Below are 56,812 nucleotides of genomic sequence, written 5' to 3' on the forward strand. Positions count from 1 at the left end.
CTGCATCGCTCCCGCAGTGAGCTCCACCGAGGCCAGCCGGTCGGCGATCTGCGGCGACTGGTGCGCGATGATGAGCTCGTCGGCCTGAGCCTCCTCCGCGAAGTTGCGCAGGTAGTCTCCAACCTCCGTGGGCGTTCCCACCGCGGCGTACTTCATCATGTTCGCGATCTGCCGACCGTTCGGCGTGGTCAGGAAGATGTCGATCTGCTCGTCGGTGTACTCCGGCGATGCGGCGCCGCGCGAGATCATTCCGCGCACGCGGGTGCGACGCGTCGAGTCGAACTGCGCCTGCGCCTCGTCGTGCGACTCGGCCGCGACGACGTTGACCCCGGCGATCACGTAGGGCTCGGCGAGCTGGGCCGACGGCGTGAACTCGCGGCGGTAGAACGCCACGGCCTCGTGCAGCGAGTCGGGTGCGAAGTGGGAAGCGTTGGCGTAGGGAAGCCCGTAGGCGGCGGCCAGCTGCGCTCCGAAAAGCGAGGATCCGAGGATGTACAGCGGCACGTTCGTCCCGGCGCCGGGGGTCGCTGAGACTCCGGCAATACGCGACTCGCCACTCAGGTACGCCTGCAGTTCGAGGACGTCCTGCGGAAAGGACTCCGCCGACATCGGGTCGCGCCGCATGGCACGCATGGTGGCCTGATCGCTGCCCGGCGCGCGACCGAGACCCAGGTCGATGCGGCCCGGGTAGAGCGACGCGAGGGTGCCGAACTGCTCGGCGATGCTCAACGGCGCGTGGTTCGGCAGCATGATGCCGCCCGAGCCGAGTCGGATCGTCGAGGTTTTTCCTGCAACGTGGCCGATAAGCACCGACGTCGCGCTGGAGGCGATCGTGGGCATGTTGTGGTGCTCGGCGTACCAGACGCGCTCGTAGCCGGTCGCTTCGGCGGCCTGCGCCAGAGCGACACTGTTGGCAAAGCTTTCCGCCACGGTTTCACCCGGGGCGATGGGAGCGAGGTCGAGGATGGAAAGGCGAGGAGTCATGCGGGAGACAACGCGCGGAAGGGGCAGAACGTTCCCGCGGATCCTGAAGTCAGGTAATTACCGCCATCGGCCGCACGAGGGATCAGCCGATATCGTGGAGTCATGCCCGAGACCCTGACGATCCTCGACGACTACCAGGGGGTTGCTCTCGAGTCGGCCGACTGGAGCGCGGTCCGCGACCACTACGACATCGACGTGGTGACGGAGCATCTCGAGGGTGACGAGCTCATCGAGCGCCTGCGATCCAGCGCGGTCGTGGTAGCAATGCGAGAGCGCACCGCCCTCTCGCGCGAGACCCTCGAGCAACTGCCACAACTGCGCCTTCTGGTGACCACGGGAATGGCGAACGCCGCGATCGACGTCGAAGCGGCGAAGGCCCAGGGCATCGTCGTCTCGGGCACCGGGGGATCCGGGCGCGAGGTCGCCGAACTCACCATCGGCATGATGATCGCCCTGGCCCGCAACATCGTCGCCGAAGACGCCGCGCTGCACGCCGACGGATGGCAGCACACCATCGGCACGCGACTCGAGGGCAAGACGCTGGGGCTCCTCGGCTTCGGCAAACAGGCCCGATGGCTGGCCGAACTCGCCACCGCCTTCCGTATGACGATCATCGCCTGGAGCCCGAGCCTCACCAACGAGCGCGCCTCCGAGGGCGGTGCATCCGCGGTGACCTTCGAGAAGTTGTTCACCGATTCCGACTTCCTCTCGGTGCACGTTCCCCTCACCGACGAGACCCGGGGCCTCGTCTCGGCCGACCAGCTCGCCGAGATGAAAGAGACGGCGTTCCTGATCAACACGTCGCGGGGGCCGATCGTCGACGCCGAGGCCCTCATGATGGCGCTCATGGTCGACACGCTGCAGGGCGCCGCGCTCGACGTGTTCGATGTCGAACCGCTCCCCCTCAAAGACCCGCTCCGCAAGCTGTCGAACGTCTTGCTCCTGCCTCACCTCGGCTATGTCACTCGCGAGGTGTACGAGGTGTTCTACTCGGAGGCCGTCGACGACGTGCTGGCGTTCGTGGCGGGTTCGCCGATCAGGACTCTGTCGTAGCGAAGGCTCCCTCATGCAGACCTACGTTTTCGATCCGGCCGCCCAGCCGTCCGTTCGGATTTCAGGATCCGACGACCTCCTGCCAGTCCGTCACATCCTCTGCGTCGGTCGCAACTATGCCGACCACGCCCGTGAGATGGGGAGCGACCCGACACGCGAACCTCCCTTCTTCTTCGCCAAGCCCGGGCATGCCGCGGTTGCCGCCGACGGAGTGGTCCCCTACCCGACGCAGACTGACCGACTCGAATTCGAGGTGGAGCTGGTTGTCGCGCTCGGCCGTGGAGGAAGCGATATCCGATCGGTCGATGCGCTCGACCAAGTCTTCGGGTACGCCGTCGGAGTGGATCTCACGCGCCGCGATCTGCAGCAGCAGGCGAAAGACGCCCGCCGGCCGTGGGACGTCGCTAAGGGCTTCGACGCATCGGCGCCGATGTCGGAGATCGTCCCGGCGAGCCGTGTCGACGTCGCGGTACCGGGTGGCGGACGAATCTGGCTCGCCGTGAACGGGCACACCGCTCAGGAGGGCGATCTGGCCGACATGATCTGGCCGGTCGCCGACGTGATCGCAGCGGCCTCGCGGGCGTGGGAGTTGGCACCGGGCGACCTGATCTTCACCGGGACACCGGCCGGGGTCGGCCCGCTCCTTCCGGGCGACGTCGTGACGGGCGGCGTGGACGGCGTCGCGGAGTTCGCCTTCACGGTGGGCCCGAGGCCGGGGGCGTTGTTGGGGCCACGGCCGGGGGCGCAGTTCTCAGGAGGCTGAGCGCGGAGGTGCGGGCGCGACCCGTGCCCGCGGTGGATGCGCGACTGGGTTCCTGATGCGTGCGCGGGGGTGAGCGCGGACGCGCGGAGACCTGCGAGGCGGCCCCGTGGGATCCTGCGTTCGCGGATCAGGAAACGAGGCGCACGGGCGCGACGCCGCCCTACGAAGACGGCTCGAGCGCGCCTGAACACCTGAGAAGTGCGCGCCTCACACCCGCGGCGACAGCACGCAGAACTCGTTGCCCTCCGGGTCTTCGAGTACGACCCAGGTCACGTCGTCGCCTTGCCCGACGTCGGCCAGGCGGGCGCCCCGGGCCACGAGCGCTGCGACCTCCGCCTCCTGAGAGTCGTCGATGCCGGGCGCGAGGTCGATGTGGAGGCGATTCTTGATGGTCTTGCCATCAGGAACAGGCACGAACGTCATCTCCGGCCAGCGCTCGATCGGCGGAGTGTCGCGCGCGTGCTCAGCGGCGAAGGGCGGCGCGATGCCCGCCTCGTCTTCCTCGTCGTAGACGACCGGCCAGCCGAGCGTCTCGCCCCACCACGCCGCCTGCGCTCTCGGGTCGCGGCAATCCACGACGACGCTTTCCCACCGCACTGTCATGCGGCTTGTCTACTCGCGTTCGCCCGCGCCCGCTACCCGTGCCGCTGCCCCGGTGCAGGGGTGACCGCGTCGCTTTAGCCGTGCCGAATCGTCGTGGTGACGTCGACAAGTGTGGGGGTGGCCGGCGATGAGGCGAACCCGAACCGCACGGCCGGGGTGAGGGGCGCGAGCGTGCCCAGATCATTGCCCTCGAACGACCCCGAGAGCGCCGTGATGTGGCGCGCCAGAGTGACCCCGTAGAACTCACGCCGGCCGCTTCCGGCAGTGCCGGCTGTCGCCGATCCGGGCACGAGGATCCGGGCCACCGGGTCGATCAACCGCAGCCACCCGGGCCGTGTCGCGATCGGCCTCGGCACGGCGCGAAGCAGCATACCGAGGCCTGAGATCTGCCCCACGCCGAGCGTCAGCGCCAGCTCTCCCTCGGCGTCGACGCGCAGGCCACCGTCGATCTTCGCCCAGGTGACCGTCTGCACGCGGACCTCGTCGAACGTGTAAGTCGCGCTTACGTAGTCCGCGATTTCCTGAGAAGGGGCCAGCAGGATCCTGCGCCCCGCCTTGGTCTCGATCATCACGTCAACGAGGCGCCCGAGTGGCGAGCTCTGCCACATGCCGACGACGATGCGCGTGCCGGAGGTCGTCCCCACGCCGGCGATGCGTCCGACGAAGTGGTCGTCGGGGCGGGTGCGAGTCATGGGCGGAGCCTACGCGCGGGTGCCGTGATCGCGATTCAGGATTCCAGGCTCGCACCCCCGGGAGATCCGCGCGCTGGCGCCTAACGCGCGACTCGTTTCCTGACGAACGCGCCCCCGCCACCTCTGCCTGCACTGGTCGGCATGTGGCTTCTTCTGCGATCATCTTGCTTTGTCTGCGAAACGGGCCTATCGTCTGTCGAAAGCACAGACAGAACCAGGCGACGAGGAGGTCACCCCATGTATGCAGTCGAACGCCACGACTCGATCGCCGAGCTCCTCCGCGTCGAGGGCCGCGTCGTCGCCTCTGATCTGGCCGAGCGCTTCGCCGTCACGACCGAGACGATCCGCCGCGATCTCGACAGCCTCGAGCAGGCCGGAGCACTCCAGAGGGTGCACGGTGGAGCCGTCGCCGCGGGTCACACCAGCGTCACCGAGTTAAGCCTGGCCGAGCGTGAAGACCAGCAGACGCCCGCCAAGTCGACGATTGCGCGTCTCGCCGCACACCTCGTGCCCCCGACCTTCGTCGGTTCCATCGCTCTCGACGCCGGCACGACCACCGCTGCCGTCGCCGCCGAGTTCACCGGCTGGACACCCGCTACTCCGGGCGTTCTCCTCACCGTCATCACGAACGCCGTGCCGATCGCCGCACTCCTTCAGCACAGCGAGCACATCGACCTTCGTCTGCTCGGTGGTCGCGTCCGCGGCCTGACGAGCGCCGCCGTCGGCAGCGCCACGGTCGAACAGCTGACCGGCCTCCGACCCGACATCGCGTTCGTCGGCGCCAACGGCATCAGCGCCGGATTCGGCCTCTCCACCCCCGACGAGTTGGAGGGGGCGGTCAAGACGGCGTACATCCGGGCCGCCCGCCGCGCCGTCGCCGTCGTCGACTCGACCAAGCACGGCGTCGAGGCACTCAGCCGCTTCGCCCGGCTCGATGAGCTCGACACCGTCATCACCGACCTGGAGCCCGCGGCCGACCTGGCCGGAGCCCTACGCGACGCCGACGTGGAGGTGCTCGTCGCATGATCCTCACTCTCACACCCAATCCCTCGCTCGACCGCACGATCGAGCTGTCTGCGCCTCTCGCGCACGGTGCGGTGCAGCGGTCGCTCCGCACGACCGACGAGCCCGGCGGCAAGGGAGTCAATGTCTCGCGCGGCCTGGCCGCTTCGGGCGCCGACACCGTCGCGATCCTGCCTGGAGCCCTCGACGACCCCATGCTGGTCGCGCTCCGAGCCCGTGGCGTTCCGACAGTGAACCTGCCGATCGACGGCCACGTTCGCCAGAACATCACGATCACCGACCCCGATGGCACGACCACCAAGATCAACGAGCCCGGCCCCGACCTCTCGACCCAAGCGGTCGCCCTGGTCGACCTGGTCGTCGAGCACGCCGCATCCACCGAATGGTTGGTTATCGCCGGTTCACTCCCTCCCGGATTGCCCGACGACTTCCTCGCGGGGGTCGTCCATTCGGTGCGACTCGCGTTCGGCGCCGACGCACCTCGCATCGCCGTCGACTCCTCAGGAACCCCGTTCCGGGCCCTCATCGAGTCCGGCGTCGGGGTCGACCTCGTCAAGCCCAACGCCGAAGAGCTCGCCGAGATCGTCGGAGGAGACCCGGCCGTCTACGAGACCGACCGCGATGCGGCCGTCGCGGGTGCCCGGATCCTTCTCTCCCGCGGAGTCGGCGCTGTTTTGCTCACTCTCGGAAGCGCGGGCGCCGTGCTCGTCGACGGCACCGGGGCCTGGTTTGCCGCAGCCCCGACCATCGTGGCTCTGTCGACCGTCGGAGCGGGCGACTCGTCCCTCGCGGGCTACCTGCTCGCCGAGACGGCGGGGGCCTCCCCCGCGGGCCGACTCGCCCAGGCCGTCGCCTCGGGCGCCGCCGCGGCCTCCCTGCCGGGAAGCCTCGTGCCGACTCTCGCGCAGACCTTCCCCGACGTGATCGACGTCGTGTCTCTCTCGCAGGCGTCCGCGACTCGCGCCTGATCCTCCTCCCCTAGCCGTTTCATCTCACCTCAGCGCACCACAGCAGCAGCCGCAGCAAAGGAGCTCCAGCCCATGTCCACCCTCATCAACACGAAGCTTGTCGGTCTCGACGAGAATCTCGGCGAGACCTCGTCCGACGTGATCCGTGCCCTCGCGGCGCGTGTCGCCGCCGACGGTCGCGCCGGATCGGCCGAGTCACTCGCCGACGACGCCATCAAGCGCGAGGCCTCGGTCGGCACCGGAGTGCCCGGCGGTATCGCCATTCCGCATGCCCGCTCGTCGTCGGTCTCTGAGCCGACACTCGCGATGTCGCGCCTGGCTCGCAAGGTGCCGTTCGGCGCTCCGGACGGCGACGCCGACATCGTCTTCATGATCGCGGTGCCCGAAGGCGCCGACGCCGACCACATGACCGTGCTCTCGACGCTCGCCCGGGCGCTCATCCGCGACGACTTCACGGCTGCCCTGCGCGCTGCGGCCACACCCGCCGACGTGGTCGCCCTCGTCGATGCCGAGGTCGGCGGCGAGGTCGACGCCGCTCGCGGAGTCACCGGCACTATCGCTCCCGCCGCCGGCTCCGCCGGTCAGAATTCAGGATCCGACTCGGGTCACCGCGTGAAATTGGTCGGCGTCACCGCCTGCCCCACCGGAATCGCCCACACGTACATGGCCGCCGACGCACTCGTCGCGGCAGCAAAGCGACTCGGCGCCGACCTCCAGATCGAGACGCAAGGTTCCGGACGGGTGACCCCGTTGGATCCTGCGGTCATCGAGGCCGCTGACGCCGTCATCTTCGCCGTCGACGTGGACGTCCGCGACCGCGGCCGCTTCGCCGGCAAGCCGCTCGTGCAGGGCCCCGTCAAGCGCGGAGTCGACGAGCCGACCGCCATGGTCGAGGAGGCCATCGCGGCCTCGACCGACCCGCGTGCCGCTCGTGTGACAGGAAGTGTCGCCTCGGGCCCCGCCATGGCGCAGGGCCGTCGCGGCTTCGGGTCGTCGCTCAAGACGTGGCTGCTCACCGGCGTCTCGTACATGATCCCGTTCGTCGCCGGCGGAGGTCTGCTGATCGCCCTCGGCTTCTTGCTCTCGGGCTTCGGCATCGCGCTCACCGCCGACGGCCACACCGTCAACAACGCGGTCTACGCCCTGCAGAACTACTCGCTTGCGAACCTGCCCCCCGAAGGTCTGTGGTACTACCTCGGTGCCGCCGCATTCCAGATCGGCGGCGCCTCGATGGGCTTCCTGGTCGCAGCTCTCGCCGGGTACATCGCCTACGCGATCGCCGACCGTCCGGGTATCGCGCCCGGTTTCGTCGCCGGTGCGATCGCCGTGTTCATGAACGCCGGATTCCTCGGTGGGCTCGTCGGAGGTCTGCTCGCCGGTGCTGCCGCGTACTACATCGGCAAGCTCGACGTGCCCCGCTTCGTCCGCGGCCTGATGCCCGTCGTGATCATCCCGCTCTTCGCGTCCATCTTCGCCTCCGGCCTGATGCTTCTGTTCTTGGGCGGGCCGATCGCCTCCCTGATGAAGGCTCTGACCGACTTCCTCAACGGCCTCTCCGGCTCCGGCGCGATCCTGCTCGGCGTCATCCTCGGCCTCATGATGTGCTTCGACCTCGGTGGCCCCGTCAACAAGGTGGCCTACGCGTTCGCGGTCGCGGGTCTCTCGGCCGGCTCGGTCGACAACCCCGCCCCGTGGATGATCATGGCCGCCGTCATGGGTGCCGGAATGGTGCCCCCGCTCGCGATGGCGCTCGCCTCGACCGTGCTCTACCGCAAGGGCTTCTCGCAGGTCGAGCGCACCAACGGCGGCGCGGCATGGCTGCTCGGCGCCTCCTTCATCTCGGAGGGTGCAATCCCGTTCGCTGCGGCCGACCCGCTGCGCGTCATCCCCGCCAGCATGGTCGGTGGTGCCGTGACCGGTGCCATCTCGATGGCGGCCGGGGTCACATCTCAGGCACCGCACGGTGGCTTCTTCGTGTTCTTCGCGATCGGCAACCTGCTCATGTGGACCGTCGCGATCCTCTCCGGCACCGTCGTGACCGCGGTCGTGCTCGTCGCGCTCAAGCGCTTCGTGCGCCGCCGCCCCGTGGGTGCGGACGAGAAAGAGGCTGCCTCCGCCGCTGCGGTCGTGGACCAGCGCGAACCTGTGGCTGTGTAGCTGGGCTGACGGCTGCTCGCTGCTTGCTGCTCCTGGGCGCCATCCTGCTTCGTGCGGGGTGGCGCCCTTGTGCGTGCGGTGGGGGTGTCTCGCGCGCGCAACTCAGGCATCTAAGCGCGACGTGGCGCCACATCCCTGCAAACCCGCCCGTGCGCGCCCAGGATCCTGAAACGCGCACCCGCACACGCCGCCAAACTCACACGCACCCGCGCCTCGCAAACGAGCGCTCCGCGCGGCCCTCCCCGGCGCGCAACTCAGGCACCCAGGCGCGATGCGGCGCTCCAGCCCCGCACGCGCGGCCCACCCGCGCTCCCACTCCTGAAACGCGCACCCGCGCACGTCGCCACCACCGCCGCGCCCAAGCACACCTCAGCGCCGCGCGCCCAACCCGCGCACCACACCCACCGCCGCCTCCACCGCCGCGGCCACGTCGGTCAGCGCCGCGGCCGTCACCTCGCCGCCCCACGTGAATCGCACCGACGTCTGCGCCACGTCCGCCGGCACGCCTAGAGCCATCAGCACGTGTGACGGCTCGTCGCTCCCAGCCGCGCACGCGGAGCCGCTCGACGACACGACACCTCGGCGCTCCAGTTCGAGCAGCACCGATTCGCCACTCGTGCCCGGGAACACGAACGAGGCGTTCGCCGGCAGGCGCCAAGCACCTGTCGGGCCGGTGAGCCGAGCGTCGGGAACGCGCGCCAGGACATCGGTGATGAAGGCGTCGCGGGCAGTGCGCGCCGAGTCCGCTCGCGCGAGACGCTCGGATTCGGCAAGCTGAGCGGCCACGGCCAGCGCCACGGATCCTGCGACGTTCTCTGTTCCTGAACGGCGACCGCGCTCCTGTCCGCCGCCGTGCAGAACCGGTTCGATCGGTAGACGGCCGGCCACGAAGAGGGCGCCGACCCCTTTAGGGGCGCCGAGTTTGTGGCCCGATATCGTCAGAGCCTGAACACCGAGGTGGTCGACTCGCGTGTCGAGCCATCCTGCGGACTGAACAGCATCGGTGTGGAACGGAATGCCCGCAGCCCTGGTGATGGCACTCAGCGCCGGGATGTCTTGGACGGTGCCGATCTCGTTGTTGGCGTGGGCGATCGAGACGAGCGTCGTGTCAGTTCTCAGGACGGATCTGAGGGCGTCGGGCGTGACAATTCCGGTCGGAGTTAGCGGCACGAACGAGACCTCGAAATCGAGGAATCGGGCGAGAAACGACACCGACTCGAGCACCCCTTCGTGCTCGATCTCAGTGGTCACCAGGTGGCGGCCGCGCGGGTTGCCGAGGGCTATGCCCTTGATGGCCAGGTTGTCGGCCTCCGTTCCCCCCGCCGTGAAGACGACCTCGCCCGGGCGGCATCCGAGCCAGGATGCGACGGCGGAGCGCGCACCCTCAAGTGCACGCGCGGCCGACTCACCGACGGTGTGCCGACTCGACGGGTTGCCGAAATCACCCGTGAGATACGGCCACATCGCCTCCAGTGCCTCGCGACGAACGGGCGACGTGGCTGCGGCGTCGAGATAGAGCACGGTCAGCGACCGATCACAGGGCGGCGAATCCGGCGGGTGCTCGGCCCGACGAACCCGCGCGGGAGTCGATCGAGATGTCGAGACCCAGGTCGAGCGCCCGGACGCTGTGCGTGAGAGCGCCCACCGAGATGAGATCGACCCCGGATCGGGCGATGGCGGCGACCGTCTCGAGATTGACGCCTCCGCTCGCCTCCACGAGAGCTCGTCCGGCGACGGCGGCGACCCCGGCGACGAGGTCGGCGGGTGAGAAGTTGTCGAGCATGATCGTGTCGACTCCGGCGACCAGAACGTCTTCGATCTGGTCGAGGCGATCGACCTCGACCTCCACGTGAGTCGTATGCGACAGCTTCGCCTTCATGGTCAGAAGAGCCTCGGTCACCGTCAATCCGGAGGCCAGGAGCACGGCCAGGTGATTGTCTTTCACGAGCACCGCGTCCGAGAGAGAGAAGCGGTGGTTTCGTCCGCCACCCGCCACGACCGCGTCGCGTTCGAGCGCGCGGAGCCCCGGAGTCGTCTTGCGCGTGTCGACGATCTGAGCGGACGTGCCCGCGGTGAGAGCCACGTACTCCGAAGTCAGCGTCGCGATGCCCGACAGCCGCTGCAGCAGGTTGAGCGCCACGCGTTCGGCTCTCAGGATGGATCGTGCCGATCCACGTACGACAGCCACCGTGTCTCCGGCCTCGAACCGATCGCCGTCGGCAGCACGGGTCTCGACCTCGATCAACGGATCGACCTGCCGCGCGGTCTCTCTCAGCACTCGGACCCCGCTCAGCACCCCGGCCTCGCGGGCCACGACGGAGGCGGTCGCGGTGGCATCGATGGGGATGAGCGCCTCGCTCGTCACGTCGCCCCAGGGGGCGTCCTCCCGGAGGGCCAGTCGGACGACCTGCTCGATCGCGTCATCGGTGAGCATGCTGCGGTACCTCTCGTGCCCACGACAGCGGGTGGGCGAATTCGGTGGATGGATGCGGAAAGTCGATCCTGAAATGCGCCCCGCGCGACTCCTCGCGAGCAAGCGCCCCGGCGACGACCAGACGAGCGACATCGAGCAGGTTGGCGGTCTCGAGGTCGAAGCGGTCGGTGCGGTCGGTGCGGTCGGTGCGGTCCGTGCGGTCGGTGCGATCGGTGCGGTCCGTGCGATCGACGCTGTCTCCGACGCCGAGGCGGTCCCGTGGCACCTCGACGATCGCCTCGGCCAGCCACTCCTCGGCCTTACGCAGCCCCCGCTCCGACCGGGTCACTCCGACGTGCTCCCACATCACCCGCTGCAGATCAGAACGCAGGATCCCACGGCTCGCCCCGGTCGCCCCGTCTCGCGCGACGGGCTCGGGGCGAGCGCCTTCGAGAGTGCTCGCGTCGCCAAGATCGTCGCCACCGATCGCCTCGATCGCCCGCCACCCGAATACAGCGGCTTCGAGCAGTGAGTTCGAGGCCAGACGGTTCGCTCCGTGGACGCCGGTCGACGCGACTTCGCCGACCGCGTAGAGACCCGCAAGGGACGTGCGGCCGTCGATATCGGTGGTCACTCCGCCCATGAAGTAGTGGGCCGCGGGTGTGACCGGGATCGGGTCGACAGACCAGTCGAGCCCGGCCGCGCGCGTGGCGGCGCTGATCGTCGGGAACCGGCGCTCCAGCGTGGTTCGGCCGAGGGCGGTGGCGTCGAGATGCACGGGCAGCCCCGCCTGCGCCGCCATCTGTGCGGCTATCCCGCGCGCGACGATGTCGCGTGGTGCGAGTTCGGCGCGAGGGTCGATCCCGGCCATGAATCGGCGTCCGCCTGCGTCCAGCAGAACCGCCCCCTCACCGCGGACCGCTTCAGAAATCAGGAAGCTTCCGGGCACCGCCAGTGCCGTGGGGTGGAACTGGTAGAACTCGAGGTCGTCGACCCGGGCACCGGCACGCCAGGCCGCGGCGAGGCCGTCGCCGGTGGCTCCGGCCGGATTGGTAGTGAATTCGTAGAGCTGCCCGGCACCTCCGGTCGCGAGCACCACGGCGTCGCCTCGGATCCTGAGCTCTGAACCGGCGACCAGCAGGTCGACGCCGACGACGCGCGTGCCAGCGGCACTGCGGGCTCCGGACGGCTGCACCCGAGCAACCACCAGGTCGAGAACGAACGCATTCTCGATGACGCGGACGGTGGTGTGGCCGAGGCGCTCGATGAGGGCAAGAACGATGGCCTTACCGGTCGCGTCTCCGCCGGCGTGCAGCACCCGCGGCCGACTGTGGGCTGCTTCGAGCCCGCGAGACCAGTCCGCCCCGTCTCGATCGAAGTCGACTCCCCAGCGGACGAGGTCGTCGATGCGGATCGCCCCGTCGGCGCAGAGCACTTCGACCGCTCGGCGGATCGAGAGCCCCGCGCCCGCTGCGAGCGTGTCGGTCACGTGCAAGGCGACCGAGTCGTCATCGAAGACAGCGGCGGCTATGCCCCCCTGCGCCCAGCGCGAGTTGCTCTCGTCGAGAGCCCCCTTTGTGACGAGCGTGACGCTGTGCCCGAGCGACTCGGCGCGGAGGGCCGCGGTGAGACCGGCGAGACCGGATCCGACGACCACGACCTCGCGTTGTTCCTGATTCGTGAGCGCCATGTCAGACCGAGACCGTGTGATTCGGCTTGGCCTGGAGCATCCGCTCGAGAGCGACCCGGGCGGGTTCGGCGACGTCGGTCGGCACCGTGATGCGGTTCAGCACCTCGGCGGGGCGGTCGGCCGTGCCGATGAGCGCCTCGAGAGCCCACGCGATATAGCCGGGGTGGATGCGGTACATCGTCGAGCACGGGCAGACGACGGAGTCGAGGCAGAAGATCGTGTGCTGCGGATACTCCTGCGCGAGTCTCTGCACGAGGTTGATCTCGGTGCCGATGGCAAACGTCGATCCTGCGGGCGCCGCGGCGATCGCCTTGACGATGAAGTCGGTCGATCCGTAGGAGTCGGCCGCGTCGACGACGGGCATCGGGCATTCGGGGTGGACGATCACCTGAACACCGGGGTGCTCCGCGCGTGCCGCCTCGATCTGCGCGACGGTGAAGCGCTTGTGCACCGAGCAGAAGCCATTCCAGAGAATCACCTTGGCGTCGTCGAGCTGCTCGGGCGTCGATCCGCCGAGGGGGCGACGCGGGTTCCACATCGGCATCTCCTCGAGCGGCACGCCCATCGCCTTCGCGGTATTGCGCCCGAGGTGCTGGTCAGGGAAGAAGAGCACCCGCTGACCTCGCGCGAAGGCCCATTCGAGCACTGTCTCGGCGTTCGACGAGGTGCAGACGATGCCGCCGTGGCGACCGCAGAACCCTTTGAGATCGGCGGCCGAGTTCATGTAGGTGACGGGGATCACCGGCACTTTGCCCTCGTCGTCGAGTGCGGTGAGGTCGCCGTAGACGCCTTCGAGCTGCTCCCACGCAGCCTCCACACTGTCGATATCGGCCATGTCGGCCATCGAACAGCCGGCCGCGAGGTTGGGCAGGATCACGGCCTGTGACGGCGTCGACAGGAGGTCGGCCGTCTCGGCCATGAAGTGCACCCCGCAGAACACGATCGCCTCGGCCTCGGGCGACGCCTTCGCCTTGACCGCGAGCTGGAACGAGTCGCCCACGTAGTCGGCGTACTGCACGACTTCGTCGCGCTGGTAGAAGTGTCCGAGCATCAGGACGCGGTCGCCGAGGATCGCTTTCGCGGCAAGGATCCGACGGTGCAGTTCGTCAGCCGATGCCTTGCGGTATTCCACGGGGATCTCCCCCTGCAGGGGCGACCGGGCAGGAATCGGGTCGAACATCGACGAGCCCGGACCGTACGAGGGCACGCCCGTGTCGAAGGCCCAGGGCGCCTCGCGCAGATCGGTGGCGCACACTTCGCCCGGGCTCTCGCCGTTCGTGATGCGACGGATGGTGGTGTCGACGCTGGTCATGCGGTTCGGCTTTCTCGAGTGCTCAGGGGGTTGTCGCCGCTCGGAGCGGACGCGTGGTTGTAGCGGTAGAGACGCGGCGGCCGGTGTTTCGTCCCGGTCAAGAACTCGCCCGTCGGAACGACCGCATCGCTCGCCTCGATCATCCGGCGGAAGTTGGCGGGGTCGAGTTCGCGCCCGAGCACGGCCTCGTGCACCTCGCGCAGTTGGGCGAGCGTGAACGTGTCGCCGATGAATGCCCCCGCGATACGGCTGTACTCCATCTTCGTGCGGAGCCGCCAGAGGGCGTAGTCGACGATGGTGCCGTGGTCGAAGGCCAGGGACGGCAGGTCGTCGGCGTCGAACCAGCAGACGTTCGGGTCGCCCTGGACGAGTGGCACGGGGTCGGCCGTGCCGGATCCTGAGCTCTGATCTTCGGCCTGCCGGGCTACGAGCGCCCAGTAGACGATCGACACGACGCGTTCGGCGAGTGAACGGCCGCGTGCCCCGAACGCATAGAGCTGCTCCAGATAGGTCGGCGAGAGCGCCGTGGTGTCGAGCAGGTGCCGTCGGGCGGCGTCGGAGAGGTCTTCGTCGGCACCGAGAGGCCCTCCCGGCAGCGCCCACAGGCCTCGGTACGGCTCACGAATGCGGCGGACAAGAGGAATGTGAAGCGCCATGCGCCCGGTCGACTCGGAGGGCAGGAGCGAGAAGATCACCGTCGAGACGGCCAGCGCGGGCGACGCGACTGCGACGTCATGCGGTGCTTGTTCGCTCATCAGGATGCCTCGCCGGTCGGTGTGCAGGGTTAAGGTCGAGTTGACTCTAACCCTTAAGGTCAGTTTGACCTAGTGCCGACCAAGGATCCGGCCCACGCCGCTCGGCACCCCCTCGCTCTCCATCCCGCTACCCTCGGCTCATGTCGACGCTGCTCACCGCCACCCGCAGGCTCCTCGTTCTGCGAAAGCGCACAACGACCGACGCCGTCACGCTCCGCCACGCAATCGAATCGCGCGGCGATGCTGCCGAGCCCACACCGCTTGTAAAACGCGTGGCGCACGTCACCGAGCGCACTGTCGCCGGGCGGCGGGTCATTCGGCTGACTCCCCGGCGCTCACCCAACGGCACGCACCTGATCTACACGCACGGCGGCTGCTACGTGTTCCCGATCGGCGCGGCCCAGTGGGGAATCCTGGCGCGGCTCGTCGCACGGAGCGGTGTCAGCATCGATGTTCCCCTCTACGGTCTGGCGCCTGAGCACACCGTGTCGGACGCCCTGCCGTTTCTCGAGGAAGTCTTCGATCAGGCGACGACCGAGTTCGGCGCGGCCGTCCACCTCGGGGGCGATTCGGCGGGCGGCGGGCTCGCTCTGGCGCAGGCGCAGCAGTACCGAGACCGAGGCGGCATCCAGCCCGCGAGCATCGTGCTGATCTCCCCCTGGGTCGAGGCCACGATGACGAATCCCGGAGTCGATGCCCTAGCGCCCCTCGACCACATGCTGGCTCCGCGCGGGCTCGCCGAGGCCGGCCGGATGTGGGCTGGCGAGCTGGCGCCGACCGATCCACTCGTCAGCCCGCTTCTCGGCGACCTGGCCTCGCTGCCGCCCATCCACATTCAGCAGGGCGATCACGACGTTCTGTTCGCCGACGCGGAGGAACTCGCGCGGAGAATCGCTCGCGCGGGTGGGCACGTCGACCTGCACGTCGTCCACGGCGGCTTCCACGACTTTCCGGGTGCCCACTGGGTTCCTGAGGCGCGAACGGCCCTTGACGAGATGGCCTCGGTCCTCCGCGAGCCTCGTTAAGATCGCAGAATGCGCCGTCTCGCCGTGCTCGGGTCACCCATCGAGCATTCCCTCTCCCCCCTTCTGCAGTCGACCGCGTTCGCGCGCCTCGGCCTCGACATGGACTACGGTCGCGCCGAGGTCGCCTCGGGCGAGCTCGAGGCGTTCGTGGGCGGGCTCGACGAGAGCTGGCTCGGCCTCAGCCTCACCATGCCCCTGAAGCGTGAGGTCATCCCCCTATTGGACGACGCTTCCCCGCTGGTTCAGGCCCTTGGCGTGGCGAACACTGTCGTCCTGAAACACGATCAGGTCCGCGCGACTCTCGCTGGCTTCAATACCGATGTCGACGGCATCACACGGGCTGTCGGCCGAGCCACGTCGGCGCGGCACGAGTCGTGCACGATCCTCGGCGGTGGGGCCACCGCCCTTTCGGCACTGGCCGCCGCAGCCGAACTCGGGGCCAGTCGCATCACCCTCCGCCTTCGCGACACCTCGAAGGCCGACGACGCGCGCGAACTCGCCGAGAGACTCGACCTCGATCTGACCGTCGAGCCACTCACCGTCGACGACGCCGTCCGCACCCTCGACTTCGTCATCAGCACGCTCCCCGGTGACGTCGACAAGCCCCGGATCGCGCCGGCCTCCGCCGAATCCGTTCTGCTTGACGTGGCCTACGACCCGTGGCCGAGCCCACTCGCCACCTCCTGGCAGGCCGCAGGAGCGATCGCGGTCAGCGGCCTCGACATGCTCGTCGAACAGGCGATCGGCCAGGTGCGCCTCTTTTCAGGGCTCCGGCAAGACTCCCCGCTCCCGAGTGAAGACGACATCAGGACGGCCATGCGTGTCTCTGTCGGGCTCCCCGCGGAGGCCTCCGCATGAGCGACCATATTCGCCCCGCCCACATCGGCACCGTCGTGCTCGGACCGGGAATGCCGGCCGTGATCGTGCCCCTTCTCGGCTCGACCCGCGAGGCCTTGATCGATGAGATCGCCGCACTCGACTACGACGACCTCGATCTCGTCGAACTCCGCATCGACCACTTCAACGCCGTCGACGACCTCGACGAGGTACAACGAGCGATCGAGACCGTGCGCGACGAGCTCCGGCGCGGTGTGCCCATCCTCTTCACCTTCCGCTCGAAGCCGGAGGGCGGGCACCGCGACATCGACGCGGGCTCATACGAGGCCCTCCTGTCTCTCGCGTCCGGGCTGGTGGAAGCAGTGGACGTCGAGATGTTCACCGAACTCGGCTCGCTCGAGCGCATCGTGAACGGCGCCCACGCGGCCGGCGCCTCGGTAGTAATGTCGTCGCACGAGTTCGAGCGCACCCCGACGATCGAGCAGATCCTCGCCCGGCTGTCACTCCAGCAGGATCTCGGCGCCGACGTCGTGAAGATCGCGGTAATGCCGAAGACGCCGAGCGACGTGCTGACGCTGATGCAGGCGACCACCGAGTTCGCGACGACGAAGGCCGTCCGGCCCGCGATCACCATGGCGATGGGGCCGCTCGGCGTCGTGAGCCGTCTTGCCGGCGAGGTGTTCGGATCCTCGGCGACGTTCGGCTCGGTGAGCGCCGCGAGCGCGCCGGGGCAGCTCTCCGCGCGCGACGTCCGGCGCGCGCTCGTGGCGGTGCACGCGGCTCAGGGTTAGTGGGCGCGGCGGGCGCTGGCGGGCGCTCGCAGACGCTGGTCGTCGCTGGTCTTTTGACTCGCGAGCGCCGTTCAGGAGATCTGGTCTGTCTCCCCGTCGGATCCTTATGTTCTGGCGCGCGCGGCGCCTCATCTCCTGATTCGCGTCCAGTTCCCTTGCGCCATCCACCTTCGCGTGCAACTATCTACGCATGCTCGAAGATACGCAGGTTGCCCCCGTCGACCCGGTCGACACCGATGAGACCTACGTCGAACTCGCCGTCGAAGTCTTCTCCATGCTCGCCGACGCGACTCGCGTGCGACTCGTTCTGGCCCTGGGCGGAGGCGAGCAGTCAGTGAACAGCCTCGCTGAACGCGTCTCCAAATCACCGACCGCAGTTTCGCAACACCTCGCCAAGCTCCGGATGGCCCGCATGGTGTCCACCCGTCAGGACGGCAACAGGGTCTTCTACCGCCTCGCGAACGACCACGCCTCGAAGCTCGTGCGAGATGCCATCCACCAGGCGGAGCACTCCGTCGGAGGCACGATCCGCCACCACCACGAGAGCATCTGATGGCTCACGACCACGGTCACACTTCAGGATCCGGCCCCTCGTCGCGCATCCGCCTGGCCATCGCGCTGGCGATCACGCTCACCATTCTCGTCGCCGAGGTCGTGGGAGCCATCGTCACCGACAGCCTGGCGTTGCTCGTCGACGCCGGCCACATGCTGACCGATGCCGCCGGGCTCACCGCGGCACTCGTCGCCGCCTCGCTGATGGCACGGCCCGCGACCGCGAGCCTCACCTGGGGCTACCGTCGTGCCGAGGTCCTCGCCGCTCTCGGGCAGGCAGCCGTCTTGCTCGCGGTCGGTATCTACGCGCTTGTCGAGGGAGTCCAGCGGCTGTTCGAGCCGCCGTCGGTGCCCTCGTCATCGCTCCTCGTTTTCGGAATCATCGGCCTCGTCGGAAACGCTGCGTCGCTGGCCGTCCTGAGCTCTGAGCGTGGCACCAACCTCAACTTCCGCGCCGCCTTCCTGGAAGTCCTGAACGATGCGCTCGGTTCCGTCGCGGTCATCGTCGCCGCGCTCGTGATCACCTTCACAGGCTGGGCACGAGCCGACGTCGTCGCCGGCATGCTCATCGCTGTCTTGATCGTTCCGCGCACCATCTCGCTCCTGCGCGAAACCACCAGCGTTCTCCTGGAGTCGACGCCACGGGGCCTTGATCTCGATGCCGTGCGCGTTCACATGCTCGAGCTGCCACACGTGAAGGGAGTCCATGACCTGCACGCCTCCCAGATCGCGACCGGGCTGCCGGTCCTGAGCGCCCACGTGGTGGTCGAGCAGGGCTGCTTCGAAGACGGCCATGCGCCGCGCATTCTCGACGATCTCCAAACCTGCGTGCTCGACCACTTCAGCGTTCCGATCGAGCACTCCACGTTCCAGCTCGAACCGGTGACGCACCAGCAGCACGAGCACCCCGGGCACGACTAGGGCTCGCGCGCGGGTCGTGCGGTGGGGTCGTCTCCGGTTCGGGGGCGCAATTCAGGCATCTGGCCTCGCGGGTGGCTGACTTTCGCGACTCTTCGCAGCGGGCGCGCTCCTAGTCCTGATCCCTGCGCGCGGCCTCACGCGCAGCCTGAGCTCCTCCGCCGCGGTTCCGCCTCTGCCAATTCACCGGCCGCCCCTGGCAGGCTCGCCGAGCTCGCACCGGTTCGTCCGTCAGGAACCCGGGCCCCACCAAACGCAGGATCCCGCACCCCGCGTCCCACCCCAGCCTCAACTCCTGAGACGTGCGCGTCCCTTCACCCCGACGTCCTCGTCTCCACAGGGCGCACCCCGGCCCCACTTCTCCACAGATCGCCGTCGGCGACTCCGCGCCCATTTACACGGCCCCACGCTGGTGGCATGAATTCCATCCAAGAACTCGTCACAGCAGCCGGCGGCGCCCTTCACCGCCGAGATCTCCTCCGTCACGGCATCCGCCCCCGCGAACTCACCCGCGCTGTCCGCGACGGCATCGTGCGGCGCCCGAGGCGCGGCTGGTACTCCACCTTCGAACCGGACGACCCCCGTTTCGTCGCAATGAGCGTGGGCGGCCGCCTCACCGGCGCTGCGGCCGTCAAGCTTCTCGGTGGCTGGATGTGGGCGGCCGATCCCCCACCCGTGGTCTCCGTCGCTCGGAATGCGGCGAGGCTTCATCGGCGACGAGGAGTGCGCGTCGTTCACGACCGCCCCGCGGTCGTCGCACGCGGCCCTGCCTGGGCCGTAGACCCGCGAGACGCCCTAGCGCGAGCCGTCGTCGAGGCCGAGTTCGAAGAGGCGGTCGCCCTGTGGGATTGGGCACGCCGTTCACCCCACTTCACACCTGCCGAGCTCCATGAGGTCGCGCGCGCCCTGCCGTCCGATGCGCGCGGCATCGTCACCTGGTCGGATGCAGAGTCGCAGAGCTTCCTCGAGAGCGTCGGCCGGGTTCGTTTCGTCGCCGACGGGCACGACGTGCAGACGCAGGTCGGTGTGGAGGGCGGCCGTTCGATCGACCTCGTCGTCGACGGGGTTCTGGGTGTCGAGATCGACGGCTACGCCTTTCACGCCGACTCGTTCGAAGCGGATCGCTCGAAAGACCTCGCCATCACGTGTGAGGGCCGCGTCCCGATGCGGCTGAGCTCCGCACTCATTCGGCGAGCCTGGCACCGCGTCACGGTAGCCGCTCGCGAGGCCATTGCCCGGCACATTCCGAGTCTGCCGCCCCCTCGGCGTCAGACATCTCGGGCTCCATCACCTCGCCTCGCACCACGCCGCCGGCGATGGAGATGCCGACGCTTGGGCATAGACCATCTCAGGAGCGATCACTTTGCTCCACCGGAGCGGCGCCTCACTTCAAGCGAACGCGAGGCAGTCGCCATGCTCAATCGGACACCCGCCTCAGACCTCGCGAGTGCCGAGTCTCACTCGTGAGCGATGAGAGGGCGAAGTGTCTTCTGAGCGATGCGGAGCCCCTCGGTGATCTTGGCGTCCGAGCCACCCCACAGCGGGTCTTCGTGCTCGACCGAGAGGGTTCCGTCGAAGCCTGCCTCGTAGAGACGGTCGACCACGTGGGGCCAGTCGACGGTGCCGCGACCGGGCACCCGGAAGCGCCACCAGCCCATCTCCCAGGGGTTGTCGCCCTTGTCGACCTTGCCGAAGAAGCCGTACTGGTTGCGCTTCTCCGGAAACAGCTCCAGGTCTTTCGCCTGCGCGTGAACGATGTGTTCGGCGAACGGGAGAATCGTTTCCAGGGGGTCGATCCCGATCCAGGTGAGGTGCGAAGGATCCCAGTTGAGGCCGAAGCCGAGCCCCGTCACCCAGTCCCAAAGCTCCGGGCTGTAGGCGATGTTGCCCGGGTAACCGTCGGGGTGCCAGCCTTCCATCACACAGTTCTCGATGATGAGCTTGACCCCGCGCTCACCGGCGTAGTCGACGAGTTCGGGCAACACCCGAGAGCCCTCGACCATGTTCTCTTTGACGCTCTTCGAATTGTCGCGGCCGATGAACGTGCCGACGAAAGGCACGCTGAGTTTGGCAGCGGCGTCGATCGAGTGCTTCAAGTGCGTGCGCACGGTGTCGCGAGTGTCGAGATCCTGGTGCAGATTGTTCTCGTAGTACGCAAGGGCACTGATCTCGAGACCGGTGCGATCAAGGATCTCGCGGGTCTGAGCCGCATCGTCGTCGGTGAAAGTCGCGACCGGCAGATGAGACGCCTCGAATTCGCGACCTCCGACCTTGGGCCAGACTGCGACCTCGAGTCGCTCGTATCCGGTGTCTCTAGCAAACGTGGCGATCTTGTCGAGAGACCAGTCCGGCAAGCAGGCGGTCAGCATTCCGAGTTTCACGCATTCTCCAATTCAGGTGTGCCGACCGGGGTCGGCTGGGTGTGGCTGCCACGATCGGCGGGTGCTGCTGACGACGTGGCAGGGTGCAATGACAGCTGCAGGCTGCCTGCGCCCGAGGGTTCAGCCTTCGGTGAGCACCGGGGATGCCTCAGCGATCGACGTCCACGACGACGACTCGGCGCTGTCGAGGACGGCGTCGATGATGCGTGCGGCGCGCAGACCATCCGTGAATGTCGGAAGCCCGTCGGGAGCCTCGCCCCGAACAGCCGCGTACGTGTCGGCAAGGAACGCCGAGAACGCGTCGGGGTAGCCCTGCGGGTGACCCGATGGCACTCGATTGAGACGAGCCTGATCAGGATCCGGCACACCCTCTGCACGGTGCAGGAGCATGGTGCCCGACTCCGTCCCCAACCACACCGTCTCGGGGTTCTCCTGATCGAAGACCGCGGAGGCCTTCGATCCGTCGACCTCGACCCAAAGCCGGTTCTTCCGGCCGGCAGAGACCTGCGAGATGACCGTGTTGGCTACTCCTCCGGAGGCTGTCTTGAAAGTCACGATGGCCGCGTCTTCGGTCGTCACCGGCATGACCTCGGACGACGACGACCGCCCGGCGCCGAAGGAGGGGCCGCTCGGAACAGGTCGCTCGGCGTAGACGACCGTCGTGGTCGCCGACACCGCCACGAACCGCTCGCCCGAGATGAACTCGGCGAGATCGCACCAGTGCGATCCGATGTCGGCAAATGCACGAGATCGACCACCGACCGCGGCGTCCACCCGCCACGACGACGATTCAGGATCGAGCAGCCAGTCTTGGAGATAGGAGCCGTGAACGAGATGCACTTCGCCCAGCTCGCCCGCGATTCGTCGCGCGCGAAGCTCTCGCACCATGGGGTGATAGCGGTAGGCAAACGGAACGGTGGCGACAACCCCCGCGGCAGTAGCGGCTTCGGCGAGCACTGCGGCCTCCTCGGCAGTCATCGCCAACGGCTTCTCGCAGACGACATTGACGCCGGCGTCGATGGATTGGAGGGCGTAGTCGAAGTGCGAGCCGTTAGGAGTGCAGATCTGCACGACGTCGGGTGAGTCGGCGAGAAGCTCGTCAAAGGTGGCGTAACCGCTGGCGACGCCCCATTCTGCGGCGAACTCGGCCGAGCGAGCCGCACTCGACCCGAGGACCCCGATCACTTCGGCACCGGCATCTCGGGCGGCACGGCGGTGGACCGCGCCGATCATGCCCGTGCCGACGATGGCGACGCGCAGAGAGGAGGGAGCCATGGAAATCCTTCATTCGTTGAACGGTCTCGAGTCGATCTAACCGGGACTTCTGCCGACTGTCAATCAAAAGTCCTCACTATCGCGCCGTAAGTCGTGTAGCGGCGAAGAAAAAAGGAAGCGCCCACCGCCACGAGGGCGATGGGCGCACAGCACAGCGGGTCTTAGAAGACGAGGAGGCCGTCGGTTTTGGTGGTCGCGGCGGTGTAGCGGGCCTGGACGTTCTCCCACGAGACGATGTTCCAGAACGCTTTGACGTAGTCGGCGCGGACGTTCTGGTAGTCGAGGTAGTACGCGTGCTCCCACACGTCGAGCATCAGCAGCGGCACGAGGCCGAAGGGCACGTTGCCCTGCTGGTCGAACAGCTGGAAGATGCTGAGCTTCTGGCCGAGGATGTCGTACGCGAGCACCGACCAGCCGGARCCYTGGACGCCGAGGGCGGTCGCGGTGAAGTGCGCGGTGAACTTGTCGAACGATCCGAACTGGTCGTCGATCGCGGTGGCGAGGTCGCCGGTGGGCTTGTCGCCGCCGTCGGGCGACATGTTGGTCCAGAAGATCGAGTGGTTGACGTGGCCGCCGAGGTTGAACGCGAGGTCTTTCTCGAGCTTGTTGACGTTCGCGAGGTTGCCGGTCTCGCGTGCTTCGGCGAGGGCGGCGTTCGCGGTGTTCGCGCCGGTGACGTAGGTCTGGTGGTGCTTGGAGTGGTGCAGCTCCATGATGCGGCCCGAGATGCTCGGCGCGAGGGCCGAGTAGTCGTAGGCAAGGTCGGGAAGAGTGTATTCAGCCACGATGGTCGCTTTCTCTCGATGTTTCCGTCCGGTGTTCGGAGTCTCTTCAAGCCTAGGATCTCGGGTGCACCTGAGGTCAAGCGGGCGTTCAGGTTCGAGCGATTGAGGCGACATATGACGCGCTCCATACCTTCGGCCCCCGCTCACAAATCAGGCATCTGGGCGCGGGAGGGGCGTTCTTCCCCGCCCCGTGGGATCCTGCGCTCTTGAGTTCCTGATTCGCGCGCCCCGGGGCCCCTGTGGAGACTCCCGGCGTCGCCAGAGACGCCCTGGATAGGCTGTCTTCGTCCCCCAGCGAAGTTTCGTAAAGCGGTGCGAGTAGCGCTGCCCGAGAGAAAGAGCCTGATGTCTGTCGTCAAGATCAATGCCATCCACGTTCCTGAAGGCCAGGGAGCAGAGCTGGAGAAGCGCTTCGCCGCGCGCAAGCACTCCGTCGACGGCTCCAAGGGGTTCGAGGGGTTTCAGCTTCTGCGTCCGGTCAAGGGCGAGGAGCGCTACTTCGTTGTGACGACGTGGGATTCCGAAGAGAGCTTCCAGGAGTGGTCGGCCAACGGCGCGAAGGCGGCTCACGGCCAGAGCGCGCAGTCCGCTGCGGCGCCCGACACTTCTGCCGCTTCCGAGCAGCCGACCGCCCCCAAGCCCGTCGCGACCGGCGCCGATCTTCTCGAGTTCGAGGTCGTCGAGCTCTAGAGCCCCGCGCCTCGAGCTATCCTCGCTCTCGCGGCGCGCCGACCGGGATGGCACCATGGGCTCATGCCTGCGATCACTGCCGTCTGCCGCGTCGCCCGCCTCCAGCCCGATTCGGGGTCGCTGGGCGTGACCGCGATCGACAAGCAGCCTCTTGACGAGCCCGTGGCCGTCAAGAAGATGGGCGTGTACGGCGACATTCAGGCCAATCGGGTGCATCACGGCGGCCCCGACAAGGCGGTGTATGTCTTCGCCGACGAAGACGCCAATCACTTCGGGGCACTGCTAGGTCGCGACGTAGACCCGGGGCTCTTCGGCGAGAACCTGCGGACGTCGGGCCTCGATGTCACCGGGGCAGTGCTCGGCGAGCGCTGGCACATCGGCGAAAGCCTGGTCGTCGAGGTGACGATGCCACGCACACCGTGCGCCACCTTCGCACGCCGTATGCGCGAGCCCCAGTGGGTCAAGCGTTTCACGGCCGAGGGGCGCCCCGGTGCCTACCTCCGGGTGATCAAGGCCGGTCCGGTGGTCGCTGGTGACGAGATCGTGGTGGGCACTCGCCCCGCCCACGGAATCACGATCGGAGACTGCTTCGCCGGACTCACCGCCGAACAGGCCCGCGATCTGCTCGAGATCGAGCGAGAGGGCGGCTTCGTGGCCGATCCTGTCGTCAAGATCGCGCGCAAGACGGTCGCTCAGCAGCTGGCATGAGTCGACGCGCTCGTTCACTTCTCAGGTGACGAGCCCCGAGGATCCCACGGGGGCGCGAAAGCACGCACCTCCCGAACCCCGTTTCCTGACTTCTGCACCTCAGAACTGAGCAGTGACGCCAGGTCAGTCGCTCGCGGGTCGCGCCTGAGGCGCCTGCTCCAGCTCGTCACCACCGTCGCTGCCGTCCGCCTGCTGCTCGGGGTCGAAGTGTCCGGCCTCGTCGAGCTGCTCGCCCTTGCCGACTTCCTCGTCGCCTTTCGGCACGTGGCGTTCGGCGGAGACTCCGGCCGAGTTCACCGCGACGTAGTCGGCTTCGCCGGAGGTCACGCCGCCGAGGGGTTCGGTGGTGTCGGGCTGGTCGCTCATGGTGTTCCTTTCGTGGGGGCGGGGTGCACGGTAGGCGCTGTAGCGGGCGAACGCCCGTGCGGAGGGGCGGCGCGTGCGCATCCGTCAGGAATGCGGGCGCTCCAGGTCGCGAGATCCCCATGCCCACGCCCGTGCGCGACCCATTTCCTGACGGGCGCACAGCACCACGCAGCGACGCACCCTCAGGCGAATCCGTCGGTCAGAACGGGCTCCCCGGCGCGCTGCCTCTCGGCGAAGAGCACGATCGACGCCGCGACCGATCGCCGCGAGTCTCCCCCGAGCACGCCGTGACCTCCCCCACGCACGACGCGCACCACGCCGCGTGGCAGCTGCGTCGCCCAGTTCGCAGCGTCGGCGATGTCGGTCACCGGGTCGGCATCACCGTGGAAGACGAGCGTGGGCTGACGGATGGAGCGAGCCTCGGGAAGCGCGATTCCCGGGGGAAGGCTTATTCCGCGCGACGCCGACGTGACGATGTTGGCGAGCACGAGCGCTTCCACCGTGACGAACGGCTCGGCGGCGAGCGACGCGGCAGCTGTGGCCCCGACGCCGGAGCCGATCAGGATCCGCGGAAGCTCACGGGAGGCATCGGCGAAGACGTCTCGCGCTCGCTGCAACGACGCGCGGGTGTCGAGAGCGACGTCGGCGATCGTCTCGACGTTGAACTCGGCGACCTTCAGCACATCGACCAGATGGTGGAGATCTCCGCCGGGATCGCCTCCACCGAGGAGGACGACGGTTCCGCGCGCGGAGATGGGCATGTACTGATGGTCCGCGTTTCGAGCGAACGCCGCCACGACGTGACGATCTGTGACGCTCCTGGCACGCCGCAAGAGCGATAGAAGCCGCGACGCCACGCGACGACGGCTCAGCCCCAGTGGAGCCCGCCCTCCAGATGCCCGGGGTGATCGAGTCGCGCGTGGCGCAGGTCGACGCGTCTCGGCTGCAGGGCGAGGGTCGAGACGGAGAGGGAGGCGTAGTGGTGACCGTCGATGACGTCGGAGCGGAAGAGCGCCTGGTCGTCGCTGGTCGAGAGGGAGGAGCTGTCGGCGAGGACCCCGAGCCACGGTTGCCAGGATCCTGAATCGAGCACACCCGTCGGTCGCGCCGCCGCCTGGAACTCCGGCAGCCAGCGCAACTCGCGCGGAACCGAGGCGACGTCCGGCCCCTCGTGCGTGATCATGTGCACGCCCGGGGGCAGCTCCGTCGACGTCACGGCGCGGCCGTCCCATCGCGTGAACCGCACCGTTTCGGGCGTCAGCTCGACCAGGTTGTACGACCGGAACCGAGGATCCGACGGCTCACCGAGCGAGCCCGTCACCGAGTCGAGCGGCAGCGCGCCGCGCGAGATGTAGCCGTCTGCCGGCTCGGCGACCACCTCGTGTCGGTTGAGCACCACGGCCGCCCGCGCTGGCTCGGCGTTCGTCGCCAACCACGCCCCGCCCGCTTCGCGGTCGTGCACGCCGCGGACGCCATCGCCGAGCTCCGGCCACCATGCTCCCGGGGCGTCCCACGGGCGGTTGACGGCCTCGTCGCGGAGGCCGAGAAGCACGACCGGCCAGTCGGCGGTCGGGTCGAATCCGATGATGACGGTGCACACTCGGCCAGGATAGAGGCGAGTGCCCCGGCACTCCCAGCCAGCAACGGAAGGACCATCGTGGGCGACCGCCTGAACATCGTCGTAGGGCTCACCGGCGGTATCGCCGCGTACAAGGCGGTCGGCGTCGCCCGGTTGCTCGTGAAGGCCGGGCACGACGTGCACATCGTTCCGACCGAGGCCGCGCTGCGTTTCGTCGGCCTCCCCACGCTCGAGGCGCTGAGCCGCAACCCCGTGACGGTGTCGCTCTACGACGATGTCGCGGCGGTGCGGCATGTGGCGCTCGGGCAGGAGGCCGATCTCGTCATCGTCGCTCCGGCGACCGCCAACACGCTCGCCAAGCTGGCCGCCGGCCTGGCCGACGATCTCCTCGGCACGACGATTCTGGCGTCGCGTGCACCGCTTGTCGTGGCTCCGGCCATGCACACCGAGATGTGGTCGAACGCGGCGACGCGCGCCAACGTCGCCACGCTGCGCTCTCGCGGCGTGACCTTCGTCGGGCCGGAGTCGGGGGCCCTGACCGGCGTCGATGCCGGAGAAGGGCGAATGAGCGAGCCCGAGGCCATCGTCGCAACCGCGCTGGCCGCTTTTCAGGACAGCACGGCCACTCCTCAGGAGAGCGCGGCCACTCCTCAGGACGAACCACGCGCTCGCGATCTGGAGGGAGTGCGGGTGGTCGTCTCCGCCGGGGGCACTCGGGAGCCCCTCGATCCGGTGCGGTTCTTGGGCAACCGCTCGAGTGGGAAGCAGGGCGTGGCGCTCGCACGAGCCGCAGCCGATCGCGGCGCCGAGGTGACTCTCGTGGCCGCCCACCTGGATCCTGATGTCGATACCACCGGCCTCGACACGGTTGCCGTCACCACCGCGTCCGAGATGGCTCTCGCCGTCGAGAGCATCGCGGAGGTCTCGGATCTGATCGTCATGGCGGCTGCCGTGGCCGACTACCGCCCGGCCACCGTCTCGGAGTCGAAGATCAAGAAAGACGACCACGGCGACGATCTGACGCTTCAGCTCGTGCGCAACCCCGACATCCTGGCGGGGCTCGCGGCGAACCGACGGCCCGGGCAGCTGATCGTGGGGTTCGCGGCCGAGACCGCCCCCGACCGGGAGTCCCTGCTGGAGCTCGGCCGCACCAAAGCCGCTCGCAAAAAGGCCGATCTGCTCGTGGTCAACGCCGTCGGCTGGGCGGCGGGATTCGGCACCGACGACAACGCCATCCTGATGCTGACACCCGACGGGTCGATCAAGGCCGAGGCCAGCGGGTCGAAGCGCGAGGTAGCCGATGCACTGATCGACCAGGTGGTGGAGTTGCGAGCCGCAGCCGACTAGTACTGCCCCTTCTTGGAGCAGGTCTTCTGGGCTGCCGTCTGACCGGAGACCGACGGTGGGAGGGTGACCGCGGGGGCGGGGGCGGATCCTGGTCTCGTGGATTTGGTGGCGGTGGGAGTCGGTGCGGCACCGCCCGTGGCAGTTGGCGCTGGCGTCGCTGTCGCTGTCGCTTTCGGTGTCGACGTCGCCGACGGGCTCGTGTCGACCTCCGCCGCGTCGCCGGTGGTTCCGCTCAAGCGGATGGGCTGATCGGACTGCAGCGCCGTGTTCAGCTGCTCTGCGGCGTAGACGTTGGGCACCACCCGGTTGATGTTGTCAGGATCTTGACCCACTGGGTACTGAACGAACACCATGTTGTCGAGTCCGACCTTCTGCACCGCCTGCACGATGCCGAGGAGGGTCTTTACGTTCAACGTGTCGGAGAGCAGCATGTTCTTGGCCGCCGCCGACGCGATCGAATAGAGCTTGAACGGGTTGGTCAGCGTCGTCGAGCTGGTGAGCTCGCGGGCCAGCGACGACATGAACACCTGCTGGTTGCTGATGCGCCCCAGGTCGCTTCCGTCGCCCACGCCTTTCCTGCTTCTCAGGAACGAAAGCGCTTCGCTGCCGACGAGCGTGCGCTCGCCCGCTTTGAGATCGAGGGGCGGCGTGACGTTGTAGTCGACGATCGGGGTCGCCAGGCAGACGGTCACCCCGCCGATCGCCGACGAGATGGCGCTGGTACCGTCGAATGTGACGCTGGCCGCGTAGGGGATGTCGAGGCCGGTGAGCTGTTCGACGGTCAGGACGGCGCAGGCGAGGCCGTTGCGATCGTCTCCCCCGCGGCTGAGCGCCGTGTTGAGCATGGACTTGCTACTGGAATACGAGGATCCGCCCGACGCCGTGGGGCAGGACGGGATGGGGATCTCAAGGTCTCGCGGAAAACTCACGACGGAGATCGAATCGTGGTTCTTCGAGATGTGAAGGAGGATGTTGACGTCGTTGTTGCCGGAGCCGGTGCTGGCGCTCTGGTTAGCGGAATCGGAGTACTCGGCCCCCTGCTTCGAGCGCGTGTCGGTTCCGACCAGGAGCATGTTCACCTCGCCGACCGTCTGACCGGCGGGTGCCTTGGGCAGAGGCTCTGCCGTGCGGCCGGGAAGGTGGGGGATGTGCACCGGAGGAGCGGCGGTCGCGACGACATCGTGTGCGGCGTACGCCGCCACGCACGCCGAGGAGACGAGCGCGACCGCAACCGCGAGCCCCACGAATCGGAACGCGGAGGCGACCGGGTGGCTCTCGCGGAGCCGCCCGTGCTGAATCTGAGCCATGGCACTCCAACGGAGACGTGGGTCGGATTCTCAGCGTAAGCGACGGGTGCGTGCTGCTGTGACGTGCGACACACCCCCGTCCTGGGGTCGTCGGACGTGCGAACCCTCGCGCGCCGAGACGTCATGCGGACTCTCCGTCGCGCCGGGGCACGTCGCGGATTCCGCTGGGCGTCTCTCAGCTCGGCGGCGACTAGCTCGACGCCGGGCGACTCAGCGCCCGCTAGCTCGGCGCCACCCGCGCCCCGAGCTGCGTCGCACACGCCTCCGCCGCGACCCACGAGAGCATCGCGCACTTCACCCGCATGACGAACTTCGACACCCCCTGAAGGGCGACCGCGTCGCCCAGAAGATCTTCGTCGGGCTCGCCCACGCCTTTCGAGCGCATCATGCCGCGGAAGGCCTCTGTTCGTTCGGCGAGCTCGGCCAGGGTCAGCCCGGGCGCCATCCCCGCCAGCACCGAGGCGGAGGCCATAGAGATGCTGCAGCCGTCGCCCTCCCAGGCGAGTGAGCGGATTGTGTCGGTGCCCGCTTCCATGACCACGCGAACCGTGATCTCGTCGCCGCAGGTCGGGTTCCGTTCGAAGTGTTCCGCGTCGGCACCGGGCAGTTCGCCTTCGCCCGTCCGCGCCTTGGAGTGGTCGAGGATCACCTGCTGATAGAGCCCCGCGAGTGCGTCAGCCATCAGGCCACCCCGAAGTAGCCGCGGACCTCGGCGACGCCGGCGAGCAGTCGATCGATCTCGTCGTCGGTCGTATAGAGGTAGGTCGAGGCGCGGGTCGTCGCGGTCAGCCCGAGGCGACGGTGGAGTGGTTGCGCGCAGTGGTGCCCCACACGCACGGCGATGCCCTGCGCGTCGAGGTACTGGCCGACATCGTGCGCGTGCACGCCGGCGACGTCGAAGCTCGCCAGACCGGAGCGCGGTACCCCGGCCGCCGGGCCGACGACGCGAATGCCCGGTAGGGCAGTGAGGCCGGAGACGAGACGCTCCGCGAGGCGCTCCTCGTGGGCTTCGATGGCCCCCAGACCGACGGCCTCGAGGTAGCGAATCGCTTCGGCGAAGGCGACGGCCTGCGACACCGGCTGCGTACCTGCTTCGAACCGCTGCGGGGCGGGTAGGAACGTCGTCGACTCCATCGTCACGGTCGAGATCATCGACCCTCCGGTGCGGAACGGGGGCAACGCGTCGAGCAGCTCTTTTCGGCCCCAGAGCACGCCAATGCCTGTGGGGCCGAGCATCTTGTGGGCGGAGAACGCCGCGAAGTCGACACCCAACCGCGCCAGGTCGAGAGGTCGGTGCGGCGCGGATTGGCACGCGTCGAGCACGACGAGGGCCCCGACGCCGTGGGCCAGCTCGACGAGCTCTTCGACCGGGGCGACGTAGCCGGTGACGTTCGAGATGTGCGCGAAGGCAAGGATCCGGGTGCGAGCCCCGATCACGGAGCGCGCGTCGTCGAGACTCCACGTGCCGTCATCGGCCACGGGCACATAGCGGAACACCGCGCCCGTCCGGGCCGCGAGCTCTTGCCACGGAACGAGATTGGCGTGATGCTCCGCTTCGGTCACCACGATCTCATCGCCGGGCGAGAGGGCGAAACGCTTCGCGGGGGATCCTCCCCGCCCGTCGGTCGCCGCCTCGAACCCGTGCGCGACCAGGTTGAGCGCATCAGTGGCATTGGAAGTCCAGACGATCTCGTCGGACGACGCCGCACCAACGAAGCGGGCGACGGTCTCACGAGCCTCTTCGTAGGCCTCGGTTGCGAGCCCCGCCAGCGTGTGCGCGCCGCGGTGAACGGCAGCGTTGGTCGTCTCGAGAAAACGCCTTTCAGCGTCGAGCACCCACGTCGGCCGCTGAGCGGTCGCGCCGGTATCGAGGTACGCCAGAGGGAACCCGTTCACTTCGTGCTGGAGGCCGGGAAAATCGAGTCGTTTCGCGCTGATGTCGAATGCGGTGCTTGTCGTCACGAAAACAACGATTCCACACTCGTCTGATTTGTCGAGGCGTTCTCCACAGGGTTACGCCCAGGGCGTCCTTACTCGCCGCCTGGGGAGCCGAGGCAACTCGAGCGTTCCGAGCCCAAGACGGTTACGCGTCGGCCGTAACGGCCTCGCGCTTGACCGGCTGCGACCAGGACGCGGGCTCGAAGCGCTTCTTGATCCTCAAGAACGGCTTCTCGACGGCGAAGTGGCTGCCGATGGCGACAAGGCTGGCCGCCACGACCAGGGCGAACTTGCCCCAGAGGCCGTGGACGTAGGGCTCGACCAGGGCGATGACGACCATGTGCCAGAGGTAGAGCGAATACGACACGTTCCGGCCGAACCAGGCCATGGGCTTCCACGACAGGGCGATCGACAGCGGGGAACGCCGCGACACCATTCCGCCAATCAGCAGGGCCGACGCGAGGCCGACCAGAGGCAGGGTGAAACCGAAGGTCGTCGCGGTCTGCTGCCAGCCTTCGCCGGGCAAACCGTCGTTCATCATCGCGGCGATCGTGACCACGCCTAGGAATCCGACCCAGCTGGCCACGGCTCCGAACCAGCCCGCGAAGAACGTGCGTGCCCGTTCGTGTGTCAGGGCGAGGGCGAGAACGCAGCCCATCATGAGCGGAGCGACGTTCGACACCGGGCTGAAGTAGATGTCGGGAGTCGCGATGCCCGAGGGCGTGTCGTAAAGAACAGCCGAGAAGACGCAGGAGGCGATGACGGCAGCGGCGCCGATCCAGGCGATTACTTTGCGACGCAGCCCCTTCGAGAGCAGCAGAAGCAGGATCGGGGGCCAGATCAGATAGAACTGCTCCTCCATCGCCAGGCTCCAGCCGGGCGCGAAGACGCCCTGCGACACGTGGGCGAACGCGCGCATGAAGTTACCGGTATACGTGAGAGCGATCAACGCACCGCTTCCGGCGCCGACGTCGGAGTAGCCGTAATCGCCCACCAGGAACCACAGGGCTGCTGCCACGACCACGACGGCCACGAGCGACGGATAGAGCCGAAGGATCCGGCGCACCCAGAATCGACCCAACCGAATCGTGGCCTCCCGACGGTGCTCTTCCAGCAGCAGCGACGTGATCAGGTAGCCCGAGAGCACGAAGAACACGTTGACGCCGACAAAGCCGCCCTTCATGCCCGGAACGTGCAGGTGGTAGAGAACGACGCCGAGGATGGCGAGCGCGCGCAGCCCATCCAGGGGCAGCACTCGTCCACCCTTCGCGGGGGCCTTGTCGTGCTTCGAAATGTCTCTCGCCGGACGGGTTGGAGCGGTGACCGGCTTGATCGGGGTCGTCGTCGCCATCAGGCCAGTGAACTCTTTCTCACCTATGGAGAGCCTGATAACGATTTGCTGAGTGTCTCTTGTTGACCGGACCGTGCCGCTAGAGCGGGCACTCCCCCGCCAGAGCGGACGCGCAGGCACTCCCCCGCTAGAGCGGACGCGCGGGCACTCCCACGACGGTGGCGCCAGCCGCCACATCGTGTGTGACCACGGCACCCGCACCCACGCGGGCGTCGGCGCCGACGCTGATCGCCCCCAGCACGGCCGCCCCCGCGCCCACGATCACCCGGTCACCCAGCGTCGGGTGCCGTCGCGAGGCGGTGCCGGTGCCCCGGCCCCCGAGGGTCACGCCGTGATAGAGCAGCACGTCGTGGCCGACGACGGCTGTCTCGCCGATCACGACGCCCATGCCGTGGTCGATGAAGAGCCGGTCGCCGATCCGGGCGCCGGGGTGGATCTCGATGCCGGTCAGCGAGCGAGTCAGCTGCGACAGCAGGCGCGCGACAAACCGCGCGCCGACGAAGGGTCGGACGCGCCACAACCTGCTCGTAACTCGATAGGCCCAGACCGCATGAAGGCCGGAATAGAGCAGCACGATCTCGAACGAGCCGCGGGCGGCGGGATCACCCCGCCGAACCGCCGCGACATCGTCGCGCAGCCGCGCGACCAGACGCACCGCCCTAATCCGAGAGGTCGCTGAACAACACTGTCGAGAGGTACCGCTCGCCGGTGTCGCAGACGATGGCGACGATCCGCTTGCCGGCCATGTCGGGGCGCTTGGCGATCTCGAGGGCCGCGTGCATGATCGCGCCCGACGAGATGCCGCTCAGGATGCCTTCCTGGGTGGCCAGGTCGCGGGCGACACGAAGCGCGTCGTCGAGCTCGACGGGGAAGACCTCGTCGTACACGGATGTGTCGAGCACCTCGGGAACGAAGTTGGCACCGATGCCCGCGATCTTGTGCGGCCCGGCCTTGCCCTGCGAGAGGAGCGGCGAATCGGCCGGCTCGACCGCGACGATGCGGACGCCCGGCACCTTTTCTTTCAGCACCTGACCGACACCCGTGATGGTGCCGCCCGTGCCGACGCCGGCGATGAAGACGTCGACCCGGCCGTCGGTGTCGCGCAGGATCTCCTGTGCGGTCGTGGTGCGGTGGATCTCGGCGTTGGCAACGGTTTCGAACTGGTGGGCGAGAATGGCGCCCGGAGTCTCGGCCACGATCTGCTCGGCACGGTCGTGAGCACCGCGCATGCCCTCGCCGCCGGGTGTCAGCACGATCTCGGCACCGTAGGCGCGCATGAGCACTCGTCGCTCAACGCTCATCGTCTCGGGCATCGTCACGACGACGCGGTAACCGCGCGCGGCCCCGACGAGAGCGAGCGCGATGCCGGTGTTGCCGCTCGACCCCTCGACGATCGTGCCGCCGGGCTTCAGGTCGCCGGAGGCTTCGGCCGCGTCGACGATCGCGACGCCGAGGCGATCCTTGACGCTGCCGCCGGGGTTGTAGAACTCGAGCTTGCCGAGGATCTCGGGGCCGCCCGCTTCGCCCAGCTTGTTGATGCGCACGAGAGGGGTGTTGCCGAACGCCTGGGTGATGTCGTCGTAGATGCCGGTCATGCTCGGGTCTCGTTCCGTCGTCGGTACTGGGGACGCCTCGATTCTAGGCGCGCACTCAATTTCCTCGGGACGATCTTCCACAGGCGCCGGGAGCGACAGATCCGATCAGAGAGTGGCGAGCGATGCGACCTGAATGTCGAGGTCGATGATCAGCGAGAGCGTACGGCCACCCTCGTTGAGAGAACGGAATTCGTACTGCCGATCGCCGATCTCCTGCGGCTCCGACCAGGCGAGGGCCAGCCTGCTCCGATGATCGAGAGGGCTGTAGATGGCGAGCCAGCGGATGATCGCCGCTCGCTCCGCGCGGACGGTGCGGCTGTGGATGCTGCGACGGCGACTGATGATCGCGGCGATGACCGTGAAGGCGACACCGGCGAGGATGGCGGCGATCTTGGCCGTTCCCTCGAGAGGCAGGAGTGCCGCGATCACGATGGACTGCGCGGCCGCGATCAGAAGCGTGGAGTCGAGCACGGAATAACGGCGCATTGGCGTCCCGCGGCCGTCGCCCGCTTTGATGCGGGTGAACGGCAGCTCGATCTCGCGGAGCGCGTCGGCTCCTGCAGGATTGACGATGGTCACTTGTGGTACTCCCCTGGCCCGCCCGTCGGGCCCATATCGATGTTCCCCGCCTCGGCCGACCACGGGCAGTCCCCCTTCCGGGGCTTCACGCCCCCAGTTCGCGGGGTCGGCTCCCCCGGAGCGATTGCTAGCCTCGACGAATGGCCATCCCCGACTTCGTCCTTGCCCTCCGCGAGAAGATCGGCACCGTCCCCCTCTGGATCTCGGGCGTCACCGCGGTCGTCGTCCGTAATTCAGGAGAGCGTCGCGATGTGCTCATGGTGCGGCGGGCCGACACGGGCGCCTGGACCCCAGTAACCGGCATCATCGACCCGGGCGAGCAGCCGGCGGTCGCCGCCGCACGCGAAGTCAAAGAAGAGGCCGATGTCGTGGCGGTGCCCGTGCGCTTCTCTCGGCTCGGCGTGACTGACGAAATCGTCTATGCCAACGGCGACCGAGCCCAGTACATCGACCACACGTTCCTCTTCGAGTACGTGTCGGGTGAGCCGTTTCCTGCCGATGGCGAGAACACCGAGGCTCGATGGTTCCCGGCCGACGCCCTTCCTGAGATGTCGCCCGACATGGTGGAGCGCGTCGACGCCGCCCTCAGCGGTGAGCGTGAGGCCCGCTTCGACTCCTGAACGCCCCGTCAGCCGACGACGTCGTGCAGGTGGTGGATCGGGTCGTGCACGAAGTAGGTAGCCAGGCTCTCGACGGTGAATGCACTGCCGTCGGAGCGGAAGCCGGTGCGGCCGAGCGATCCGGCGGGCACCGTGTCGAACGACCGGGCGACCGCCTCTGCGGCCGCAGCCAGTTCGCTCGCGACCACCGTCAGATCCTGCGCTCCGTAGTCGTCGGCGACGGCCGTCGCGTCTTGGTCCCAGTTCGCGAAGGTCGGGCCGTCTTCGGTCAGCATGAGAGCGAGGCGTTCGTCGAAGATACGGAACACGTCGCGCACGTGGGCCGCGTATTCGAGGGGCGACCAGGTGCTGCCGTCCGGTCGGAGTGCCGCGTCGGGTGAGGCCAGCGGCGGGGCCCACGCTGCAGCATTGCGGCGCACGAGGCCCGGAACGTCGGCGAAGGCGACCGTCGCGGCATCGAATCCGCAGTCGGTGCAGGGCTCGTCGAGCACCCAGGTCCAGTTCTTGGTGTCGGGAACGATCGGCATGACCTCAGGCTAGAGAGCCGAGGATCCCACGCGAAGACGGAGGACTGCCAGTCACCGTTCCACAAGTGCCACCGCTTCACCCGGCGATCGTCGGCGGTGGGCACTAGGTTCGAAGGGTGGTGATTTCCAAGTCGAAGCGTGCCGCACTCGCGGCGGAAACCGTCGACCCCAAAGAGGTCGAGGGGGCCGTCAGCGACGGCCTGCTGATCGCAAAGTCGGCGGCGACGATCGGCGTCGCCAACCGGATCATCATTCGGGCGCTTCGCGAGCAGAAGTCGTTCGACCGCGACGACACCGCGGAGGCCGTGGGTGACGAGCTCCGCCGTCTCGCCGCCGAGCAGCGCGACCTTGCGACCCGAATGGTCGATGCGCGCACGAAGGCCCTGAAATCGAAGGGTCGCTCGCGGCACCAGTTCGACTACCGCGCCGACGACAACTCGGCCCTCGCCGCACGCGAGACGATCTACACGACCATCGCAGCCCGCCTCGAGGAGCGCTCTCACGACGACGCCCTCATCGCCGAGATCGTGATGTCGGCTCGCGACCGCGCCTGGAACGACGTCGGCGGGGCCATCATGAGTCACGTGAACGCGGTCGTCGTGCCCGATACCGCCTATGGCGCTCAGCGCGAGGCTCGGCTGAAAGAGCTGCTCGACGTCGACCTGGCAGAACTCGCATCGTCGCGTCGCTCGAGGCCTGCCCGCAAGAATTCATCCGAGATTCCTGGCGAATAGTCGTTGGGGCGGGAATAATTGCAGTGGGTGCACGATTGCATCCCCAGTGTCGGTGGCTCTTTTTAGGCTGACCTCAGCACACCGCGTCCAATGACGAACGCCCACCTCCTCCCGTCTCGATCGTCAGGACAGCCATGACCACCACCACATCTACGCCTACGGGGTCCGTCGCCACGACGCGCACTCCGGGTGGCGCCGTCCGCGACCATAAGTGGCTGATCCTGACCGTCGTCGGGCTGGCCCAGCTCATGGTGGTGCTCGACGCCACCATCGTGAACATAGCCCTGCCCTCCGCGCAGAGCGCCCTCGGGTTCACCAACGACAACCGCCAATGGGTCGTGACCGCGTACTCGCTGGCCTTTGGCAGTCTCCTGCTCCTCGGTGGCCGCCTCTCCGACATCTTCGGCCGCAAGACGACCTTCATCATCGGCCTCATCGGCTTCGCCGTCGCCTCCGTGCTCGGTGGCGCAGCCGAGTCGTTCGGCTGGCTCGTCGCAGCCCGGGCGCTGCAGGGCGTCTTCGGTGCGCTGCTGGCGCCGTCGGCCCTCGGCATCATGACCACGACGTTCTCCAACCCGAAGGAGCGCGCCAAGGCGTTCGCCATCTTCGGCGCCATCGCCGGTTCTGGGGCGGCAGTCGGTCTGCTCCTCGGCGGCGTGCTCACCGAGTACACCTCATGGCGGTTCTGCCTCTTCGTCAACGTCATCTTCGCCGCGGTCGCACTCGTGGGCGCCGTCGCGTTCCTGAAGAAGCGCGGCACGACCGACCAGAAGCACTACGTCGACGTGCCCGGTGTCATCACCGTGACCCTCGGCCTCGTCGGAATCGTCTACGGCTTCTCGAACGCCGAGACGAACTCGTGGAGCGACCCGATCACGATCATCTGCCTCGCCGGCGGCGTCGTCCTCCTGGCCGCGTTCGTTCTGATCCAGTCGCGTGTCAAGCACCCGCTGCTGCCCCTCCGCGTCATCCTGAACCGCGACCGCGGCGGCTCGTACCTCGTCATCGGCCTGGCCGGAATCGGCATGTTCGCCGTGTTCCTCTTCCTGACCTACTACCTCGAGCTCACCCTCGGCTTCTCGTCGCTGAAGACCGGCGTCGCCTTCCTGCCGATGCCGCTCTCGATCATGCTCAGCGCCACCGTCTTCGGCAGCCGCCTGCTGCCGCGAGTCGGGCCGCGTCTGCTCATCTTCGTCGGCGGTCTGCTGGGCGCTGCGGGCCTCGCTCTACTCAGCCGCATCGGTCTGGACACGAGCTACGCCAGCACGGTGCTGCCGGGTCTGATCGTCATGGGTCTTGGCATGGGCCTCATCTTCTCGTCGGCCATGAACACAGCGACCTCAGGCGTCGGCCGCGAAGACGCCGGCGTGGCCTCGGCGACGGTCAACACGATGCAGCAGATCGGCGGCTCGATCGGCACCGCGTTGCTCTCCACGCTCAGCGCTGGTGCGGTCACCCGTTACCTCAACGCCAACGGCACCTCGAAAATCGACCAGGCCAACGCCGTGCTCTCCGGCTACCACCTGTCGTTCTGGGTCTCGACCGGCGTGTTCGTGATCATCGCGATCATCGGCGGCACCGTGCTGCAGAAGCACTCCGTGCGCCAGGCCCAGATCGCGGCCGCGGGCACTCTGTCGCACGACGACGTTCCGGTGGCGGCGCACTAGCCTCCGCGCCAGCACCCAAGGGGCTCTCCGCCGGTGACGGGGGGCCCTTTTTGTGCGTGCGGGTGGGGGGCGTGCGGTTGTGCGTGCGTGGCGGGCGGGCGGGTGGGCGCGGGTGTGCGGGCGCGAGCGTGCGTGAGGTGTGCGCAGAACAGGAAACGAGGCGCGGCCAGGCGGCAGCAGGCGTCGCCCACGCACGGCCAGGCCCGCATACCTGAAACATTCACGCGGCCGGGACCTTGGTCGCGCGGGTGACGAGCGCGGGATCCTGCGATACCCCGCTCGCACAACAGGAAACGAGGCGCAGCGACGCGGCAACAGGCGGCACCCAAGCACGGCCGGGCCTGAATACCTGAAACGTGCTCGCAGCCGGAACCCTGGTCGCCAGCGTGACCAGCGCAGGATCCTGCGGTACCCCGCGCACACAACAGGAAACGAAGCGCGGCGACATCGCAGCAGGCGGCACCCACGCACGGCCGGGCCTGAAAACTTGAAACGTGCGCGCTTCTTCTGCGTGAGCGTGCGATGTGCGCAGAACAGGAAACGAGGCGCGGCGACGCGGCAACTGGCGGCACCCACGCGTGGCCGGGCCTGAATGCCTGAAATGTGCACGTGGCCAGGAGCATGGTGGCGCGGGTGAGGCGTGCAGGATCCTGCGCGACCCCGCTCGCACAACAGGAAACGAAGCGCGGCGACACGGCAGCAGGCGGCACCCACGCACGGCCGGGCCTGAATGCCTGAAACGTGCACGTGGCCGAGGCCATGGTCGCCAGCGTGACCAGCGCAGGATCCTGCACGCCCCGCTCCCCCACCCCCATGCACGCAACTCAGGCATGCAGTCCCCACGCGGCGGCGCCGCGCCACCTCCACGCACGCGGCGCACCCACATGCCTGAAAACCGCGCACGCAAAAGCCCCGCCGCCCGAGCAGGAAGCTCGAGCGGCAGGGCAGTGGTGCGTTACGGGCTACGCCTGGGGCGACCCGGACGCGGCCGACGTGACCGGGCTCTCAGCGGACTCGGGCGCGGCAGCGGGTGCCGGAGCACCAGCACCTGCGCTTGCCCCAGCACCAGCGGGAACGTGCTGCGACGCGACCTCGACACCGTGGAAGGTGCGCAGGATCTCGAGCGTGTCTTCGATCTCGGCGTCGCGAGCATCGTCGGACCAGCCGAGCGACGTCTGCAGGATCCCGGCGAGCTCGGAGAGGAGCTCGATCGTGACACCGCCGACGAAGGCGAGGTTGGTGCGGCGAAGGACGACGTCGATGAGGTGCACGGCGTCTTCGTTCTCGGCGAAGTAGGCGATCTCGGCAGCCGTGAACTGGTTGTCGGAGGCGAGCGGCTCGGACGGCTGGTCGAGGAGCGTCTCGATGACGTCTTCGGCACGGGTGCCGTAGCGCGTCAGGAGGCGGTCGACCTGGTCGCGGTCGAGGCCGCCCTGGTGGTCGGTGATCCAGCGGGCGCGGTCGCCGGGCAGCGTCGGGAAGCCCTTGCCACCGCCGATCGCCATGCCGGTCGTGTCGACCGTGCGTCCGACGCCGAGGCGCGTGGTGGCCTCGGTCGAGAGGTGCGCGGAGAGGGCACGGAAGGTGGTCCACTTACCGCCGACGAGCGAGAGCACCTTCGTCTTGGGAAGCGACGCGACCTCGGTCTCGACGATGCGGTAGTCGCGGGAGACGAATCCGGCGGCGAGGTCGTCGTGCTTCGGAAGCGGACGCACGCCCGAGTAGCGGTAGACGATGTCGTCGCGCGTGATCGAGATGGTCGGGAACACGTGCTTGACGAGGTCGAAGAAGTAGTCGACCTCCTCCTCGGTGCAGATCGCCGGCTCGTTCATGTCGGCTTCGAGGTCGGTGGTACCGATCAGGACGCGGCCCTTGAGCGGGTAGATCAGAACGATGCGGCCGTCGTTGTTCTCGAAGAACAGCTCGCGACCATTCGTGGCCTTGAGCAGAGCGGGGTGGTCGACGACGATGTGCGAGCCCTTGGTGCCGCCCATGAACTGCGACTCGGCGCCGAAGACCTTGTTGGTGAGGTCGGTCCAGGGGCCGGAGGCGTTGATGACCACGGGTGCGGTGATCGTGAACTCGTCGCCGGTGACGACGTCGCGAACGAGCACGCCGCCATCCTGAGCACCGACCGCCTCGAGGTAGTTCGCGCTGCGGGCCTTGGAGCCGGCGGCACCGCGGTTGCCCGCGGCGATTCCGTCTTTCAGGACGTCGAGGGCGAGACGCTCGGGCTCGTGGACCGACGCGTCGTAGTAGGTGCCGGTGTACTTGAGGTTCTTGTTCAGAGCAGGCATGTCGCGGAGCGCGGCCGACTTCGTCAGGAACTTGTGACGGGGAACAGTGCCACCGTCGCGCGAGAAGGAGTCGTACAGGGTCATGCCGACCTTGATCAGCACGGCGCCGCGCTCCTTGGTGGAGCGCTGCTTGTGCGTGAGCATGCGCAGCGGGGCGTTCATCAGGCCGGAGAACGTCGAGAAGATCGGCATCGTGGTCTGAAGCGGCTTGACGTAATGGGGCGCGATCTTCAGGAGGCCGTTGCGCTCCTCGACCGACTCACGCACGAGACGGAACTCACCGTTCTCGAGGTAGCGGATACCACCGTGGATCATGTGGCTCGACGCAGCCGAAGCCCCGGAGCCGTAGTCGTTGCGCTCGACGAGCACGACGTCGACGCCCTGCAGCGCCAAGTCGCGGAACGTCGCGATTCCGTTGATGCCTCCACCGATAATCAGGACCTGCGCCGTGGGGCGCTCCTTGATCCGGGACACGTTGGCGCGGATGTCGTCTGTCTTCTTCGACTTCGTCACTGGCTTGTCACTTTCGCTGCTATGAGAGCTTCGGCGCCGTGGCGTCGGTGCTACTCGTCGTGGTGTCGGATCGCGATCAATCGGAATGGTGCATCGATCGCCGACTCCTCCATACTTAACTCGTGTGAGCAGGCGGTCAACCCCTGTGCACATACGTGCATAGAGAGGCCCGAACCATGTCGAACGCACCGCACCAAGCGGACAAGACGCAGGACGCCCTGCGCGCCTCCCACCTCTACTACCTGCAAGATCTCACGATGGAGGCGATCGCCCGCGAGCTGGGCACTTCTCGTTCGTCCGTCTCCCGACTCCTGAGCTATGCCCGCGAAACCGGACTCGTCGACATCCAGATCAAGTCGCCCCTCGACCAGGCGACCCTCGTCAGCGATCAGCTCCACCGGCGGTTCAACGTGGTGGCACACGTCGTACCCATTCCCGACCAGACGACCGACGTCGATCGCCTTGACCGGGTCGCTCTCTCGGCTGCACGAATTCTCACCCCGTTCGTCGACTCGAACATGGTGATCGGCCTCGCCTGGGGCTCCACCGTCAGCGCGATCAGCCGCTATCTCGTGCCTAAGGCCACTCACGGATCGATGATCGTCCAACTCAACGGCGCCGCGAACACCCGCACGACCGGCATCGTCTACGCCAGCGAGATCCTGCGCCGATTCGGCGACGCGTTCGGCGCTCAGGTCCAGCAGTTTCCGGTGCCGGCATTCTTCGACGACCCCGACACGAAGCAGGCGCTCTGGCGCGAGCGGAGCACCAAACGCGTGCTCGCGTTTCAGGACTCCATGGACGTCGTCGTCTTCGGCATCGGTGCACCCGACGCACTCGTGCCGAGCCACGTCTACTCGGGCGGCTACCTCGAAGAGAGCGACCATGCGAGCCTCCGCCGTGACGGGGTGGTCGGTGACGTCGCGACGGTGTTCTTCCGCGAAGACGGCTCATCTAGCGACATCACCCTCAACAAGCGCGCCTCCGGGCCCGACTTCGCGACCATCCGGCGGGCGCCGCGTCGCGTCTGCGTGGTCGCCGGCACCTCGAAGGTGCCGGGCATCCGCGGCGCTCTCGCGGCCGGCCTCGTGACCGACCTGATCGTCGACGAGAGCACCGCCCGGGCACTTCTGGAGTGAGCGGCGGAGTGCAGGATCCTGGTCTGCCGCGGCCCCGCCGCTCGTCCCTCAGGAATCCTGTCCCCTCAGCGTCGCCCCACCTGGGTTGCCGCGCCGCGCCGCGCCTGCATTCCTGATTCGCGACCGGCGACGTCCCGTTACGCGTTGCATGCAACGATGCATGCAACCTAGAGTGAGCAGCATGAGCGACCCCGCGAGCAGCCCTGCCGCATCGATCGAGGCGAGCGCCGCAGAGCGCGCCTACCTCGTGACGAAGGCGCGGATCCTGCGCGGCGATCTCGCGGGCGGGGCATCGCTGAGCGAAACCACCGTCTGCCAGGAGCTCGGTCTGAGCCGCACGCCGGTGCACGAGGCGTTCCTGCGACTTGCCGCCGACGAACTGCTGACACTCGAGTCGCGCAAAGGCGCTGTCGTGCGGCCCATGTCACCAAGCGAGGCCGACGACGTGGTCGAGATGCGCGAGGCCGTCGAAGCCGCGGCGGCGGCGCGCGCCATCAGCGTCGACCGGGGTGATCTCGCACGCGAGCTCGCCGATCAGCTCGCGATTCAGGAAGACTGCGTCACCCGGGGCGACATCGACGGCTTCATCGACGCCGACGACGCGTTCCACACCGCTGTGATCGCGGCCAGCCGCAACCCGATAGCCAGCCACTTCGCAAGGATCCTGCACGACCGCGCTCAACGACTCCGACACCAGCTGATCCGAGTCCGCCCGGAGCACCTCGCCGTGACGCTCGACGACCATCGCGAGCTGGCCGCCGCGATCGACGCCGGTGATGCCGACGCGTATCGCCGAGTGCTGGCCCGCCACGTCGACATCTTGCGGGGCATCCTGTGAGCGTCGACACCGGGGCGACCCAGGCAGTGCCGAGCGCGGGGCCCGGGCCTACACCGGGATCGCGGCTGGGCGGGCGTGCGGCTCGGGGGCCGTGGATCCTTATCTGGGGTGCCGTGTTCGTCTGCTCGTGGGGCGGCAACCAGTTCAGCCCACTGCTGCTGATGTACGAAGACCGGCAGCACTACAGCTCGGTGCTGGTGAACGCCTTCCTCGGCGTGTACGTGCTCGGGTTGGCGCCCGCGCTGCTCGTCGCCGGTTCGCTGTCGGATCGGCACGGCCGTAAACCCGTGTTGCTGGCGGGCCTCGGAGCGGCGCTCGTCGGCAGCAGCCTGCTGGCGCTGGGCCCGTTCGGCCCGGAGTTCCTGCTCGTCGGGCGCCTGTTCTCAGGAGCGACCGTCGGCGTTGCGATGGCAGTCGGCAACTCGTGGATCAAGGAGCTGTCGCAGGCCCCGTTCGATCCGGGAGCCGATCGCGCTGCCGGCGCACGGCGTGCCTCGCTGGCCTTCACCCTCGGCTCCGGTTCGGGCGCACTCGTGGCGGGGCTCATCGCGCAGTGGGGGCCAATACCCGAGGTGCTGCCCTTCGTCATCCACCTTCTGGTTACGATCCCGTTTGTCGTGGTCGTTTTACGGGCTCCCGAGTCGCACCGGAGCGGCGGCGTCTCCGGGCCGTGGTGGCGGCAGCTGCGGATTCCGACCGCATCGCACCGCCGCTTCGTGCGGGTCGTAGTCGTCTCGTGCCCCTGGATCTTCGCGGGGGCGGCGATCGGCTACGGCTACCTGCCGACTCAGCTGCGAGCGGCGACCGGATCCTGGGGTCTGGTGTTCGCCACAGCGGCGACCGTCACTGCCCTCGGCGTCTCGTCAGCGTTGCAACCCGTGGCCCGGCGCATCCACTCGGCCACGAGCGCGCGCGGCCTCGCAGTGATGGTCGGGCTCATCGCCGCAGGGCTCGGCGTCGTCATCGTGGCGATCTCCCTGCAGTCGGTCTGGATCGGCCTCGCGGCCAACGTCGTGATCGGCCTCGGCATGGGCATCGGGCTCGTGTCCGGTCTGCAGGAAGTACAGAGGATCGCAGGATCCGCTGGCCTCGCCGGCCTCACGGGTGTCTTCTATGCGGTGGCCTACGTCGGATTCCTGGCGCCCCTCGCGATCGCAGCTCTCTCCGCGATCGTGCCGGTCACGCTCATTCTGCTCATCGTGATCGGGCTCGCGCTCGTGTCGCTGGCGCTCGTGCTGGTGTCGTTCAGGAAGCACCTGCCTGCGGCGTAGTGGGTGCGTGCGCATGGGCGGGTGCGCGGTCGCGTGCGCAAAACAGGAATGCAGGCGCGAAAGCCCGCGCGATCCCACCTCCCACACTCGCCGCGGGACTGGATGCCTGAAAAGTGCACCCGCCAGGCACCGCCCCACAACGCGCGCGCACAACAGGAATGCAGGCGCGCAAGCCCGCGCGAACCCACCTCCCACGCTCGCCGCGGGACTAGATGCCTGAAAAGTGCGCCCGCCACGCACCGCCACGCACCGCACGCCGCTCAGGGCACCTGCAACCGCATGATCGCGGCTGTGCGCTGCTGCATGCGCTGATCTTGGCACGCGGCGAAGGATCCGGCCAGGCCCGGTGGGCATCAGCGTGGCCGGGCCCGGATCCTGAGTTGCCGGAACTCCGTAAGCGTCTGCCGAGTCGGTTAACACGCTTGTTACAACCCATTCATGCCGCCTTCACACGAGGCCGCCGCCGGCACGCTCCACTGGGAGATCCCATCATCAGGCTGCTCAGAGGAGACCCGAATGTCGACCGGATCCAGCACCACCAGCGGCGTGACGTACACGTCAGCCGACCCGAACTACTTCGAGAAACGCCAACTCCGCCGGACCGCCGGCTTCTGGGGCATCTGGGGAATTGGAATCGCCGCCGTGATCTCGGGCGACTTCTCGGGCTGGAACGCCGGCATCACAACGGCCGGCTGGGGCGGACTCCTGATCGCGGTCGGCATCGTCGTGATCATGTTCTTCGGCATGGTCTTCTCGATCAGCGAGATGAGCGCCGCGATGCCCCACACAGGCGGCGCGTACTCGTTCGCCCGCGCGAGCATGGGACCCTGGGGTGGTTTCATCACCGGCCTCGCCGAGACGATCGAGTACGTCTTGACCACGGCGGCGGTCGTTTACTTCTCCGCGGGCTACGCCGACGCGATCCTGTCCGATCTCACGGGCGCGAGCCTACCGACCTGGGTGTGGTGGATCATCCTCTACGCCGCCTTCATCGGCCTCAACTCGCTCGGTTCGTCGGTGTCGTTCAAGTTCGCGCTGGTCGTCGCCCTGATCTCGCTTGCCGTGCTGCTGACGTTCGCGCTGATGGCGACGTTCTCGGGCAAGCTCGACTTCGGGAGCCTGTTCGACGTCGCGCCGGATCCTGGTCAGAGTGCGTTCCTCCCCCACGGCATCCTGCCGATCTTCTTCGCCCTGCCGTTCGGTGTGTGGCTGTTCCTCGGCATCGAGGAGCTGCCGCTGTCGGCAGAGGAGGCGCACAACCCGACCCGCGACATTCCTCGCGCCAGCGTCTGGGGCCTCGTCACGCTGATCGCCTGCGGTGCGATCGTGCTGTTCCTCAACCCGGCCGTCCTCGGCGGAGCGGCTGCCGGAACCTCGGCGGAACCGCTGCTCGACGGGTTCCGCGCGATCATCCCCAACGACAAGGTCGCCGCTGTCCTCTCGGCGTTCGCGCTGGTCGGTCTGCTCGCCAGCCTGCAGGGCATCATGTTCGCCGCCGGCCGCAACATGTACTCGCTGTCGAGGGCCGGCTACTACCCGCGCGGACTCTCCGTCACCGGCAAGCGTCAGACGCCCGTGCTGGCCATCGCCGTCGCCGCCGTGATCGGCTTGGCCGCGCTCTTCGCCGCCGAGGCTGCGGTGCCGGCGGGCGGTGGCGGGCTCGTGCTCAACATCGCAGTCTGGGGAGCCGTGCTCTCGTACATGCTGCAGATGGTGTCGTTCGTGATCCTGCGCCGCAAGTACCCGAACGCGAAGCGCCCCTACAAATCGCCGTGGGGTCTCGGTGGTGCGTACATCGCAGGAATAATCGGCTTCGCAATCTTCATCGGTGAGATCCTGAACCGCGCACTCTGGTCGGCGATCGTCATCATGCTGATCGTCTACGTCGTCGGCATCGTGCTCTTCGCGACCGTGGGACGCAAGAACCTGGTGCTCGCTCCCGAAGAGGAGTACGCGATCTCGGGAGGGCTGCACCGCGACCCCCAGGTCGAGGACTACGACACGCTCGACGCGATCCCAGTGCCGGGCGACGCGCTGGCGGATGTGCCGGCCCGCACGAAGGAGTCGGACCTCGTGTGAGGCGGGCCGGGCTGCGCGGCGGTGCGGCGGTGCGGCGGTGCGCGCAAATCAGGTAGCCGAGCGCGGGGTGGGCGCGGATCCTCACGTTTGCGCCCCGCTCGCGCCAGACTTCCTGATTCGCGAATCAAGGATCCGCGGCACCCCGCTCACCCACACGCCTGCGCGCAAATCAGGTAGCCGAGCGCGGGGTGGGCGCGGATCCTCGTGTTTCCGCCCCGCTCGAGCCAGAATTCCTGAATCGCGACCGGCGCACGCCGACCGCTAGAAGACCCGCGCGACGACTTCTTTAAGGAGCCCCGACGTCGGGACGTTCGCCTGCTGGATCCGGATGCCGATATCACCCCGCGTGTAGTACGTGTCGCCCGTCTCGACCGGGTACTGGGAGTCGCGGCCGATCTTCTGGCAGGTGTACGCGTCGGCGGACTTCTTGCACGTGAATCCCTTAGCCGGGAGCTTCTTCAACTGGGCGAGGGCCTTCGACGAGTCGACGGTGACGACCTGGATGCTGATGCCGCTGATATCGGCCCGCGGATCGCGCCACAGGCAGAAGATCGACGCCCCGCCCGACTTGACAGCCGCGCTCAGCTGCGTCTTCGGCGCAGACGGCTGCGTGAGCGGGGTCTTCGCGAAGCCGTCTTTTTTGTAGGTGGTCGCGCTCATCAGTGACTTGCACTTCGTCGGGATTGCGCCGACGGCGACGGCGGCCGAGGTCGTTGCACGCGTCGTCGGGGTGGCGAGGCTCGACGCCGTCGTCCCGCCCGAAGGATCCGACGCACCGGCATTCGCCCCCGTCGTCACGGCTGCAGTGGTCGTCGCCGCCGAGCACCCGGCGAGCGCCGCCACGGCCGCTCCGGTCATCATGAGAGCGATGGTCGTCTTGGATGCCTTGTTGAGCATGATTCCCCCCGGGTGATTGTGGGTCGAGGCTACTGCTGCCGGCGCGGTTACGGGGTCATCCTGCAGAACGAACTCAGCGGGTCGGCGGCACGGCGCGCTTCCATCTCGCGCCGTAGCGGCGCAGCGAGATGCGCGTGCGATCGGTGCGGAAGAAGTCGTGCGAGAACTCGACGGGCGTATCGGCCGCGTCGAAGGTGATGCGCCAGATCTCGAACAGCGGCGCCCCCTCGGCCACCCCCAGAATCGCCGCCTGCTCGGCCGTCGCCGGTGTCACGTCGATCGTCTCGTCGGCCTGCGCCATCTCGATGCGATAGTCACGGGCAAGGATCCGATACACCGACTCGGTGTGGTCACGATCCTGAAATCCGGGTAACAGGCGCATCGGCAACACCATCGTGTCGAGCGAGAGCGGCGTCCCGGCTGCGTCACGACGCCGACGCATGCGGAAGACGTTGTCGCCGTCGGCCAGCGCCAGACTGCGCTGCTCGGACGGCGTGGCGAGGCCGATGCCCTCCGAGAGCACCTGGGTCGTCGAGACGAATCCCTGCTGGCGGAGCATGTCGGGCACGCCCATGATCGTGTTGAGCTGGCGCTCGATCTTGCCGTCGGCCACGAACACGCCGCCGGTGCGACCCATGGTGCGGCGGATCAGCGATGCGGCCTCCAGCTCTTCGAGGGCCTCGCGGAGCGCCGACCGGGGCACGCCGAACTGCTCGGCCATGGCCCGCTCCGAGCCGATCCGGTCGCCCACGCGCAGCTCGGATCGGGCGATGAGGCGCTGGATCCGGCTGCTGAGCTCGGAGGGGTCTCGGGGCACGGGGTCTCCTGGAGGCGCGGGCGGACGGGCGGGCGGGGCGGCTGGGGCGGGGCGGGCGGCGACTGCGGCGGCGACTGGGGCTCATCGTAGCGACGCCGGTGCGGCCCGCGCGAGGCCGCCCGGGCCCGCGCGACGCCCGGCCGCTCGCAACCCGACGCGTTTCGGCCGTAGCGACGCGGCGCGCCGCGTCGGATTGGCCGAACCGCGTCAGCTCGCCCGGCCGCACGCGACACGAGCCGCAGCTACACCCCGAGCGCGGTCAACCCGCCGTCGAGCGCCTCCACGAGCCGCGGGATGTCGGCGGCGGTGAACGCGAGTGGCGGCCGCAGCTTGAGCACGCTGTTGTTCGGCCCGCAGACGCTCGTGAGCACGCGCCGGTCGCGGAGCTGCTCGAGCAGGGCGAGCGCGACGCCCGAGTCGGGGGCCCGCGTTGCGCGATCGGCGACGATCTCGACGCCGGTGTACTGCCCCGAGCCGCGGATGTCGCCGATGCCGGGGTGCACGGCCGCGAGCTCGCGGAGGCTCTCGCGCAGGGCGGCGCCGACGGTGAGCGCCCTCGCCTGCAGCTCTTCGTCGCGGATCACGTCGAGCACGGCCTGCGCCGCTGCGATCGCGACCGGGTTGCCGCCGAAGGTGTTGAAGTAGGGGCGCTTCGCGGCGAACGCGTCGAGCACCTCGCGCTTCGCGGCCATCGACGCGATCGGGATTCCGTTGCCCATCGGCTTGCCGGTGGTGACGATGTCGGGCACGAAGTCATGACGGTCGAAGCCCCAGAACGCCTCGCCGGTGCGGCCGAAGCCGGGCTGCACCTCGTCGGCGATGACGACGCCGCCGTGCGCGTGAACGAGCTCGAGCGCCGCCCGGATCATGCCCGGCTGGCCGAGGAAGATGCCGTCGGACGAGAACGACGAGTCGAGGATGAGACCCGCGAACCCGTCTGCAGACGCCTCGATCTCGGCGATGGCCGCGCCGAGCTGCCCGAGCCACCAGGCTCCGGCCCCCTCGGCGGTCTCGGACTGCAGCCGATAGGTGTCGGGCGGGTCGATGATGCGGAGCGTCGGGTCCATCTGCTCGGGGCCGCGCAGCGACGGCGAGTGCGCCGAGACGAGAGCCGTGTTGCCGTGATACGCCTCGCTCGTCGCGATCCACGCGGTGCCGCCGGTGTACTCGCGGCCGACCCGCAGCGCGAGGTCGTTCGCCTCGGAGCCGGTGCAGACGAACATGACCTGGTCGATGGCATCGGGCATGGTCGAGAGGAGGTCGTCGGCGTAGTTCAGCACGCCCTCGTGCAGGTAGCGCGTGTGCGTGTTCAGCGTCGACATCTGCCGATGTACCGCCTCGACCACCCTCGGGTGGGCGTGGCCGATGCTCGGCACGTTGTTGTAGAGGTCGAGGTATTCGTTGCCCTCGGCATCCCAGGCGTGGGCTCCGAGGCCGCGCACGAGCTCGACCGGATGCTTGTAGAAGAGGCGGTAGGCGGAGCCGAGCACCTCGCGCCGCTCGGCGAGCGCCCGGGTGCGCGGGTCGAGCCCGTCGGCGTCCGACGCCTTGAAGCTGTTGCCGTCGAGGATGGATGCGGTGCTCGCCATGGGGTTCCCGTCGTTCGGTGGGTGCACGTCCATTCTCTCGATCGACGAGGAGGCGAGGGGGCCCGCCGTGTTGCCGGGACGTTACGAGCGCAGCCCTGAGGATGAATGGCGTGTTACCCGCGTGAACGGCTGGTAAAGGATCGCGTCTCAGGAGTCGGATCCTGAATTGTGGCCTCTAGGTTCGAGGCTTATGACGATCTCGCACCCGACGACCGAGACCGTGCCCGCACCGTCGGGCACACCGGCCGGATCGCTGTCGGCCTTCGATCACGTGGGCCGCGGCGACGATGCTCCGCACTGGGTTCACGACGGCATCTGCCTCGCCTGGGGACTGCCGCTCGCAGCGACTCGGGTCACCCTGATCGCGGTCTCGGAGAACGTGACCTTCAAGGTCTCGGTGAACAAGGATCCGAGTCTGGTCGTCCGTCTCGGACGCCCGGGATACGCGGTGAGCGTCGAGCATGTGCGGAGCGAACTGCTCTGGGTCGAGGCCCTGCAGCGCGACGCGGGGGTGCCGACACCGTCACCCCGGCACGGGGCCGACGGCGATTTCGTGCAGTTCTTGAACGACGACGGCGGGGCGAGCTGGACGGCGGTCGGGTTCGACTTCGTGACGGGCACGATCCTCGAGGATCAGACCGATTTCGCCGACCACTTCGTCGAGATCGGCCGACTGACGGCCCAGCTGCACGGTCACTCGCGGGGTTGGGCGCGACCGACCGGATTCCAGCGCTTCGACTGGACCGTCGACGACATGACCGGCGGCCTCGCACGCTGGGGCGACTGGCGGAACGCCCCGCTGACGCCCGGTGATCGGGCCGTTCTGGAGCGTGCCGAGACGACAGCCCGGGCCACCCTGTCGGGCATCCCGCGGACGCCGCAGCACTGGGGACTCATCCACTCCGACCTCCGCCCCTCGAACGTCATGACCCACGAGGGCGCCATGACGATCATCGACTTCGACGACTGCGGGTACGGCTACTTCCTCTACGACTTCGGGTCGGCGCTGACGTTCTACGAGCACCGCCCGTCGGCGCTCGAGATGGGCGCCCGCTGGCTCGACGGCTACCGGCAGGTCGCGACTCTCAGCCGCGACGACCTCGAACTCGCGGGAGCGCTGTCGCTGATGCGCCGGCTCACCATGCTCGGCTGGGCCACGACGCACCGGGCCGACGCGCTGCCCGCCGACCTCTGGGACGAGAACAAGCCCGGCACGGTCGAGGTCGCGGCGCGCTACAACGCCGATCCGCTCTGGCTCGTTGGGGCGTAGCTCGGGGCGTTTGGGGAGTGCGCCGCTCTGCCGGGATACGCGGTGCGGACTCCGAGACCTGCCGCGGCACGTCGGTGTGACCGCGATACGTATCGCGGCGGCCCGGCGGCCCGGCCGGCGGCCCGGCGCTAAGCGCGGGACGCCTGCAAGAGCGCCCACAGCTCGGCGCGACCGGCGAACGAGTCGAGGTCGAGCTCGAGCAGCGTGCCGATCCGCGCGATTCGAGCTTTGAGCGTGTGCCGGTGCAGCCCGGCCTCGCGCGCCGCCGACTCCCAGTGGCCGTTGTGGTCGAGCCAGAGCCGCGCGCAGTCGACGAGCTCGCCCGGCTCGCCGACCAGCACTCCGAGGCGACGCCGCGCGAGGTTCTCGGCCGCGGGCGACCACAGATCGTCGAGGAGCCCGGCCGCCGAGTCGCCGAACACGTGCACACCGGCGTCAGGATCCTGATCGAGGGCCCGCACCGCCTGCGCCAACCCGGTCGAGGCTTCGGCGGGTGCCAGCACGGCCGACAGCCCCACCGGGAGTGCCGCGAGGGTGGTGCTGCCGGCTACCGCCCGCGAGAACGCGTCGGTCGCTGCTGCCGGCACCACCGCTACCACTCGTTCGGCAGAGGAGTCGGCGAACGCCAGCCCCTCCCGCGTCAGCTCGTCGAGGAGTCGATCGCGTTCGGCGTCGGCAACTCCCGCCGGAAGCGGCACGACGGCGATCCGGAGGGCGTCGGGAATCTTCGACCCGAACTCGGCCGCAGCCGCCCCTGCCCCCGCGAGATGGCCATCGAGCAGCAGTCGCACCAGCACTCCCCCGAGACGGCGCTCGAGTCGACGTTCGGCGTCGCCGTAGCGGAGCAGCACCTCGACGATCGCGACGGCACCGGTGACGACGGCCTGCGTGGCGACGTCGTGCCGCCCGGCGCCGGCGATGCCGATCGCACCCCGAAGGGCGCCGCGAGGCCCGAGGGTCTGCACAGTGGCGAAGCCGAGCCACTCGGGCAGCGTCACGTCGGCGGAGGCGCGGGTGCCGCGGCGCAGGATCCTTCGCCCCTCGTCAGCAAGTGCCCCGAGATCGACGGCGGCGGAATGCACCTCCACCACCGTCTCGCCCGAGGGCGAGAGGATCACCACGGCGCCGCTCACCTGGTCGGCCAGCGTCTGCACGACGGCCTCCAGCGTGCCGGCGGTCAGGGCCGAGAGCGAGACGGCGCGCTGGGCGGCCAGAGTCCAGGCGTCGCGTTCGCGATCGCGGGCGGCGATGCGATCGGCCACCCAGCGGATCAGCGCGATGAAGGGGACCTCGTAGGGGACCTCGACGAGAGTGATGCCGCGAGCGTCGCAGGCGTCGACGAGGGAGGGCGGGGTGCCCTCGCGGATCACCTCGAGGCCGAACCCGAGGGCCACGATGCCGGCATCGAGGAGGCGATCGGCGTAGCTGCCGTAGAAGGCAGCGTCGTCGTCGGCGGGAAACTGCGTGCCGGTGGTGAGCAGCATCGTGTCGCCGGTGAGGAACGGCGTGGGATCGACGAGATCGGAGCTGTGCACCCAGTCGATGGCGGTGTCGCGCCCGTCGCCGTCGAGGCGGACCCGGAGGCGGAGCGGCGGTTCGGCGAGAAGCCCGCGGACGGTCGGAGGTTGCACGGTCGGCGCGGACGAGGTCTTCACCCTCGGAGGTTATCCCCAACTGCCGCTCGGTCCAGCAGTTCTCCACAGATTGCCGAAATGGCAGTCGTGGTGTCGGGGCCACTGCCTAGATTGGCTTCATTCCTTCGCTACGCCCCATTCGCCACGCACCATACGGAGGCCGTCCGTGACCACTCACGTCGAACCGCTCGTCGGCGGGCCCTCGCTGCCGCAGCAGCGGAAGATCGTCACCGAGGTTCCCGGGCCGCGCTCCCGCGAGATTCTTGCCCGCAAGACCTCCGCGGTCGCCCGGGGCGTCGGCATCTCGCTGCCGGTCTTCACCGACGTCGCCGGCGGCGGTGTGCTGGTCGACGTCGACGGCAACAGCTTCATTGACCTCGGCACCGGCATCGCCGTGACCGGCGTGGGCAACGCGGCCCCGCGTGTCGTCGAGGCCGTCCAGCGCCAGGTCGAACGCTTCACCCACACCTGCTTCATGATCACCGGCTACGACTCCTACGTCGACGTCGCCGAGGCTCTCAACCGGCTCACGCCCGGTGACCACGAAAAGCGCTCGGCCCTGTTCAACACCGGGGCCGAAGCCGTCGAGAATGCTGTCAAGATCGCCCGCTCGTACACCGGCCGCCAAGCCGTCATCGCCTTCGAGCACGCCTATCACGGGCGCACCAACCTCACGATGGCACTGACCGCCAAGGCGATGCCCTACAAGAGCGGGTTCGGCCCCTTCGCCCCCGAGATCTACCGGGCGCCGCTGTCGTACCCCTACCGCGACGGGCTCTCCGGGCCCGAGGCGGCGAAGCGAGCCATCGCGATGATCGAAAAGCAGGTCGGCGCCGCCTCCACCGCGGCGATCCTTATCGAGCCGATCCAGGGCGAGGGCGGCTTCATCGTGCCGGCACCCGGGTTCCTTGAGGCCCTCGTCGACTGGGCTCGCGAGAACGGGGTGGTGTTCATCGCCGACGAGGTGCAGACCGGCTTCGCGCGGACGGGCGCCATGTTCGCCTCCGAGCACGAGGGCATCGTGCCCGACCTCGTCGTCACGGCGAAGGGCATCGCCGGAGGCCTGCCGCTCGCCGGCGTCACCGGTCGTGCCGAGATGATGGACGCCCCGCACGTCGGCGGCCTCGGCGGCACCTACGGCGGCAACCCGCTCGCCTGTGCTGCCGCGCTCGCGGCCATCGAGACCTACGAGGTCGACGACCTCGCCGGGCGCGCCCGCGACATCGAGATGCTCATGAAGACCCGACTGACGGCCCTGCAGGCGGGCGACCCGCGCATTGGCGACGTACGCGGGCGCGGAGCGATGATCGCGATCGAGCTGGTCGACCCGGCGACGGGAGACCCGGATCCTGCTCTCACCGGTCGCGTGGCTGCCGCGAGTCACGCCGCCGGAGTGATAATCCTGACCTGCGGCACCTACGGAAACGTGATTCGCTTTCTTCCGCCGCTCTCAATCGACGACGCCCTGCTCCACGAGGGCCTCGACGTCGTCGCCCACGCCCTGGAGGAATCATGACCACGACCGCCGCCGCAAACGAGACCGAGCAGCGACTGCTCGAGACCGTGCCGACGGGCCTTCTGGTCGGCGGAGTCTGGCGTGAGGCATCGGGCGGTGCGACGTTCGGCGTGATCGATCCGGCAACGGGCGAGACGCTGATCGACGTCGCCGATGGCACGCCCGCCGACGCGATCGCCGCCCTCGACGCTGCTGTCGCCGCGGCCGACGACTGGGCCGCAACTCCGCCCCGCACCCGCTCCGAGATCCTGCGGCGGGCATTCGACCTCGCCATCGCACACCGCGACGAGCTGGCCCTGCTGATGACGATGGAGATGGGCAAGTCGCTGGCCGAGGCCCGCGGCGAGGTCACCTATGGCGCTGAGTTCCTGCGCTGGTTCTCGGAGGAGGCCGTGCGCATCTCGGGCCGCTACGGCGCGAACCCCGAGGGCACCGGCACGATGATCGTGTCGCGCCGGCCGGTCGGGCCCTGCTTCCTCATCACGCCGTGGAACTTCCCTCTCGCCATGGCCACCCGCAAGATCGCGCCCGCTCTCGCCGCCGGCTGCACGATCGTGCTGAAGCCCGCCGAGCTGACCCCGCTCACCAGCCTCTACTTCGTCCAGCTCCTGATCGAGGCCGGCGTTCCGGCCGGCGTTGTCAACGTCGTGACCACGACCGACGCCTCCGGCGTCTCGAAGGCCGTCATGGCCGACGACCGCCTTCGCAAGGTGAGCTTCACCGGGTCGACCCCTGTCGGCAAGGTGCTGCTCAAGCAAGCCGCCGACAATGTGCTGCGCACGTCGATGGAGCTCGGCGGCAACGCCCCGTTCCTCGTCTTCGACGACGCCGATCTCGACGCCGCAGTAGACGGCGCCATGCTGGCGAAGTTCCGCAACATCGGCGAGGCCTGCACCTCCGCCAACCGCTTCTTCGTGCAGTCGGGCGTAGCCGACGAGTTCTCGAAACGGCTCACCGCTCGTGTCGAAGCGCTCGAGGTCGGTCGCGGCACCGACAAGGGGGTGTCGATCGGGCCGTTGATCAACGACGCCGCCGTCAACAAGAGCGCCGAGCTCGTCGACGACGCGACCTCGCGGGGTGCCTCGGTCGCGACGGGCGGGTCGAAGATCGAGGGGCCGGGATCCTTCTTCGCTCCCACAGTGCTCACCGGCATCACCCCCGGCACCCGCCTGCTCAAAGAGGAGATCTTCGGCCCGGTCGCCGCGATCGCCACCTTCGACACCGAAGACGAGGGCATCGCGCTCGCCAACGCCACCGAGTTCGGCCTCGTCTCGTACGCCTTCACAACCGACCTCGCTCGCGGTCACCGCCTTATCGCCAAGCTCCAGTCGGGCATGCTCGGCCTCAACACCGGCGTCGTCTCGAACGCCGCGGCCCCGTTCGGCGGAGTCAAGTCGTCGGGCCTCGGGCGCGAGGGCGGCACCGAGGGCATCGCGGAGTACCTCGACACGACCTACACGCTTCTGCCCACGAGCTGACCGCCAACGAGAGACGACCGACATGAGCACGACCCTCCAGAACTTCATCGCGGGTGCCTTCGTGCCCGCGGTCGGCACCGACACGCTCGACGTGATCGACCCCCGCACCGAGGAGGTCGTCGCAGTGTCGCCCATCTCGAGTGCTGCCGACGTCGACGCCGCGATGGCTGCGGCGGCCGAGGCCTTTCCGGCCTGGAAGCGCACCACGCCGAGCGCTCGCCAGAAGGCGCTCCTGGCTCTCGCCGACGCTCTGGAGGCGCGCTCAGACGACCTCGTCGAGGCGCAGGCTCGCAACACCGGTCAGCCCAAGGCGACCATCGCCTCCGAGGAGGTCGCGGTCGGCGCCGACCAGCTCCGCTACTTCGCCGGTGCCGCCCGAAGCGCCACCGGGCTCGCCTCGGGTGAGTACCTCGAGGGGCTCACCTCGTCGGTGCGCCGAGAGCCCATCGGCGTCGTGGCCCAGGTCACTCCCTGGAACTACCCGCTCATGATGGCGCTGTGGAAGATCGGCCCGGCCCTCGCCGCCGGCAACACGATCGTGCTCAAGCCGAGCGACACCACTCCAGAGTCAACCCTGGTGCTGGCCGACCTGACCCGGGGCATCCTGCCCCACGGCGTCTTCAACGTGGTGCTCGGCGACGCGTCGACGGGTGCGCTGCTCACTGAGCACCCTGTTCCCGGGCTCGTCGCGATCACGGGAAGCGTGCGCGCCGGGCGGGCCGTGGCCACGTCGGGTGCAGCCGGCCTCAAGCGGGTCCATCTCGAGCTGGGCGGTAAGGCCCCCGTCGTCGTGTTCCCCGACGTCGACATCGACGCGGCCGCCGAGTCGATCGCGCAGGCCGGGTTCTTCAACGCCGGTCAAGACTGCACGGCCGCGACCCGGGTGATCGTGCACCGCTCCATCCACGACGCGTTCTGCGACGCGCTGGTGCGGGCCGCTGAGGGCACGATCACGGGCGCCGGCGACGACGCCTTCTACGGTCCCCTCAACAACGCCCGGCACTTCGCGGCCGTGTCGAACGCGATCGACTCTCTGCCCGAGCACGCCACGATTCGCACGGGAGGTTTTCGGGTGGGCGACGTCGGCTACTTCTTCGCCCCGACGGTGATCGCCGACGTCGAGCAGACGGATGCGATCGTGCAAGACGAAGTGTTCGGCCCGGTGCTCACGGTGCAGTCATTCGACACTGCCGACGAGGCGCTCGAACTGGCGAACGGTGTGCGGTACGCCCTGGCCTCCAGCGTGTGGACGGCCGATCACACAACCGCCGAGCGGTTCGCCCGCGACCTCGACTTCGGCTGCGTGTGGATCAACACCCACATTCCCCTCGCCGCCGAGATGCCGCACGGCGGCTTTAAGCAGTCCGGCTACGGCAAAGACCTCTCGGCCTACTCGGTCGACGACTACACCCGCTTCAAGCACGTCATGTCTGCCCACTGACGCCCACCACCCGCACCACCACCCTCCGAAAGGCCGCAATGCCGAACA

At 68.4% G+C, this 56,812-nt stretch carries 53 protein-coding genes (2 of these 53 cut by a window edge); 26 read left to right on the forward strand and 27 right to left on the reverse strand.

Annotated elements, in window-relative coordinates; all coding sequences use genetic code 11:
- Positions 1-984, reverse strand: partial view of an LLM class flavin-dependent oxidoreductase gene (locus VH571_RS01265; RefSeq protein WP_423262939.1) — the 5' portion only. 15 nt of this gene lie to the left of the window's left edge; the window shows 984 of its 999 coding nt (coding positions 1-984); its start codon is at positions 982-984; its stop codon lies off the left edge, out of view.
- 102 nt (positions 985-1,086) lie between these two features.
- On the opposite strand from VH571_RS01265, the gene VH571_RS01270 reads away from it, so the two are divergent.
- The gene (locus VH571_RS01270) at positions 1,087-2,037 is read left to right on the forward strand and encodes a D-2-hydroxyacid dehydrogenase family protein (RefSeq protein ID WP_423262940.1); all 951 of its coding nucleotides are present in this window, start codon (positions 1,087-1,089) and stop codon (positions 2,035-2,037) included.
- A gap of 13 nt (positions 2,038-2,050) precedes the next feature.
- Positions 2,051-2,800 carry a fumarylacetoacetate hydrolase family protein gene (locus tag VH571_RS01275; RefSeq protein WP_423262941.1) on the forward strand — a complete coding sequence of 250 codons (750 nt, stop codon included), beginning with the start codon at positions 2,051-2,053 and terminating at the stop codon, positions 2,798-2,800.
- A gap of 207 nt (positions 2,801-3,007) precedes the next feature.
- On the opposite strand, the gene VH571_RS01280 is transcribed toward VH571_RS01275, so the two are convergent.
- Together VH571_RS01280 and VH571_RS01285 are read right to left on the reverse strand one after the other, a co-directional pair.
- Complete coding sequence (locus VH571_RS01280; RefSeq protein WP_423262942.1) at positions 3,008-3,403, reverse strand: VOC family protein; 396 nt, start codon at positions 3,401-3,403, stop codon at positions 3,008-3,010.
- A 74-nt stretch (positions 3,404-3,477) separates the two neighbouring features.
- Complete coding sequence (locus VH571_RS01285; protein ID WP_423262944.1) at positions 3,478-4,095, reverse strand: hypothetical protein; 618 nt, start codon at positions 4,093-4,095, stop codon at positions 3,478-3,480.
- A gap of 237 nt (positions 4,096-4,332) precedes the next feature.
- Between VH571_RS01285 and VH571_RS01290 the strand changes: the two genes are divergently transcribed.
- The 3 genes from VH571_RS01290 (at position 4,333) to VH571_RS01300 (ending at position 8,243) form a co-directional block, all read left to right on the forward strand.
- Positions 4,333-5,121 carry a DeoR/GlpR family DNA-binding transcription regulator gene (locus VH571_RS01290; RefSeq protein WP_423262945.1) on the forward strand — a complete coding sequence of 263 codons (789 nt, stop codon included), beginning with the start codon at positions 4,333-4,335 and terminating at the stop codon, positions 5,119-5,121.
- A complete protein-coding gene (locus VH571_RS01295; protein WP_423262946.1) occupies positions 5,118-6,086 on the forward strand; it encodes a 1-phosphofructokinase family hexose kinase in 969 nt (322 codons plus the stop codon). Before VH571_RS01290 ends, VH571_RS01295 begins: the two co-directional genes overlap by 4 nt.
- Positions 6,087-6,158: 72 nt before the next feature.
- Positions 6,159-8,243, forward strand: coding sequence for a PTS fructose transporter subunit IIABC (locus VH571_RS01300; RefSeq protein WP_423262948.1), 2,085 nt, complete (start codon positions 6,159-6,161; stop codon positions 8,241-8,243).
- 369 nt (positions 8,244-8,612) lie between these two features.
- Here VH571_RS01300 and VH571_RS01305 read toward each other — a convergent pair whose 3' ends face one another.
- From VH571_RS01305 to VH571_RS01325, 5 genes are read right to left on the reverse strand one after another with little or no spacing between them, the layout of a single operon-like run.
- Positions 8,613-9,764, reverse strand: a complete 1,152-nt coding sequence (locus VH571_RS01305; RefSeq protein WP_423262949.1) for a cysteine desulfurase family protein — start codon at positions 9,762-9,764, stop codon at positions 8,613-8,615.
- Between the two features lie 13 nt (positions 9,765-9,777).
- Positions 9,778-10,677, reverse strand: a complete 900-nt coding sequence (nadC, locus tag VH571_RS01310) for a carboxylating nicotinate-nucleotide diphosphorylase (protein ID WP_423262950.1) — start codon at positions 10,675-10,677, stop codon at positions 9,778-9,780.
- The gene (gene nadB / locus VH571_RS01315) at positions 10,664-12,346 is read right to left on the reverse strand and encodes an L-aspartate oxidase (RefSeq protein ID WP_423262951.1); all 1,683 of its coding nucleotides are present in this window, start codon (positions 12,344-12,346) and stop codon (positions 10,664-10,666) included. The genes nadC and nadB overlap by 14 nt, the downstream gene beginning before the upstream one ends.
- A 1-nt stretch (position 12,347) precedes the next feature.
- The gene (gene nadA / locus VH571_RS01320) at positions 12,348-13,658 is read right to left on the reverse strand and encodes a quinolinate synthase NadA (RefSeq protein ID WP_423262952.1); all 1,311 of its coding nucleotides are present in this window, start codon (positions 13,656-13,658) and stop codon (positions 12,348-12,350) included.
- Positions 13,655-14,413 (reverse strand): NUDIX hydrolase, encoded by a 759-nt coding sequence (locus tag VH571_RS01325; RefSeq protein WP_423262953.1) that lies wholly within the window; start codon positions 14,411-14,413, stop codon positions 13,655-13,657. The genes nadA and VH571_RS01325 overlap by 4 nt, the downstream gene beginning before the upstream one ends.
- Positions 14,414-14,553: 140 nt before the next feature.
- Here VH571_RS01325 and VH571_RS01330 point away from each other — a divergent pair, with 140 nt between their 5' ends.
- From VH571_RS01330 to VH571_RS01355, 6 genes are all read left to right on the forward strand, one after another.
- On the forward strand, positions 14,554-15,438 hold the full coding sequence (locus VH571_RS01330; protein WP_423262954.1) for an alpha/beta hydrolase fold domain-containing protein: 885 nt from the start codon (positions 14,554-14,556) through the stop codon (positions 15,436-15,438).
- 9 nt (positions 15,439-15,447) lie between these two features.
- A complete protein-coding gene (locus VH571_RS01335; protein WP_423262956.1) occupies positions 15,448-16,296 on the forward strand; it encodes a shikimate dehydrogenase in 849 nt (282 codons plus the stop codon).
- Entirely contained in the window at positions 16,293-17,066 is a 774-nt protein-coding gene (aroD, locus tag VH571_RS01340) for a type I 3-dehydroquinate dehydratase (RefSeq protein ID WP_423262957.1), read from the forward strand. The genes VH571_RS01335 and aroD overlap by 4 nt, the downstream gene beginning before the upstream one ends.
- Positions 17,067-17,256: 190 nt before the next feature.
- Complete coding sequence (locus VH571_RS01345; protein ID WP_423262958.1) at positions 17,257-17,619, forward strand: ArsR/SmtB family transcription factor; 363 nt, start codon at positions 17,257-17,259, stop codon at positions 17,617-17,619.
- Entirely contained in the window at positions 17,619-18,539 is a 921-nt protein-coding gene (locus VH571_RS01350) for a cation diffusion facilitator family transporter (protein WP_423262959.1), read from the forward strand. Before VH571_RS01345 ends, VH571_RS01350 begins: the two co-directional genes overlap by 1 nt.
- A 414-nt stretch (positions 18,540-18,953) precedes the next feature.
- Positions 18,954-20,003: a hypothetical protein gene (locus tag VH571_RS01355; RefSeq protein ID WP_423262960.1), complete on the forward strand. Its 1,050-nt coding sequence runs from the start codon at positions 18,954-18,956 to the stop codon at positions 20,001-20,003.
- Here the strand turns inward: VH571_RS01355 and VH571_RS01360 are convergent.
- The 3 genes from VH571_RS01360 to VH571_RS01370 form a co-directional block, all read right to left on the reverse strand.
- Positions 19,994-20,917 carry a sugar phosphate isomerase/epimerase family protein gene (locus VH571_RS01360; protein ID WP_423262961.1) on the reverse strand — a complete coding sequence of 308 codons (924 nt, stop codon included), beginning with the start codon at positions 20,915-20,917 and terminating at the stop codon, positions 19,994-19,996. The genes VH571_RS01355 and VH571_RS01360 overlap by 10 nt on opposite strands.
- Before the next feature lie 120 nt (positions 20,918-21,037).
- A complete protein-coding gene (locus VH571_RS01365; RefSeq protein WP_423262962.1) occupies positions 21,038-22,192 on the reverse strand; it encodes a Gfo/Idh/MocA family protein in 1,155 nt (384 codons plus the stop codon).
- A gap of 161 nt (positions 22,193-22,353) precedes the next feature.
- Positions 22,354-22,977, reverse strand: coding sequence for a superoxide dismutase (locus VH571_RS01370; RefSeq protein WP_123941575.1), 624 nt, complete (start codon positions 22,975-22,977; stop codon positions 22,354-22,356).
- Between the two features lie 345 nt (positions 22,978-23,322).
- Here VH571_RS01370 and VH571_RS01375 point away from each other — a divergent pair, with 345 nt between their 5' ends.
- Both VH571_RS01375 and VH571_RS01380 read left to right on the forward strand, forming a co-directional pair.
- Positions 23,323-23,667, forward strand: coding sequence for an antibiotic biosynthesis monooxygenase family protein (locus VH571_RS01375; RefSeq protein WP_423262963.1), 345 nt, complete (start codon positions 23,323-23,325; stop codon positions 23,665-23,667).
- Positions 23,668-23,730: 63 nt separating this feature from the next.
- Positions 23,731-24,375, forward strand: a complete 645-nt coding sequence (locus VH571_RS01380; RefSeq protein WP_423262964.1) for an MOSC domain-containing protein — start codon at positions 23,731-23,733, stop codon at positions 24,373-24,375.
- Positions 24,376-24,498: 123 nt separating this feature from the next.
- Here VH571_RS01380 and VH571_RS01385 read toward each other — a convergent pair whose 3' ends face one another.
- The 3 genes from VH571_RS01385 to VH571_RS01395 form a co-directional block, all read right to left on the reverse strand.
- A complete protein-coding gene (locus tag VH571_RS01385) occupies positions 24,499-24,741 on the reverse strand; it encodes a hypothetical protein (protein WP_055960079.1) in 243 nt (80 codons plus the stop codon).
- A 182-nt stretch (positions 24,742-24,923) separates the two neighbouring features.
- On the reverse strand, positions 24,924-25,502 hold the full coding sequence (locus VH571_RS01390; RefSeq protein WP_423262965.1) for an alpha/beta hydrolase: 579 nt from the start codon (positions 25,500-25,502) through the stop codon (positions 24,924-24,926).
- A gap of 107 nt (positions 25,503-25,609) precedes the next feature.
- A complete protein-coding gene (locus tag VH571_RS01395; RefSeq protein ID WP_423262966.1) occupies positions 25,610-26,341 on the reverse strand; it encodes an NRDE family protein in 732 nt (243 codons plus the stop codon).
- Between the two features lie 69 nt (positions 26,342-26,410).
- On the opposite strand from VH571_RS01395, the gene coaBC reads away from it, so the two are divergent.
- Positions 26,411-27,667, forward strand: coding sequence for a bifunctional phosphopantothenoylcysteine decarboxylase/phosphopantothenate--cysteine ligase CoaBC (coaBC, locus tag VH571_RS01400; protein WP_423263370.1), 1,257 nt, complete (start codon positions 26,411-26,413; stop codon positions 27,665-27,667).
- On the opposite strand, the gene VH571_RS01405 is transcribed toward coaBC, so the two are convergent.
- The 7 genes from VH571_RS01405 to VH571_RS01435 form a co-directional block, all read right to left on the reverse strand.
- Entirely contained in the window at positions 27,664-28,974 is a 1,311-nt protein-coding gene (locus tag VH571_RS01405) for an LCP family protein (protein ID WP_423262967.1), read from the reverse strand. The genes coaBC and VH571_RS01405 overlap by 4 nt on opposite strands.
- Positions 28,975-29,194: 220 nt before the next feature.
- On the reverse strand, positions 29,195-29,656 hold the full coding sequence (sufU, locus tag VH571_RS01410) for a Fe-S cluster assembly sulfur transfer protein SufU (RefSeq protein WP_423262968.1): 462 nt from the start codon (positions 29,654-29,656) through the stop codon (positions 29,195-29,197).
- The gene (locus VH571_RS01415) at positions 29,656-30,936 is read right to left on the reverse strand and encodes an aminotransferase class V-fold PLP-dependent enzyme (RefSeq protein WP_423262969.1); all 1,281 of its coding nucleotides are present in this window, start codon (positions 30,934-30,936) and stop codon (positions 29,656-29,658) included. Before VH571_RS01415 ends, sufU begins: the two co-directional genes overlap by 1 nt.
- Positions 30,937-31,057: 121 nt before the next feature.
- Positions 31,058-32,263, reverse strand: coding sequence for an acyltransferase family protein (locus VH571_RS01420; protein ID WP_423262970.1), 1,206 nt, complete (start codon positions 32,261-32,263; stop codon positions 31,058-31,060).
- Between the two features lie 127 nt (positions 32,264-32,390).
- A complete protein-coding gene (cysE, locus tag VH571_RS01425) occupies positions 32,391-32,918 on the reverse strand; it encodes a serine O-acetyltransferase (protein ID WP_157510047.1) in 528 nt (175 codons plus the stop codon).
- Positions 32,919-32,922: 4 nt separating this feature from the next.
- Positions 32,923-33,858 (reverse strand): cysteine synthase A, encoded by a 936-nt coding sequence (cysK, locus tag VH571_RS01430; protein ID WP_423262971.1) that lies wholly within the window; start codon positions 33,856-33,858, stop codon positions 32,923-32,925.
- A 105-nt stretch (positions 33,859-33,963) separates the two neighbouring features.
- Complete coding sequence (locus tag VH571_RS01435; protein WP_423262972.1) at positions 33,964-34,437, reverse strand: hypothetical protein; 474 nt, start codon at positions 34,435-34,437, stop codon at positions 33,964-33,966.
- 140 nt (positions 34,438-34,577) lie between these two features.
- Between VH571_RS01435 and VH571_RS01440 the strand changes: the two genes are divergently transcribed.
- A complete protein-coding gene (locus VH571_RS01440; protein WP_423262973.1) occupies positions 34,578-35,057 on the forward strand; it encodes an NUDIX hydrolase in 480 nt (159 codons plus the stop codon).
- Between the two features lie 8 nt (positions 35,058-35,065).
- Here VH571_RS01440 and VH571_RS01445 read toward each other — a convergent pair whose 3' ends face one another.
- Positions 35,066-35,584: a DinB family protein gene (locus tag VH571_RS01445; protein ID WP_423262974.1), complete on the reverse strand. Its 519-nt coding sequence runs from the start codon at positions 35,582-35,584 to the stop codon at positions 35,066-35,068.
- 116 nt (positions 35,585-35,700) lie between these two features.
- Here VH571_RS01445 and VH571_RS01450 point away from each other — a divergent pair, with 116 nt between their 5' ends.
- Positions 35,701-36,318 carry a hypothetical protein gene (locus VH571_RS01450; protein ID WP_423262976.1) on the forward strand — a complete coding sequence of 206 codons (618 nt, stop codon included), beginning with the start codon at positions 35,701-35,703 and terminating at the stop codon, positions 36,316-36,318.
- A gap of 134 nt (positions 36,319-36,452) precedes the next feature.
- Positions 36,453-37,985, forward strand: a complete 1,533-nt coding sequence (locus tag VH571_RS01455; RefSeq protein WP_423262977.1) for an MFS transporter — start codon at positions 36,453-36,455, stop codon at positions 37,983-37,985.
- 962 nt (positions 37,986-38,947) lie between these two features.
- Here VH571_RS01455 and VH571_RS01460 read toward each other — a convergent pair.
- Positions 38,948-40,795, reverse strand: a complete 1,848-nt coding sequence (locus tag VH571_RS01460) for a glycerol-3-phosphate dehydrogenase/oxidase (RefSeq protein WP_423262978.1) — start codon at positions 40,793-40,795, stop codon at positions 38,948-38,950.
- Positions 40,796-40,971: 176 nt separating this feature from the next.
- On the opposite strand from VH571_RS01460, the gene VH571_RS01465 reads away from it, so the two are divergent.
- From VH571_RS01465 to VH571_RS01480, 4 genes are all read left to right on the forward strand, one after another.
- The gene (locus VH571_RS01465) at positions 40,972-41,934 is read left to right on the forward strand and encodes a sugar-binding transcriptional regulator (RefSeq protein ID WP_055960120.1); all 963 of its coding nucleotides are present in this window, start codon (positions 40,972-40,974) and stop codon (positions 41,932-41,934) included.
- 181 nt (positions 41,935-42,115) lie between these two features.
- The gene (locus VH571_RS01470; RefSeq protein WP_423262979.1) at positions 42,116-42,772 is read left to right on the forward strand and encodes a GntR family transcriptional regulator; all 657 of its coding nucleotides are present in this window, start codon (positions 42,116-42,118) and stop codon (positions 42,770-42,772) included.
- Positions 42,769-44,043, forward strand: coding sequence for an MFS transporter (locus VH571_RS01475; protein WP_423262980.1), 1,275 nt, complete (start codon positions 42,769-42,771; stop codon positions 44,041-44,043). Before VH571_RS01470 ends, VH571_RS01475 begins: the two co-directional genes overlap by 4 nt.
- Before the next feature lie 516 nt (positions 44,044-44,559).
- On the forward strand, positions 44,560-46,122 hold the full coding sequence (locus tag VH571_RS01480; RefSeq protein ID WP_423262981.1) for an amino acid permease: 1,563 nt from the start codon (positions 44,560-44,562) through the stop codon (positions 46,120-46,122).
- Positions 46,123-46,383: 261 nt separating this feature from the next.
- Here VH571_RS01480 and VH571_RS01485 read toward each other — a convergent pair whose 3' ends face one another.
- The 3 genes from VH571_RS01485 to VH571_RS01495 form a co-directional block, all read right to left on the reverse strand.
- Complete coding sequence (locus VH571_RS01485) at positions 46,384-47,019, reverse strand: hypothetical protein (RefSeq protein ID WP_423262982.1); 636 nt, start codon at positions 47,017-47,019, stop codon at positions 46,384-46,386.
- Between the two features lie 73 nt (positions 47,020-47,092).
- Complete coding sequence (locus VH571_RS01490; RefSeq protein WP_423262983.1) at positions 47,093-47,836, reverse strand: GntR family transcriptional regulator; 744 nt, start codon at positions 47,834-47,836, stop codon at positions 47,093-47,095.
- Positions 47,837-48,078: 242 nt separating this feature from the next.
- Complete coding sequence (locus tag VH571_RS01495; RefSeq protein ID WP_423262984.1) at positions 48,079-49,425, reverse strand: aspartate aminotransferase family protein; 1,347 nt, start codon at positions 49,423-49,425, stop codon at positions 48,079-48,081.
- A gap of 190 nt (positions 49,426-49,615) precedes the next feature.
- Between VH571_RS01495 and VH571_RS01500 the strand changes: the two genes are divergently transcribed.
- Entirely contained in the window at positions 49,616-50,695 is a 1,080-nt protein-coding gene (locus VH571_RS01500) for a phosphotransferase enzyme family protein (RefSeq protein ID WP_423262985.1), read from the forward strand.
- A 128-nt stretch (positions 50,696-50,823) separates the two neighbouring features.
- Here the strand turns inward: VH571_RS01500 and VH571_RS01505 are convergent, their stop codons facing one another.
- Positions 50,824-52,350: a PucR family transcriptional regulator ligand-binding domain-containing protein gene (locus VH571_RS01505; protein ID WP_423262986.1), complete on the reverse strand. Its 1,527-nt coding sequence runs from the start codon at positions 52,348-52,350 to the stop codon at positions 50,824-50,826.
- A 145-nt stretch (positions 52,351-52,495) separates the two neighbouring features.
- Here VH571_RS01505 and gabT point away from each other — a divergent pair, with 145 nt between their 5' ends.
- The 4 genes in view from gabT to VH571_RS01525 are tightly spaced (at most 22 nt apart) and all read left to right on the forward strand, a layout consistent with a single transcriptional unit that may run on beyond the window.
- The gene (gabT, locus tag VH571_RS01510) at positions 52,496-53,845 is read left to right on the forward strand and encodes a 4-aminobutyrate--2-oxoglutarate transaminase (RefSeq protein ID WP_423262987.1); all 1,350 of its coding nucleotides are present in this window, start codon (positions 52,496-52,498) and stop codon (positions 53,843-53,845) included.
- Positions 53,842-55,323, forward strand: a complete 1,482-nt coding sequence (locus VH571_RS01515; RefSeq protein ID WP_423262988.1) for an NAD-dependent succinate-semialdehyde dehydrogenase — start codon at positions 53,842-53,844, stop codon at positions 55,321-55,323. Before gabT ends, VH571_RS01515 begins: the two co-directional genes overlap by 4 nt.
- Positions 55,324-55,345: 22 nt before the next feature.
- Entirely contained in the window at positions 55,346-56,764 is a 1,419-nt protein-coding gene (locus VH571_RS01520; protein ID WP_423262989.1) for an aminobutyraldehyde dehydrogenase, read from the forward strand.
- Positions 56,761-56,812: the 5' portion of a flavin monoamine oxidase family protein gene (locus tag VH571_RS01525; RefSeq protein WP_423263371.1), read on the forward strand. Its footprint extends 1,370 nt past the window's final position; only the first 52 of its 1,422 coding nucleotides appear in the window; its start codon is at positions 56,761-56,763; its stop codon lies off the right edge, out of view. Before VH571_RS01520 ends, VH571_RS01525 begins: the two co-directional genes overlap by 4 nt.

The organism is Frondihabitans sp. 4ASC-45 (assembly GCF_049472575.1).
Taxonomy (GTDB): Bacteria; Actinomycetota; Actinomycetes; order Actinomycetales; family Microbacteriaceae; genus Frondihabitans.

Excerpts from the sequence above, each read along its gene's own strand:
- VH571_RS01270 (WP_423262940.1), top strand. The coding sequence starts at position 1,087 with ATGCCCGAGACCCTGACGATCCTCGACGACTACCAGGGGGTTGCTCTC.
- VH571_RS01275 (WP_423262941.1), top strand. The coding sequence starts at position 2,051 with ATGCAGACCTACGTTTTCGATCCGGCCGCCCAGCCGTCCGTTCGGATT.
- VH571_RS01280 (WP_423262942.1), bottom strand. The coding sequence starts at position 3,403 with ATGACAGTGCGGTGGGAAAGCGTCGTCGTGGATTGCCGCGACCCGAGA.
- VH571_RS01285 (WP_423262944.1), bottom strand. The coding sequence starts at position 4,095 with ATGACTCGCACCCGCCCCGACGACCACTTCGTCGGACGCATCGCCGGC.
- VH571_RS01290 (WP_423262945.1), top strand. The coding sequence starts at position 4,333 with ATGTATGCAGTCGAACGCCACGACTCGATCGCCGAGCTCCTCCGCGTC.
- VH571_RS01295 (WP_423262946.1), top strand. The coding sequence starts at position 5,118 with ATGATCCTCACTCTCACACCCAATCCCTCGCTCGACCGCACGATCGAG.
- VH571_RS01300 (WP_423262948.1), top strand. The coding sequence starts at position 6,159 with ATGTCCACCCTCATCAACACGAAGCTTGTCGGTCTCGACGAGAATCTC.
- nadC (WP_423262950.1), bottom strand. The coding sequence starts at position 10,677 with ATGCTCACCGATGACGCGATCGAGCAGGTCGTCCGACTGGCCCTCCGG.
- nadB (WP_423262951.1), bottom strand. The coding sequence starts at position 12,346 with ATGGCGCTCACGAATCAGGAACAACGCGAGGTCGTGGTCGTCGGATCC.
- nadA (WP_423262952.1), bottom strand. The coding sequence starts at position 13,658 with ATGACCAGCGTCGACACCACCATCCGTCGCATCACGAACGGCGAGAGC.
- VH571_RS01325 (WP_423262953.1), bottom strand. The coding sequence starts at position 14,413 with ATGAGCGAACAAGCACCGCATGACGTCGCAGTCGCGTCGCCCGCGCTG.
- VH571_RS01330 (WP_423262954.1), top strand. The coding sequence starts at position 14,554 with ATGTCGACGCTGCTCACCGCCACCCGCAGGCTCCTCGTTCTGCGAAAG.
- VH571_RS01335 (WP_423262956.1), top strand. The coding sequence starts at position 15,448 with ATGCGCCGTCTCGCCGTGCTCGGGTCACCCATCGAGCATTCCCTCTCC.
- aroD (WP_423262957.1), top strand. The coding sequence starts at position 16,293 with ATGAGCGACCATATTCGCCCCGCCCACATCGGCACCGTCGTGCTCGGA.
- VH571_RS01345 (WP_423262958.1), top strand. The coding sequence starts at position 17,257 with ATGCTCGAAGATACGCAGGTTGCCCCCGTCGACCCGGTCGACACCGAT.
- VH571_RS01350 (WP_423262959.1), top strand. The coding sequence starts at position 17,619 with ATGGCTCACGACCACGGTCACACTTCAGGATCCGGCCCCTCGTCGCGC.
- VH571_RS01355 (WP_423262960.1), top strand. The coding sequence starts at position 18,954 with ATGAATTCCATCCAAGAACTCGTCACAGCAGCCGGCGGCGCCCTTCAC.
- VH571_RS01365 (WP_423262962.1), bottom strand. The coding sequence starts at position 22,192 with ATGGCTCCCTCCTCTCTGCGCGTCGCCATCGTCGGCACGGGCATGATC.
- VH571_RS01375 (WP_423262963.1), top strand. The coding sequence starts at position 23,323 with ATGTCTGTCGTCAAGATCAATGCCATCCACGTTCCTGAAGGCCAGGGA.
- VH571_RS01380 (WP_423262964.1), top strand. The coding sequence starts at position 23,731 with ATGCCTGCGATCACTGCCGTCTGCCGCGTCGCCCGCCTCCAGCCCGAT.
- VH571_RS01385 (WP_055960079.1), bottom strand. The coding sequence starts at position 24,741 with ATGAGCGACCAGCCCGACACCACCGAACCCCTCGGCGGCGTGACCTCC.
- VH571_RS01390 (WP_423262965.1), bottom strand. The coding sequence starts at position 25,502 with ATGCCCATCTCCGCGCGCGGAACCGTCGTCCTCCTCGGTGGAGGCGAT.
- VH571_RS01405 (WP_423262967.1), bottom strand. The coding sequence starts at position 28,974 with ATGGCTCAGATTCAGCACGGGCGGCTCCGCGAGAGCCACCCGGTCGCC.
- sufU (WP_423262968.1), bottom strand. The coding sequence starts at position 29,656 with ATGGCTGACGCACTCGCGGGGCTCTATCAGCAGGTGATCCTCGACCAC.
- VH571_RS01420 (WP_423262970.1), bottom strand. The coding sequence starts at position 32,263 with ATGGCGACGACGACCCCGATCAAGCCGGTCACCGCTCCAACCCGTCCG.
- cysK (WP_423262971.1), bottom strand. The coding sequence starts at position 33,858 with ATGACCGGCATCTACGACGACATCACCCAGGCGTTCGGCAACACCCCT.
- VH571_RS01440 (WP_423262973.1), top strand. The coding sequence starts at position 34,578 with ATGGCCATCCCCGACTTCGTCCTTGCCCTCCGCGAGAAGATCGGCACC.
- VH571_RS01445 (WP_423262974.1), bottom strand. The coding sequence starts at position 35,584 with ATGCCGATCGTTCCCGACACCAAGAACTGGACCTGGGTGCTCGACGAG.
- VH571_RS01455 (WP_423262977.1), top strand. The coding sequence starts at position 36,453 with ATGACCACCACCACATCTACGCCTACGGGGTCCGTCGCCACGACGCGC.
- VH571_RS01465 (WP_055960120.1), top strand. The coding sequence starts at position 40,972 with ATGTCGAACGCACCGCACCAAGCGGACAAGACGCAGGACGCCCTGCGC.
- VH571_RS01470 (WP_423262979.1), top strand. The coding sequence starts at position 42,116 with ATGAGCGACCCCGCGAGCAGCCCTGCCGCATCGATCGAGGCGAGCGCC.
- VH571_RS01480 (WP_423262981.1), top strand. The coding sequence starts at position 44,560 with ATGTCGACCGGATCCAGCACCACCAGCGGCGTGACGTACACGTCAGCC.
- VH571_RS01485 (WP_423262982.1), bottom strand. The coding sequence starts at position 47,019 with ATGCTCAACAAGGCATCCAAGACGACCATCGCTCTCATGATGACCGGA.
- VH571_RS01495 (WP_423262984.1), bottom strand. The coding sequence starts at position 49,425 with ATGGCGAGCACCGCATCCATCCTCGACGGCAACAGCTTCAAGGCGTCG.
- VH571_RS01500 (WP_423262985.1), top strand. The coding sequence starts at position 49,616 with ATGACGATCTCGCACCCGACGACCGAGACCGTGCCCGCACCGTCGGGC.
- VH571_RS01515 (WP_423262988.1), top strand. The coding sequence starts at position 53,842 with ATGACCACGACCGCCGCCGCAAACGAGACCGAGCAGCGACTGCTCGAG.
- VH571_RS01520 (WP_423262989.1), top strand. The coding sequence starts at position 55,346 with ATGAGCACGACCCTCCAGAACTTCATCGCGGGTGCCTTCGTGCCCGCG.